The organism is Photorhabdus sp. RM71S (genome assembly GCF_042879355.1).
In the GTDB taxonomy this organism is placed as follows: Bacteria; Pseudomonadota; Gammaproteobacteria; order Enterobacterales; family Enterobacteriaceae; genus Photorhabdus; species Photorhabdus kayaii.
The window spans coordinates 1-57,671 of record NZ_JBHFKV010000032.1 but is presented as its reverse complement, the minus strand read 5'-3'; the positions used below and the strand labels follow the sequence as shown (position 1 = coordinate 57,671).

The following is a 57,671-nucleotide window of genomic DNA, read 5'->3' as shown; positions in this document are numbered from 1 at the left end:
GAACGTATTAATCAGTTAACTATTGATCTGAATGATAAAGCGGTTAAAGCTGCGGAACGTCGGGTGGCTGATATTACACGTGTTGCGGAGGAACAGACAGCCCAGGCTGAGAGAGAATTGACTGATGCGGCTCAAATAGTTGATGAGCTGGAAGCCAAACTGAAAGAGTCTCATGCTAAGGTAAATAATCTTGAGGAATGCTTAAGTGAGTCGCAATTGCAGGTGAAAAATCAAACAATAGAACTGGCACAGCTAAAAGAACGGCTATCTGCGATAGAACAAGCGGCCAAAATTGAATCTGAGCAACATTCTCGTGAGCGGGCTCAATGGCAACAACGGTTAGTAGAGACAGAGTTGGTCGTGAAAACAGTATCGGAACAGCATAAAGCCGCTGGAGAGGAATTAACAAAGTTGAAAGTAAGAGCCGCAACTGATGCTCAAGTATACGTTGATTATCGAACACAAGTAGAACAAGATTTTACCCGCCAAGCTGAATTGTTGGAACAGGCGAAGATGGATTGCGATGCAGTCAGGCGTGAATCTATAGAAGCTCGTGAAAAAATAGCTAAAATTTCTGGGCAGTTGGAAGCCGAACATGTACAAAACGCATCACTACTTGCTGTTGTAAGACAGATACAGGATAGTAACCAATCATCAAGAAGTAGTAAATTAGAGGAAGTGAGCACCGAAAAGAAGTCAAGAAAAAAACAAAGTTAAGGTAGTATTAGACTTGGTTATTACCAAATTGGGAGCTTGCGCCCATCAATGGCATTCGGTTAAGGAAAGCGCTTTGCTTACCGGGTTCTGCAGGGTGGTGTAGCTGGGTCGAGCAATCTTGTTCTGGTTGAACCAAATGACCAGTTCAGCGGCAACAAAACCCGGTGTCATTAAGGATATTAACTGCCGTTTCTTCCTTAAAACGGGCAGTAAAGGGATCATCGCATAATAAATCATGCCCGCTTTTTCCGATAAACCGAGCATATAACGATAACTCAGTTCGGCCACTTCCTGTCGTGAACATCGCTAAAATTTGAGATTCAAACCAAAATACTGCTTTCAGGATGTAAAAATCTTTCGGGTACATAAAGATCATAATCATTAAAGCGACAGTATTCCTCCAATTGCTGAGCAGACTTAACACCAACCTTTCTGTATATTTGTGCCGTATAGTGTTCGACAGTACGGTAGGAAATGTTTAATATTCTGCCAATTTGTTTACTGGTATTTTTATGTAAAGAGAGAAAAATGACATCCCACTCCCGTTGCGTAAACAAATCAGTTGGCGGCTGAAACATAATAGATGCAGGGAGTTTTCCATAAAATAGACGGGTTAATGAGAAATCCTGGGCTTCCCGTCCGTGGAAAATGATCCCGACACATTCGTTTTCATCATTATATAGTGGGTATTTTTCACAAAAATGAGATGATAAAAATTTATCTTTGCCAAACATATGTGTTTCAAGCGAACAGACTGTTGTTTCGCTCTTCATTACACTTTGATCATGAAGAACAAATTCTTTTGCAAACTCAGCGCCATCCCAAGGAAGCTCATAATCATATCGCCCTTCGTAATCAAATGAGTCTGGCAGATTTTCAAGATGTTTAAGTGCCAGATTGCCATAAATAAAGCATGAATTTTTATCTTTGATCCCCCAGGGCTCATTACTTTGTTGCATTGTGTTAATGATTTGAGGGGAAATGATTACTTTATTATTCATATCATCATTCCTTATTATGTTTAAATGATATTAATCAGCTTAATTCTCTACTGCCAATAGTGACAAATCTTTCAGGGACATAGAGGTCAAGTTTATGTTCTTTACAGAAATCCTTTAATTCTGCATGTAAGGGCAAATTGAATTTTCGGTAAATTGACTGAATATGATTAACAACATCCTCTGTATTCATCATTAATGCTTCGCTGATACTTTCTTCATCCAGTGAGCGCAGAGTCAAAAAGAGCACTTCCCACTCAGTTTGCGTCAGTATATCGTTAGGCGGTGTGAATTCCAGCGTCACCGGAGATGTTCTTTCATAGTAGTAAGCCGTAGAAAAGTTTTTAATTTTGGACATGTGAAAAATAATCCCCATGCAATCCCCCTTTTCATCACAAAGGGGATATTTGTCACAAATATAGGTTTGCTGAGTTTTATTTTCTCCAAATGGATGCGTTTCCATTGAAGATACTTTTTGCATAGTTTGAATAACTTTTTGATCCTGACGGTAATATTCTTTTTCATATTCTGCAATAGATGAGGGTAATTCTCCTGATGAAAGCCCCGTAATATCGAAATCTTCGGGCAAGTTGAGCAGTTGATAGAAAGCCGGATTAGCATAGATAAACCTTGATTGCAGATCTTTAACTCCACAAGGTTCATGACTTTTTTCCCACATATGAATTAATTGCTGATCGATATTATTTGACATAGTAACTCCTTAATTATGATTAAGTCATTATCTGAATGAATTTTTTTCTGGTTATACATAAAATAATTTAACTATATAATATAGTATAACAATTATCCAGCCAAAGACTGCATGTTCATTAATTTTATGATGGATTTCTTTATAAAGATATGAGATATTATATTGCTATATGTCACATAAAAATTTTTAAATTTGGTATCAAATCGGAACCTGGCGTGATCATTTAGACGTTTTTCTTCTACACGTGAATTGAATAATCTTTAATAAGAAAAAAACCGTTTCTTTTTCCCTGCTTGTTAAATAAGATTTCAAAATGGTGTTACATCTTATGTCACTTATAATTCTATGTATAACAATGAGTTGAAGAGGGTTATGTGTAGCAGAATTATGAAACGTTATTTCACAACCATAGTTGCCCCTTCCTCAAATAAGTCATTTTGAGATATTGATATTGCAAATAGATCATCATCTTTATCTGCACATAAATATGGAATATGAGCCAATGAGCTAACTTTGTTGGTGTCATTCCTCGTAACTGAAGAGCTTCTTTTAAGACATTCGTTAAAGTATTTCATACGTTTACAGCATTTACAAAAATAACTAAACTTTTTAAACATTTTAGTATCCGCAAAAGAACATTTCTGAACATTTAACGTTCATTTTTGAACAATTGAAGTTCATTTATGACCTTTTTGTCGTTAGACGTAACATTTTCCTATTCGGAGAATATTTGGCTGTACTTGGCGGGGTTTAATGTTTTTGTACAGCCATTTTTTAGCATTCCGCCCAATGCGGACTCAGGGAAAAAGCTGTAACAACATAAAAATATCAATTTGAAGAGAGTATGAATATAGCACCTTGAATAACCAAACTGAGGAGAGAAGAAAGAAATGATTGTAAAAATCGACTGGCACCCAGCAGATATTATTGCGGGACTTAAAAAACGGGGAACGTCATTATCTGCTGTTTCAAGAGCAGAGGGGCTTGCATCATCCACATTAAGTAATCCGCTGCACCGGCCCTGGCCTAAGGGTGAGCGGATCATTGCTACTGCTTTGGATTGTGAGCCTTTCGAAATATGGCCAAGTAGATATTCTAAATAATAATGAAAAGAGATTAAGTACCTGAAATTTATCTTATGTCTTGTGGAAAGCTTCAGGCAGGATAATAGAATAAAAGCAGAGCTATTAACGCTCTGCTTTGTTATCGTGCTCTGATTAAAATATATAATCAGGCCAATTCAGGATATTTATCATTGGAATGCCTTTTCTACATTAATCGTTAATTTTTTATCTTGTGTTGACATCCACCTATATTTCTACTAATTCCGTGGATACCTTTTTATTTTAATCATGTCACCTGAACCAAACCAGCTATTGCCTTTTCAAGGTATTCGCGGGGAAAACCTAAATTTACTCTGATAAACCCTTCCCCCTTATTGCCAAAACTCCATCCCATTGAAACGACTATTTTGGCTTTTTGTAGTAAGGCCCGTTGCAGGGTGTCATCATCTAAGCCCAAATCGCGACAATCCAGCCAGGCCAGATATGTACCTTCCGCTTTAGTCATTCGGCACCAGGGAACGGCAGACGTTAAAGCCTGTCCGAACCAGCAACGGTTTTCTGCCAGGTAATGTTGTAGTTCATCAAGCCATACATCCCCATGTTGATATGCGGCTGTAGCCGCAGTCATCGATAGCGCGTTAAATACATCCAGTCCATGAGCATCCAGCCGCGCTTTAAAGGCATGTCGAAGTTCGGGATTGGGAATGAGAAAGTTCGATATACGAAGTGATGAGAGTCCAAATGTTTTACTTGCTGAGGTGGCAGCAATGACGTTGCTATGCCATTCGTTCCCCAGATGCAGTACCGAGGTGAATGTTTTCCCAGGTAAAATCAAATCAGCCCAAATTTCATCGGAAATTACCGTTACCCCGTACTTTTTACAGAGCGTCAATAGCCGGGTCAACTCGTCGCGATCCCAGCATCGGCCAGTAGGATTGTGTGGGTTACATAACAATAGCAGAGGCGGTCTGTGTTGTTCCAACATCTGTTCCAGATGATTATAATCAATTTTATAACCTTCAGGACTTTCAAGAAGCGGGTTTTCAATCACCATCCTGCCGTTCATAGTAATAATTTTGGCGAATGAAGCATAATAGGGTCCTTGCACAACGACACCTTCCCCCGGTTTACTCAGCATCTGGATCAGTAAAGCCAGTCCAGGAATGACACCTTCTATTGACGTGAACCAGTCGCGATGCAAGGTCAACTGATGACGTTTTGAAAACCAGTCTATTGTTGCCTGGTAATAGTGATCGTCGCGTTCGCTATAACCGAAAATGCCGTGGTTGACTCGGGTGTGTAGTGCTTGCTGGATTTTTTCCGAACATTGGAAATCGAAATCAGAAATCCACATTGGCAGAAGATCAGTTTGGCTCAATTGCAGGTAACGATCTAAAAAGTCCCACTTAACAGAGCCCGTATTGTGGCGATCGATTATTTGATTGAAATCACGCGGTTTCATGTTGAATTTCCTTATTCTTCAGGGGGGTTGCCGGTGTGACTCTTGCAATACCAAAACCGGTAAAGCCATAGATGAGAGCCAGGAAGACGGCAGCATAGCACTGGATAGCCCAGGGCAGTAGGTCAAGCGTACTGACACCCAATGTAGTCGCCATATAAATGCCGGCAGAAGTCCAGGGGATCAACGGTTCTATGACGGTACAGCCGTCTTCTATTGTCCGTGACAGATTTTTATTATCCAGTCCCATGCGGCGATAGGCACTTTTAAAGAGTTCTGCCGGGATGAGGAGAGCCAGCTTTCCGTCACAGGTTGCACCCGTTACCAGAATAGTGGTTGCCAGGGTTGCAGCGATAAGTTGCCCGGTTGTGTGAACAACTTGTAGAAGCCGGTTAATGATAATGGTCAAAGCACCAGTGAGTGCTAAAGCGCCAGCAAACGCGAAGGCACAAAATACCAGCAGGATGGTGCTCATCATTGAGAACATGCCACCGCGATTGAGCAGACGTGGGACGTCGCTAACGACGCCAGTGATGTTGTGCCCCTGCTCAGAGAACATGGAGAGATTGAAGCCATCTATTAACGCATTAAGGCCCTGTTTAAGGGTGAATCCTTGCAGACCTATGCCGATCACGATAGCCAATGCACAGCCAGCCAGCATGACGGGTATCACCGGACGTTTTGTTATTGCTCCCCACAAAACCAGTATTGGTGGCAAAATCAGTAATAAATTGAAGTGATACAGGCTTTCAAGAGATTGAAGGATACCTGTGATTTTTTCAGGTGTTGCCACGCTCCCTGTTAAGCTTGTATGACCCGCAATAAAATAAACAATAGCGGCTAAAATAAAGCCAGGGATAGTGGTATACATCAAATGTTGAATATGACTGTAAAGATCGGTATCGGCGACGATGGCAGCGAAGTTAGTCGAGTCAGATAACGGTGAAATTTTATCACCAAAATACGCGCCTGAAACAACCGCGCCCGCCGCTGCCGCCAGAGACACATCGAGGCCAGCGGCGACGCCCATTAGCGCTACGCCAACTGTTCCGGCTGCCCCCCATGACGTACCGGTACAGACTGAGATAACGCTCGTGATAAAGAAAGCAGCAATAAGTATGTATTGAGGGGTAATCAGCTTTAACCCCCAATACACCATATACGGTATGGTTCCGCTGAACATCCAGGTCCCAATTAACCCGCCTACGCAGATCAGTATCATGATCACCGGCATCGCTTTGGCTAGTTTTGCCACAATGGAATCAATAATGTCATTCCAGCGATAACCCTGCCAGTATGCTAAGGTCGCTGCTATTCCCGCTGATATGAGCAATAGAGATTCGATGCGCAAATTCAGTTGCCCGTACCCAATAACCAATAGTAAGAGCATTGCTGCGATTGGCAATATAGAGAGTCCCAGATTAAGCTTTTTCTTATCATCCATATTAAAACTCCGGTTTTAGATGAGTTGTTGAAATAGAATAATGAATTTATTTTGAATGAGATGTGACAGATATTACTGGTTCATGTCATTGGTTTCATAAGATGTGAAATATATCTGTATGTCACTTTTATGCTTATGTGCGATGCTTTTTATTACTCCATCAGAAAAACGGAATCTCTGATGACAAGTTCGGCTGAGAACATATTCATTTGTGGAGCCACTTCTTTTTTGGTACTGAGCTGCAATGCCAGATTAGCGGCCCTCTGAGCCATGCTTTCTATTGGGTTGTGAACGGTAGTTAAGGCAGGATAAAGATATCGGGCCGGGACGATATCATCAAACCCAACGATCGACAGTTGCTCCGGTAATTTGATTTTCCGTTGATGTAGGGATCGCATCATACCGGCAGCCATAACATCGTTAAATGTTACCGCCGCAGTAAAGCCGATGCTGCTGTCTAAGAGCTTTTCTGCTGCCAATTCGCCCCCTTTTTCGTTGAATGGAACGTTAATAATCCAGTCGCCAGGTACGGTGATACCCGCATTAGTCATTGCGGCATAATATCCCTCCAAACGGAGCCTTCTGTCATCAATTGGTAGATCTGCTGTTACACAAGCAATTTTTCGATGACCATTTTGAAGAAGATAGAGGGTAGCAGTCTGAGAGGCACTGACATTATCCAACCAGATACACCGGTTGGAGATAGCAGGGAAATATCGATTAATAATCACTAATCCTGGCGTATGAGCGGCATAACGTAATACGTCTAGATCACTCATTCTACTAACATGCGCTACTATTGCTTCACATCCTTGGTTAATTAAAAAATCTAAGGCCGATCTCTCAAGTTCAGCTTGATGTCCTCCACTACAAACCATCAACTTGACCTTTTCCTGTCGGGCAATTTTTTCAACCCCGCGCGCCAAAAGGGAAAAAAAAGGATCAGCCAGATTACCAGTGAGTAAACCCAACATATTCCCGCATCGTTTTGCCAATGCAAGTGCGGCAAAATTACGGTGATAATTGAGCTCACGCATGGCTTTTTCTACACGCTCACGGGTGCCTGGTTCAACGTAAGCCGTGCTGTTGATGACGCGGCTTACAGTGGCTACGGATACTCCAGCTTGATATGCTACGTCTTTCATAGTAGTCATGCTTTCTCCTCAGCAGTTATGTAAAATAAATCATATCCCAATTAATAGAATAATATAGAGCACAGGCATCATTCTTAATCCAGCAAAAAATGGTTCATGGATTTAAAGTATTTTGGTGGAATATATAAATTATAATTATTTTCTTCGCAAAATAGTTTCAACTCAATAATTGATCCGATTGATAATTTCTCATAGATATCTTGGAAGTACTTTTCCACGGTACGGCATGAAATTTTCATTTCATGAGCAATACATTGATTACTGATGCCGCGGCAGAATAAAAATATTATTATCCATTCTTTTTCTGTCAATATATTATTAGGGGGTCTGAGCTTAACAAACATAGATGTATCATTTTTAATATAATGGTGGACTGAAAAATGATTAATTTCTTTAATGTGACAAATTATTCCAATACAGTGATTCTTTTCATCTATTAACGGGTATTTTTCACAAAAATAGGGATTAAGTTGTTGGCCGTCGCTTTGAAGATAAGCCCCAACAGATGATATTCGTTGCATAGTCTGTAAGACCTTACGGTCATGTTCTTCAAAAAGGTGAACAAGATGATCAAACGGTGTAGGTAATTCTTTGGCAGTATATCCTGTGACATTAAAGTGTTCAGGTAACTTACTTAGTTTAATAAATACTTTGTTTGCATATATAAAACGAAATTTCTTATCTTTTACAAACCATGATTCATGACTTCTATCCCACATATTTGTTAACTGAGGAGTAATTTGACTCATATATGACCTTCAATAATTATTGAATATAAGTAGAAAAGTCTTTCAACAATCAGTAAGAATAGCTATTCGTTCTATAGGGAATGACTCCCTCATAATTGGAAGTTATAGTATTGCTATGATTTCAATAGCATGAGTGGTCCCAGATTAAGATTGTTCTTAATCATAAAGTTCAAACTCCAGTTTTGAATTGTTTGTTACAATAGAGTAACAAATCCAGTTTAGGTGGAATGTGAGATAAGTTTGCTGTTCATGTAACCGGTTTCATGAAGTGTGAAAATGTGATTTATATATCAATTTTAGGTCTTGCTTATAACCGAGTAACGGCAATATCCCCTAATTTTTTAGGGTAGTTGTGGTCGGTTGATGTTTTTAGCGGGTCCAGGGTGAGTAGACCTGCCCAGTCACCTGAGCAGACCCCTCCTCAGAACCGGACGTGCGGAACTACCGCATCCGGCTCCCGACAGATCAGTGTCCCCAACACATATTCAGCAAGAACTGAACATTGAATAAGTTCTCCAACGAGATGGATAACCCAGCAGTTTCAGGATCAGAATCAGCTTTTCCCACGTGACTCCCCGACGCCCACCTTTCCGGTTGAACCAGCGGTAAAGTATCCGTTTGCTTTGGTGGGGGTTATCGGGTCGCGCAAGGGAACTTCCCCCCTACGCGACCCGATAACCCCTCTATCAGAGGAATTAAAAGATGTGAAATATCCTCTTCGTTAATTTTAGTTCTTTATAGGATTATGATGAATTACCAACGCGATACTCAAAGATTGGTATTAGCTATTGCATTGTATAATACAATAGCTGGCAATTATTTTGTTTTTTGGTTAATAATGACGCTTGAATATTGTTAGCACCATTGGCTTAAACCCACCTCTTTCCATTTTTTTCACGACGTGATGGCCAAATATCGGATGGATGCAAACCTAATTCAACAGCAATCAATGCTTCTCCTTTTGGCCACGGACGATGTAATGCGTTGCTTAATGTACTTGGTGCTAAACCGGCTTTACGGGAAACGGCTGAAAGAGTTGTTCCTCGTTTTTTCAACTCACAAATGATCTCAGCAGGATGCCAGTCTTGATTTAAATTAGTTTTCACAACGATCCTTCCTTCTATTTAATGGTTATTTATTGTTATAATAACTTTTGTAAATATTATTTATTCCCTGGTGATAAAATGGTTTTAGGAAAATACATCTACATGATGATAGTTCATTAAATAGGTTCATAATATGACCCCAGGGGTCATGTTGTGCGCCTGCCACGCATTCTGAAACAGTGGTAAAAAATAGTCAAGATGAAACCATAGAAACCACTTATATTTTTTACATATGAAGCCACAGCGATTGATAGCGGCACGAAAAGCACAAAATCTATCTCAACGAGCAGTTGGAGAAGCATTAGGAATCATTGATTCAGAACAAGCACGAAAAAAAATCAGCAGATATGAAAAAGGATCTGTATTTCCGACATACGAAGTAGCATGTCAGATAGCTAAAATATTGAATGTACCAGAGTGTTATTTCTATATTGATGATGATTTTTTCGCCGAACAAGTTTTAATGTTATACAAAAATAACTTTTCTGATGGGTTTGAGAATAGTCTGATTATTACACTAAAAGAAAAAAATCAGGAATACGAACAAGCATTAAAGGACATAAAACGCACTATAAATTCTTTAAGAACCCTATAATGTCGAGAACATAAAATCTATGGGGTATTTTTACGCAGCTAGAGCCTCTATCTCTGTATTCTTCAATTTGGGATACCAACGATGAAATAAACTTTCAAGCTCTTCATTTAATACCGCTACCCGTGTTTGTAAGAGATAATGAGCACCTTGCTGACTCCATTGCATTTGCTGTTTTTTCGCCATCCGCTTTTCTATCACTTCATTTACGGTTAATTCAACAAATGCTGTTGATATCGGTTCTCCGTAACAATACCTTTATAGAGTCCAGTTTATCGCTAAATAAGCATCGTGTGTACCAACACCAATCAGGGGAATACTCAGTTCGTTGCCAAGAAAGCGCAATAAGTTGAGAAATTCTCGCCGATTTACGCTGTTACCCGCTAGAATGTTGTGCAGCTCGTCTATCACTAACAGGCGAACGCCAACCTTACGTAACAATGTTAGTGCCAATTGTTCCATTTCTGGTAGTCGGGGGCGGGCCGTAATGGTGCGCCTATTGCGATGAGCAACGCGACGTAGAAGCGGATCACTGAGGGTTCAGACGGCATCTTCTGCACAACCAATACTGGAATGTACTCTTGGTTGTCGTCATAGCTGGCCGGATGGGTACGCCGGAACTTTTCTATGACCATCGACTTGCCATTGTTGGTTGGGCCAATCAGCAACAGATTAGGCATGCGCTGCTTATTAGGCCAAGTATACAGGGTTTTCAACCGGTTCAATGCATCAAGCGCTCGTGGATAGCCTATCCAGCGATCAGCGCGGATACGCTGAATACACTCGGCTGTTGGCAACTGAGCCAGCCCTTGTACAGCTGGCAACAGATGGGATAAATCAATGATAGGATATTCGTCCACAGCTACCACTCCTCTATTTGATCAAATGGTTTGGTCAAAGGCTGATTTTTTGTCTGTTGGTCAGTTATCTCTATTTTTGGCAGAACGGACTTATTTGGTGGAAGCGACAGCTTGAGGTGCTGGCGTCGTTCTGCATCACGACGGGTTTTGCGTGTCGCTTTCTGTGCCGTAGTGACGATCTCACGCATTTGCTTGATCATGCGGAACAATATCGATTCATTCACCTGTTCTTGCCCGAGTTGACGAAGCTTTATCAACGCCTGTCGCTGCTCCCATAGGGTAACCTGATTATCACTTAAACTCAGCTCCCATAGGCGTATACTCAAGATAAGTCTGTGCGGAGGTAGATGTATTCGTTCCGTTGACGCCTCAAACCATAACGACTATTTTTTAATTAAATATGAGTGGCTTATGAGTGTATTAGGCAAAATTATTCCCCGGATACGGGCAGAGTTAACTCATTCGTCAGAGCCTAATTTTTTCAGACAAGTACAGTTCACTAAACTGAAAATATCAGAAGCAAAATTGATGAAGGTGATCATCATGCCATCCTTGAGCGATCTGAATGAGATAGTGAAAAGTTGCTAAAGACGTTTCATTTGATAACCTAAAACGACGCCAGACGATAGAACTGACACCCCGAAGTGCCACTCTAACGACATAGGATTTCATGGTGAGCTGCCTGATACGTACATTTAGTGACCCATTCTATCGCAAACTGAATTAAAGTGCCCCACAGTTTTTTATGCTCTCGAAATATTACCAACAAGGATAAGCTTGATTGCTGCGTTAAACCTGATTGAGTCACAAGTTCGTTATTGTGAATTAAATGCGGCAGGGACACTACCTGAAAAATTAGATATATAACATATCTAAGGCAAGAGCAAAAATAACTACCCATTCTCGAAATTAAATTTTTTATTGACGATAATCATCGTTCAATGTAGGGTACTTCTGTTGCAGCAAAATCTGTAACCGGACGTGAGAATCCGACTATCCTGAATGGCGCAAACTACACCACACGCCAACGCGTGTTTTTTTTGCGCAGCCTGACAACATCAGAGTTATGGTGACTCAGGCGGGGCAGCCTTTGGGCTGGCCGGTACCATTCAGGCCGGTTTCTCACCCCCGTTTGGGTTGCCACCTTGAGCGTGAGAACTTAAGGTGGTAAGAAAATCACAGAACTGAATGGAGTTTTCAATCATGTACCAATTCAAATTTATCCTCTGTCCGATCTAAAAATAATCTTTCATTCCCATACTTGTACATGTTTTTAATAAACAAATAGGTAATTTAAATGACTGACAGAAATGATCATAATTTGAAAAAAATAATTGCGTTAAGTCTTGCCACCGGTGCCGGTTATTTTTCATATAGCCCAGAAATTGGATTTAATAGATATAAATTTAGTGAAGAAGCAATTTTAGTAACGAATAAAGAAATAGATTTATATAGAGATTGCTCTAGAGACGATGGTTGGGATAGTGGAGTTGAAAATATATGCTGGGGCATTATCATTCAGAAAACAACAAAATCAAATAAAAAAGATTATATTCTAAGCGACATTGATACACGTTTTATATATAATAAAATACAATCTGACGCTGTTAATAATTTTGCATTAAATATACTTGAAGAAATAAAAATATATGAAAATCATTCAAATGATAATAAGCTAATTGATGGGCTTAGACTATCCGCAGTTTTAGCAAAAATTTATGCCAATCAACTTAATGATTCATAATGAGAAGTAGGTTGTAGATATACGATAGGGGCATATGTCTGACCATATGCCCCTATCTACCACATAAACCAAACTCGTAACGTGGATGCTTATTATGGCAACTAAACATGATAACACTATTAAAATAGATCTTCTAGATCTTATTATTGAAGCAAGAGACATCGGGCGAGCATGCTACATTTTAGCATCTTTAATTTCTAAAGATGACGATTTATATCCTCTAATAAATCAAATTTTAAGGCTGGTGCATTTCAGAACTGAAAAAGTGTACGCTAAAACGATAGTATCAGATCTGGAAGTCTAAATCGAGAGCATGAAATTGTGTGGGGCACACTACATAGGCGTTTATGCCGCTGTAGAGCCATCAACTGTACTCCGGCTAGCTCATTAATTCTGGTGCCGGGATACCAACGCTCAAATTGTGACTTTAGCTCGCCATTCAGAACGGCCGTCCGAGGAGAGCATTTAAATGATTGCCCCACAGTTTTTATGCTCTCAACTGAGTTGGTAATACGCCACATAACAATATTTCGTTTACCCGTGACTTGTTCAAATGAGCGTTATTATGATTGTGTACCCGAAAATAAATCATCGTCTCCATCATCAAAAATAGCAAAAAAGGATTCCGGTTTTATTTCACAGGATAGGACTTTTTCATCACCATACTTATCTATTCTATAAAAGCGAGAATGAATAAACGAGTTATCCCATAATATAATCGATATGATGCGGCTTAATTAAATGTATTCTCATTCGCATAATATGACTGATAACCATTCTCTTTTTCACCCATCCCATCAGGCACGATGTATTGATTATTTAGTGAATTGAAAACATAGTATAAATTTAAAAAATATAACCGATCGCTATCGTGCTGAATAACCCTAATGACAACAAAATAGATAAGCCGCTATCACCTTATGAAAATAAATACTATCTTTTTTGCAAAAAATATCATCTCGTTTAGGTTTTGTTAATATATTGTCTGTTATTTATCTACTTTGGCGAGTTTTTTCTCTGATAAGCGCTAAACAAAAAGTGCTTTTTTTAAAAAAATATCTTGCTTTTTTAAAAGACAGTTTAGAAAATCACCCTGGTTAGGAAATGGCCTGTCCGATAAATATCTTTATTTATGGTGGTGGTCTTGTCGGTGTTCTCTTATTTTCTGCTCGGTTAACGGCCTGTCCTGAAATACCTGAAACCGGTTTTATCTTCCTGAAATTCATTATGGCCTGACTCAGGTTATAGAGTTCTTTTTTATTATTGAGGAGCCGCTTGTGGCACAGAGCTTTCAAAACGAAATCCCCAAAGCGCGGATTAATATTAAATTGGATTTACATACCGGGGGGGCACAGAAAAAAGTCGAGTTACCGCTGAAATTATTAGTGATGGGCGATTACAGCCATGGTCAGGAACAGCGTCCCCTTTCGGAAAGAGAAAAGGTGGATATAAACAAAAACAATTTTGACCGGGTATTGGCTGAATTTAGCCCCACGATGAATCTGACGGTTGAAAATACCCTGGCCGGCGACGGAAGTGAGACGAATATCGCGCTGGCTTTCCGACAAATAAAAGATTTCGAGCCGGAGCACGTCGCCCGCCAAATTCCCCCACTGCGGGCATTGCTGGCGATGCGTAATTTGTTACGCGACCTGAAATCTAACCTGCTCGACAATGCCACTTTTCGCCGGGAGTTGGAACATATCCTCCAGGATGACCTGCTGAGCGACGAATTACGGGCAGAGCTGGCGGCGCTGGCCCCGCAGGCAGACTGATTATCAGCCTGTTTTTATAAAATTTAAGTCAGGAGAGACGAATGACGGTACAAGAGCAAACTACTGCGGCTGTGACTACCACAACCCACAGTGAAGGCGGGATTTATTCCGCGTTGTTTGAAAAAATTAATTTACAGCCGGTCGAACAACTGGGCGACATCGACCGCTTTCAAAACAACGATGCCCTGGCCGATGTGACGACGGATGAGCGCGTGACCGCGGCGGTCAGTGTTTTTCTGACGCTGCTGAAAGCATCAGCTCAAAAAGTTAAGCGGCTGGACAAAACCTTGTTGGATCATCATATCGGTGCGCTGGACAGTCAAATCAGTCGTCAACTGGATGTGGTGCTACATCACCCGGCATTCCAGCAAGTGGAATCGGCCTGGCGGGGCCTGAAATTTCTGGTTGATCGGACCGATTTTCGCCAAAACGTCAGAATTGAAGTGCTGGATGTGGCTAAGGCGGATTTGCAGCAGGATTTTGACGACGCGCCGGAAATTATCCAAAGCGGTTTCTATCGCCATACTTACATTCAGGAATACGATACACCGGGTGGCGAACCTGTCGGATCGGTGATTGCCAATTATGAATTTGGCGCAGGGGCGCAGGATATTGCCCTGTTACGGAACATTGCTAAAGTGGCCGCGGCGGCGCATATGCCCTTTATTGCCGCCGCCGGTCCGGCGTTCTTCGGCAAAGACACGATGGCGGAAGTCGCGGCCATTAAAGACATCGGTAACTACTTTGACCGTGCCGAATACATCAAGTGGAAATCCTTCCGTGACAGCGACGATGCCCGTTATATCGGCCTGACATTACCGCGGGTGCTGGGGCGTCTGCCGTATGGCCCGGATACCGTGCCGGTGCGAACGTTTAATTATGTCGAACAGGTGAAAGGGCCGGATCACAACAAATATTTGTGGACCAATGCCGCGTTTGCGTTTGCGGCCAACATGATGAAAAGCTTTGTTAACAATGGCTGGTGTGTGCAGATCCGCGGGCCAAAGGCCGGTGGTGCGGTGACTGACTTGCCGATCCATCTCTACGATCTGGGGACCGGCAGTCAGGTTAAAATTCCCTCGGAAGTGATGATCCCGGAAACCCGCGAGTTTGAATTCGCTAATCTGGGCTTTATTCCGCTCTCTTACTACAAAAACCGCGATTACGCCTGTTTCTTTTCGGCTAACTCAACGCAGAAACCGGCGGTGTACGACACCGGTGAAGCCACGGCCAACAGCCGTATCAATGCCCGTCTGCCGTATATCTTCCTGCTGTCCCGCATTGCCCATTACCTGAAGCTGATCCAGCGGGAGAACATCGGCACCACCAAGGACCGGCGTCTGCTTGAAATTGAATTGAACCACTGGATCAACACGCTGGTGACGGAGATGACTGATCCGTCTGACGATTTACAGGCCTCTCATCCGCTACGTGAAGCGCGGGTGATGGTTGAAGATATTGAGGACAATCCGGGGTTCTTCCGGGTCAGGTTGTATGCGGTGCCGCATTTTCAGGTCGAAGGACTGGATGTCAATCTGTCTCTGGTTTCTCAGATGCCGAAAGCCAAAGGGTAAACCTAATGAAAATTTCACGCCCGCTCTGGGTGACGGGGACCATTTTGTCGCCACAACAGTTTCAGCAGCAGGCCCGCTGGGAGGCCTATACTAACGACTGTATCGCCCGTTTGGGGCTGGTGCATCCCTGGGGCGTGCTGACCGCTGCGTTTGATAAAGAGGCATTGGCTCTGGGACAGCTAAAAGCGGATCACTTGTGTGTGCGTTTTGCCGATGGTTCGCTGATAGATACCGATCGGGCCGATCGATTGCCGCCGGCGCTGAAACTGACCGCAGTTCTGCCGACCGATACGCAACAGGCCACGGTGTTATTGGCCTTGCCGCAAACTTATGCTAACGGGGGGAATTGTCTTAAACCGGATGAACAAGCTGACCGCCCGGTACGCTACCAGCAGGCGTGGGTCCCGGTACAGGACGAATTCAGTGACCTCAGCGAATCCATGGCGGTGGCCCGTTATGCCGTGTCGCTGCGTTTTGACGGGATGGAAAACGGCCAGTATCTCACCTGTCCCGTCGCCCGTTTATTGCGTGACGCCCAGGGTAACTGGGTCTTCGATACGCAATTTGTGCCGCCATTACTGCGTGTTGGTGCTCATACCGGGTTGATGAACCGGCTTGACCGGTTGCTGACCCAACTGCGGGCCAAACAGACCCGGTTGATGGGGATGCGCCGTGAAAGTAATGAGCGGATGGCGGATTTTGCGGTAGCCGATGTCTCGTTATTCTGGCTGCTCAATGCGCTGAACAGTTATGAGCCGGTACTGAGTGATTTTTTTGCGCACGCCGATGTGCATCCCGAACTGTTCTACCGTGAAACGGTAAAACTGGCGGGCAGTTTGCTGACCTTCTCGCTGGACCATGACGCTGGGGTGATCCCCCGTTATCAGCACGATAACCTGACGGCGGTGTTCCCGCCGTTGTTTGATTTGCTGAGTAAGTTGTTCGAAGCCAGTCTGCCGTCGCGGATGGTCGCGATTGAACTGACGAAACCGGGAGAACAGCAGTGGCTGGCGACCTTACATGATGCCCGCCTGCGTGAAGCCGCGGATTTTTATCTCTCCGTTCGTTCATCAATGCCGGCGCATCAGTTACAAACCCGGTTTCCGCTGTTGTGTAAAGCCGGGGCACCAGATGAGGTTGACCGGATGATCAACCGAGCGCTGACGGGGATTCCTTTAGTGGCTCTCAGTCATGTGCCGGCAGCGGTCCCGTTACGGCTGGAGAATCAATATTTTGCTCTCGACCTGACCCATCCGGCCGCCAAAGCTATGCTGGCCGCGGAAACCTGTGCCTTTTACGTGCCCGGCATACTGGGCGATATTCAACTTGAACTGTTTGCGGTACTGCGGTCATGAACACATTACATTTACCCACTCAAAAACCGCAACCGGATATCGATGGCCTGCTGCAAAACTGTTATCTGCTGGTGACGGCATTGTGTCAGGGGGTGGCCGTGGAGCAGGGCGACACGGTATGGCGACATTGTATCGATGAGATAGAACGGGTACAGCAGGGGCTGCGTGATGCCGACCTCAGTGAGTCCGCGATAGCGCACATCAGTTATGCCCTGTGTGCTTTGCTGGATGAAACCATATTGAAGCGAAAGCGAGAGCCGGATGAAGGGTATACCGCCTGGCGTGCCACCTCGTTGCAGTTGCATTTCTTTGATACCGCTGAGGCGGGTAACCAATTGTATGCGCGGATCCGCACGGTATTGCATGAACCGGCCCCGGATAAGGTAGTGCTGACCTGTTTCCATCGGGTGCTGCTGTTGGGGTTCGAAGGCGATGGTCGGGAAGAGACGCCCCAGGTTCGTGAACAACTGATCACCCGCTTAAGTGAGCAGGTGGCACCGTTGGGTGCGGCACCGTTACCTCTGTTGGGCCCGGTGCCCCAGTCCGGTGGCTTGCGACATGCGATGAGTCGCCGGCTGGTCGTGACGGTGCTGTTGCTGGCGGGGGTTTGGTGGGGATTGAGTCAATATTTGGCGACATTGTTACCGGGACCAATACGATGAGTATCATGTTGCAGCGGTTGCTGTGGGGATGGGGCACCGGGCTGGCACTGTTGCTCTGTCTGATATGGCTGCCCTTATCGTCCGCAGGCCAGTGGGGGGGCGGGGTTATTATCGTGCTCTTCACGCTGGCAGGGGGATTTTATACCGGACGCCGCCGGTTGACAGTAACCGATGACAGCCTGTCGGCGTTGCTGCCTCCGGAACGCGACCGTCATCCGGTGGTGCTGGTATACAGTGACGTTCAGGACAGCCTGTTTGGTGATGAATGTCTACGTCAGACACCCCAAGGCTGCTGGTTGAGCTTACCGTCCGGGATGTCGCTGTCTGACGCGGTGGACAGTTTACTGGCTGTCCGGCCCTCCTGGGGTGGGCAGCTGAGCGTCATGACGATAATCAACCCGCAGCAATACTGCGATGCGGCAGTCCTGGCTGGTCGGGTGCGAGAGCTGCGTTGGCAGTTGGCTCAGGTGCGGCAGCGGCAGCGTATCCCCCTGCCGTTACTGCTGGCAGGTTATTTAGCTGGGACTGCGCAACAAGTTGATCCGCCGTGGTTTGAGTGGCTGGCGGGACACCCCACCGTGACGGTCTGGCATGAGAAAGCCGCTTTTCAGCCGTTAGCGAACTGGCTGAAGCAGGGCACGGTGGCAGAACAGATGGTATGTTTTCAGCGCGGGGTTGAATTGACCGGCTGGGCTGACTGGATGAAGGAATACGTCCTCCCGGTTTGTCTGATGCCGGAGGCGGGGTTGCCGCCTTGTCCGCCACTGGCCATGGTGCTGACGTTTGTGCCGACGTTACCTCATCGGTTAACCGGCCACGTATGGCAACAATGGTGGCAAACCCGAACTGCGCTAAAGGGGGCGGGCGACCCGTTTACCTTGCCGGAGACGGAGGCATCTGTTTCGGCACTGCCTTTCCCCGACCGGGTATTACGCCTATTGCCGGTGGGCATGGTACTGACGCCCGTCCAGCGGGCACAAAGCTGGGCATTGGGGCTATTTTTGCTGGCCGGGGTGACGGCGTTGGGGTGTTCAGCCTGGCATAACCGCCAGTTATTGCGTCGGGTGGAGCATGACTTGCGGCCCGACTCTGCTGTTGCCATGACCGAGGGGGACCAACCCCAGTCAGTGGCAGTCCTGCGGGCTGATGCCAGACAGCTTGAAGGATATTACCGTGACGGTGTGCCGTGGCGTCTGGGATTAGGGCTGTATCAGGGCGAACGGTTACGTTTACCGTTGCAGGCTATTCTGGCGAGTTACCCCGTTGCCCCTCCGGTGAAAAAACCGGTGACGCCTTCGGTACCACAGACAATCCGCCTGAATAGCCTGGCCCTGTTTGATGTGGGTCAGGCGAAACTGAAAGCCGGTTCGACCAACGTGTTAATCAACGCGCTGATCGACATCCGCGCTAAACCGGGCTGGCTGATTATTATCACTGGCCATACCGACTCTACCGGCGATGCCGTGAAAAACCAAGCGCTGTCACTGGCGCGGGCAGACGCGGTACGCGACTGGATCTTACATACCAGTGATATACCACCCGCGTGTGTCGTCGTACAAGGCGAGGGCGCAACGCAGCCGATCGCTTCCAACACCACTACGGCGGGGCGAGCGGCCAACCGCAGGGTTGAAATCCATCTGATACCCCATGCAGTCGCCTGTCAGCGACCGCAACATGTGTCCGTTTTTTCACCAACGTCGCCGATACAGGCGACATTACATCAACAACAACAGGAGTAATATTATGGCGATCCCCGCTTATTTATGGTTGAAAGATGACGGCGGTGCCGACATCAAAGGGTCTGTCGATGTGCAGAACCGGGAAGGCAGCATCGAAATTGTGGCGCTGGAACATGCATTGCATATCCCGACGGACAACAACACCGGTAAGCTGACCGGGACCCGGGTGCATGCCCCCCTGGTGTTCACCAAAGAAGTCGATGCATCCACCCCGTATTTGTATAAAGCGGTCACCTCCGGCCAGACCCTGAAATCGGCGGAAATCAAGTGGTACCAAATTGATGACGCCGGTCAGGAGAAAGAATATTTCACCACTAAACTGGACAACGTGAAGGTGGTGAAAGTGGCACCGCTGATGCATGACATCAAAGATCCGGCCAAAGAGAAGCACAACCATCTGGAACGTGTGGAGTTCCGCTACGAAAAAATTACCTGGACGTACAAAGACGGCAACATCATTCACTCCGATGCGTGGAATGAGCGCAATCAGGCGTAATGCCCTGACGGCGGCTATGCCGACGGGATAGCTGCCATTTAACCTAATAGGCGCGGCGTGATTGCGGCGCCTGTTCAATACAAAATCCGGTGGGAGATCCCACCAGACAACTTTTTACCCGGGAACGGGCACAGTTTGGGCAAGCAATCACGGAGGCGTCTCAGCCGTGCGGTCGCTATGGCGAAACGTGATCCCCTGCTTGAAGTGGCCTGACCTCATGATATGACCGGAACTTGATATGGATACAGTCTCTACTGCATTATTGCGTCGCTTAAATCCCTATTGTGCTCGGGCGTTGGACGCGGCGGCGGCGCTTTGCCAGACACGGGCACAGGCTGAGATCACGGTAGAACACTGGCTGCTCAAACTGTTTGAAACTGGTGAAGGCGATATGGTCGTGATTGCCCGACGTTATGAATGGCCGATGGACGCGCTGTGGCAATCGCTGCTCACAACGATTGAGCGGCTGCCTCATCGCCTTCATCAGCGTCCACGGTTGTCGAAAGCTCTGTGTCATTGGTTACAGGCGGCCTGGTTGATTGCGTCGCGGGAAGAAGATCCGGTCTCTATTCGCTCGGTGCACCTGTTGCAGGCGCTGTGCAATCAGCCGGTATGGTGGCGTGCTCAGGATACCTGGCCGTTACTCAGTCTGAGTGAGACCCAGCTGCAACGCCTGCGTCCGTTGCTGGATCAACAATCAGAGGAACGTCCGGAAAGACAGGCCACGGCTTGTCTGACCGAGAGCGGTGCCGAATTTGCCGGAGCGGAAATGGGCACCGGGGGATCAGCCCGACAGACTGCCTCCTTACCCCCGGCATTACAGGGCGCTCTGGACCAATTCACGCAGGATATCACGGCCCGAGCGGCAGAAGGCCATATCGATCCGGTGTTTGGCCGTGACAGTGAAATCCGCCAGATGATCGACATTCTGTCGCGCCGGCGTAAAAACAACCCGATCCTGGTCGGTGAACCGGGGGTGGGAAAAACGGCTCTGGTGGAAGGACTGGCCCTGCGTATTGCCGAAGGCCATGTCCCCGCCAGCCTGAAAACCGTCAGCGTGCGGGCGCTGGATCTGGGGTTGTTGCAGGCAGGAGCCGGGGTAAAAGGCGAATTTGAACAGCGGCTGAAAAACGTGATGGCGGCGGTACAACAGTCACCGACCCCGATTTTACTGTTTATTGATGAAGCCCATACGCTGATTGGTACCGGTAATCAGGCGGGCGGCGCGGATGCCGCTAACCTGTTAAAACCGGCGCTGGCGCGGGGAACCTTACGCACCCTTGCCGCCACCACCTGGTCGGAATACAAACAGTATTTTGAACGGGATGCGGCACTGGAACGGCGTTTCCAGATGATCAAAGTGGACGAACCGGACGATGAAACCGCCTGCCTGATGCTGCGGGGCCTGAAAGCGCATTATGCCCGTCATCATGGTGTCCATATTCAGGACGCCGCGGTTAAAGCGGCGGTCACCTTATCCCGCCGTTACCTGACCGGGCGCCAGCTGCCGGATAAAGCGGTGGATCTGCTCGATACCGCCAGTGCGCGGGTGCGGATGAGTTTGGACACCGTACCGGAAGCGTTGACGCTGCTCCGGGCTCAATTGACTGCACTGGAGGTGGAGCAACAGGCGATAGTGGAAGATAGGGCGCTGGGGCAGCCTGCCTGTTCTGATCGTCTGGCCCAGATTGCGGTGCGGCACGGTGAGCTGTGCCGGCAACAGCAACAACGGGAGGAGCAGTACCAACAGGAAAAACAGCTCACGCAACAGTTACTGGCTATTCGGCAGGACATCAGCCGGCAGGGGGAGTTAGCCGCATTACAACAGCGGCTGGCGGCCTGTCAACAGGGGCAACCGTTGCTATCACCGGATGTGGATGTGCGCACCGTAGCGACAGTGGTGGCCGACTGGACCGGTATTCCCTTAAGCAGTTTGCTGAAAGACGAACAAACCGGCCTGTTGCATCTGGAATCGCATTTAGCGGAACGGGTTATTGGTCAGGCCCCCGCGTTGCGGGCCATTGCCCAACGTCTCCGGGCGGCGAAAACCGGCCTGACCCCGGAACAGGGGCCGTTGGGGGTGTTTCTGCTGGTTGGGCCGAGCGGGGTCGGGAAAACTGAAACCGCGCTGGCCTTAGCGGATAGCCTGTTTGGGGGCGAGCGTTCACTGATCACCATTAACCTGTCGGAATACCAGGAGGCACACACGGTTTCCCAGTTGAAAGGTTCTCCCCCGGGGTATGTGGGTTACGGGCAGGGAGGTATCCTGACGGAAGCGGTACGCCAGAGTCCTTACAGTGTCGTGTTGCTGGATGAAGTGGAAAAAGCCCACCGTGACGTGCTGAACCTGTTCTATCAGGTGTTTGATCGCGGTTTTATGCGGGACGGTGAAGGGCGCGAGATTGATTTTCGCCACACGGTGATATTAATGACTGCCAATCTGGGCAGTGATCCGCTGATGGCGCTATTGGCCCAACAGCCCGATGCCCCGCCCGCGCTGTTACATGAGTTGTTACATCCCATTCTGCGCGACCACTTCCAGCCGGCCCTGCTGGCGCGTTTCCAGACCGTCATTTACCGTCCGTTATCGGCGGAGGCACTCAGGCGCATTGTGGACATCAAACTGGGGCAGGTCACCCGGCGTCTGCATACCCATTATGGCCTGACCTGCACGGTGGAAAGGGGCGTTTGTGACACATTGGTAAATGCCTGCCTGCTACCGGACAGTGGCGCCCGCAATATTGACAGCCTGCTCAGCCAGCAAATTTTACCGGTGTTATCGCAGGCGTTGTTGGAGCGTCTGGCACACCACCATCAACCTGCTGGTGTAAGAGTGGGTGTCGATGACACCGGCGATATCACTCTGACCTTCACTGAAACCGACAGAACGGAGAACCAGCCATGAACGATTCAACAGCCATGATCATCTTTGATCACAGCCGCTACAAACTGAACGTGCGGAAGAATACCGCGCCGCTGGATGTCGTGGCGTTTAGCGGGCAGGAGTTTTTAAGCCGGCCTTTTCGTTACGCCATTGAATTCACCAGCCCGGTGAAGGATATCGAACCGGCGCAGATGCTGATGCGGGACGCCGCGTTTACCCTGACGTCACCGGCGATTAATCCGGGGATGCGGGGCATGCCGGTGATACCGCCCGCCCCGTTGCGCACGATCTACGGGGTGATTAGCGGATTTAAGCTGTTGTCCACCTCGCATGACGAAAGCCGTTATGAAGTGACCCTGGAGCCGCGGCTGGCGCTGTTGTCGAGAAGCCGCCAGTCCGCCATTTATCAGAAGATGTCGGTGCCGGAAATCGTAGAAAAAATCCTGCGTGAACGTCACGGTTTTCGCGGGCAGGATTTCTTATTCACCCTGGCGTACCCCTACCCGAAGCGGGAACAGGTGATGCAATACGACGAAGATGACCTGCGTTTTATACAGCGACTGCTGGCGGAAGTGGGGATCTGGTACAAACTGACCGCGGACGATCGGCTGAAAATTGACGTGGTGGAATTTTACGACAAGCAGCGCCACTACCAGTTTAATGTCTCTATGTTGGCCCGCTCGCCGTCAGGCATGCACGGCGGGGAGGAAGACGCGGTGTGGGGTCTGGAAACCGCGCATCAGGTAGTCGAAGGGAAGGTGTTGACCCGGGATTACAACTACCGTGATGCGCTGACTCAGTACGGGATGGATGCCGGCGTGGATGTGACGCGGGGCGATGAGACCCTGTATGGCGAAGCATACCATTACCGGGATAACTACCGGGTACTGGGTAACCGTTATGCGCTGGAGCCGGCAGTGGAAAGCGGGGTGTTCTATGCCCGGCTGCACCATGAACGTTACCTGAATCGACAGACCCAGCTGCGGGGTTTGACAACGTCGGCGACCCTGTTACCGGGCCAGGAATTGAAAGTCAGGGGGGAGGCCCCGGACGCTTTCCGTCAGGGGGCGGTGATAACCGGCATTAGCAGCAGTGCGCGGCGGGATAAAAGTTTTGAAATGGCGTTCACTGCGATCCCCTATGCGGAAAACGTCTGCTTTCGGCCTGAATTAATCCCGAAACCCCGGATAGCGGGCACATTGCCGGCGAGGGTAAGCAGCAGCACCGTGAACGACGTGTACGGGGATATTGATAAAGACGGGTTGTATAAAGTGGTGTTTGACTTTGACCGGGCGGAATGGCCGCAGGGGGGAGAAAGCCTGTGGGTCCGGTTAGCGCGTCCTTACGCGGGCGACACCTACGGTTTTCACTGGCCGTTGCTGGAAGGGACCGAGGTGGCGATTGCGTTTGAAGGGGGCGATCCGGATCGGCCCTATATCGCCCATGCGCTGCATGACTCAAAACACCCGGATCACGTCACCCTGTACAACTACAAACGCAACGTCCTGCGTACCCCGGCGAATAACAAACTGCGGATGGATGACGAACGCGGTCGGGAGCACATCAAACTGAGTACCGACTACGGCGGTAAGAGCCAGCTTAACCTGGGGCATCTGGTTGATAGTCAGCGTCCGCACCCGGATAAACGGGGGGAAGGTTTTGAACTGCGGACCGACGACTGGGGAGCGATTCGGGCCGGTAAGGGGTTGTTTATCAGTGCGGATAAACAGGCCAATGCAGGTGGCGAAGTGTTGGAGATGACTTCGGCCATCAGTCTGGTCAAAGGGGCGGTGAATCAGGCGATGGAATGGGGAACAGTAACGAAAACCCATCTGAATTATCAGCCGGATACCAACAGTCTTAAAACCTATTTGCAGGGGGTCGAGCAACTGAAAACCGCGGCGATGTTACTGAGTGCTCCGACGGGCATCGGTCTGGTCAGCCCTGAGGCTGTCATGCTGCAAAGTGGTCAGGCGCTTTATGCTCAAAGTGCGGGCGATGTGCATGTTGCCAGTGCCAGCCGGATTGGGGTGAATGCGACTCAGGCCATTTCTTTGCTGGCGCAAACTGAGGGAATGCGTCTGGTGTCGGGAAAAGGGCCGCTCACCATTGAATCCCACGGTGAGGCGTTAGGTCTGACGGCGTTAAACGATGTCACCGTCAATTCAACGCAAGGGCATGTACAGATTACCGCCAAAAATGGCCTGACACTGGCGTGTGGCGGCGCGTATATCCGCCTGTCACCGGAAGGCGAAATTGAAATCCACGGGCCGGGTCTGTTAAGCCTGAAAGGGCAGCACAAAATGGCGTCGCCGGCAAAACAGGATTTTCCGTTACCCGACCTGCCAGAATCGGTGTGTATAGAGTGTTTAAAAAAAGCGCAGGAATTGGCGAAAGGGTTTGTACTGAGGAGTTGACCAATGAATCGCGTTCAAATAACTGACTGGATCGCCTCACTAGAAGCGTCTGTTACGGAGGCGCATCTCTCCTATATCGATATGATTGTGGATCAATCTGGCGGCGAGTTTTCCCTGATCCCGGCCCTGCAAAGTTTTTCGCCTGAGATTGACTGGTGTTCATTATTTCAGGGGTTGCCCGAGGAGAGGGCGGTGAATGAGGCCCCGATATTGTTCCGGATTGATTTAACCCAACCTGACCAGCGGCAATGGATGCGGGAAATCATTCTGTCTCTGGCGGACCAGTCTTTGTTGCTGGTTTTAGGTTCGACGTGGTCGTTTAGTCATCTGTCCCAACGCTTAATACAGTGTGTCGATGCGGCACACTCAGGACAGGCGGGGATTTTACGTTTTTTTGATCCGCGTGTTTTTCCGGTGCTGTTTTCCCATGTATTGGACGCAGAACAGCAGCAGTCATTCCTGCGGCCTGCTCTGTTCTGGAGCTGGCTTGATTATGACGGGGCTCCGCACTCTGTTTGGGGCCAGGGGGATGCGGGCCCGGTTAATGAAACGAGGGAAAAAATCGATCTGACGGATAAACAACTAGAGCATATTTTGTGCGTCTCTGATGCCCATCGTCTTGTGCTGCAACTGAATAGGGGCGAGTACCCGGAAGCGACCCTTGCTCAACTGTTTAACGGTTGCTATGCCCTGATGATTGAAGCCTCAGATAAGCCTGTTTTTCTGGATGATGACAGAGAATCCTTTGTGCTCAGCCATCTCAAATCCAGATTGTCGTCAATGTAAGGGAACCCAAAGATGAAAAAACAACAACTCAGGCTGACAGTTTTATGCCTGCTATTAGCTGCCTGTAGCCAGTTTTCGGCACAGGCGGGGGTGATTGTGGCGATTAATCATACTCATTGGGCGATTAATCGGTTCAGTGTGGATGGTCAGCTGGGTATCGATAGTATCGGGCCGTATCAGGGCGGTGGAGGCGGTTGCTGCTATCGGGCGCCGGAAAAATGGCAACCTGGGATGACAGTCAGGGTGGATTGGGAGACTGGGGTGGGAACCATGGCTGGGTTTCCGGGTTTCGATAAACGGGCTGAATATTTGGCATGGAGGAAAAAAATCAATGCCCAGAAACGCCAGCATAGCAAGGTGGTACCGGTGCCTGATTATACCGGCCAGCGCACCTGTGGGATTACGGTGCATTTCTTACCCTGTGATCAAGTGAAGGTTACGACGTCCTGCGCCACTTACAACAGCCCGAATTATCCGATTAAAGAACCTTTGGAAATGATGGAGCCGAAAGTATGTCCGAAATAAATCATCAAGAGGTGGTTTGGTTGGGCAAAAAGCAGCGCTAAATCCGGGGTATTGATTCAATTATTTTCACGATGTAATAGATGTAAAGGAAGCAGAAGATGAAAAAGCAACAACTCAGGCTGACAGTTTTATGCCTGCTATTAGCTGCCTGTAGCCAGTTTTCGGCACAGGCGGGGGTGATTGTGGCAATTAATCATACTCAGTGGGCGATTAATCGGTTCAGTGTGGATGGTCAGCCGGGTATCGATAGTATCGGGCCATATCAGGGTGGTGGGGGTGGCTGCTGTTATGTGGCACCGGAGAAATGGCGGCCAGGGATGACAGTCAAGGTAGATTGGGAAACTGGTGTAGGGGAAATGGATGGTTTTCCCGGTTTCGCGGATAGAGAAAAATATCACGCATGGAAAAACAAAATCGATGCCCAGAAACGCCAGCATAGCAAGGTAGTTCCAATGCCTTATTATCAGAAAGGGGGGGATACCTGTGGGATTACGGTGCATTTCTTACCCTGTGATCAGATTAAAGTCACGACCTCTTGTTACGCTTATGGCAGCCCCAACTACCCGATTAAAGAACCTTTGAAAATGATGGAGCCGAAAGTATGTCCGAAATAAATCATCAAGAGACCGTTTGGTTACCGGCCTCCTTTCCGGCACAAGGGCGGTTACCTGCTCAGGACTATCTGGTCAGGCAAAATTGCCGCCAACAAACCAGCCAGGAAAAAGCTTACCACCAGGAACTTTGTCTGGCGGCTAATCGTCGGGTGGAGATACCCTGCTGTAAGACCTTGCATGTCAGCCTGTTTTTTGATGGCACCGGCAATAATTTGTATAACGATCTGTATCAGTCGACTCCGCCTCATCCGACCAATATCGCTCGTCTTTTCCGGGCAACGATTGGGGCGGGCTATGCTGGCGGGGCATCAGGTAAGCCGCTGCTGGATGATATCGAAAGTACCGGCGGACAATACTTTAAATATTATATTCCCGGGGTGGGTACTCCTTTCCCGGAGATTAATGACCCGGATTACAGCACATTGGGGCTGGCTGCTGCTGATCGGGGTGAGGATCGGATTAACTGGGCGTTGCTGCGGCTGATTGATGTACTTCGTTTTAGTCTGACGCAGAAACAGATGACAAACGAAGAAAGCCTGAAATCCCTTAAAGCGATGGCCACCTCATGGCACACCCTGGGTTTTGGTGGCGTTTATAACCGTTATGCGGAGTTTTATCAGCAATTTTCCCGCTTAAAACGCGAACTGAAAATAGCGCGCAGCCAGCCGGGGCGAGGCAAGTCTAAGTTACTGGGGATGAAACTGTATGTGTATGGTTTTTCCCGTGGGGCTGCGGAGGCACGGGCTTTTGTGAACTGGCTGGCCGAACTGTTGCCGCCACCAAAAGGAGAGAGCCAGAAACCGGCGCAGTGTCTGCAACATAAAGGTGAAACTGATCTGGATGGTGACCTGCCCATCAGCGTGGAGTTTCTTGGGCTGTTTGATACGGTGGCTTCGGTGGGGGTGGCGCATATTGTTCCCGTCTCTGAAGGCCATATGGCCTGGGCGGACGGCACGCAGGAATTACCCGCAGAGGCGACTTATGGCGGGTTGGTGAAACGCTGTGTGCATCTGGTTTCTACTCATGAACAGCGTCTGTGCTTCCCGATGGATTCGATCCGTCGTTCAGACGGGACTTACCCGACCGGCAGCACAGAAGTGATTTATCCCGGCGTACATTCTGATTTGGGGGGCGGTTATCCACCGGGCGATCAGGGTAAGGCGAGAGGAAAAGTGGATAACCTTTTGTTATCACAGATTGCTTTGCATGAAATGTATGCTGCGGCGTTTGAAGCTGGTGCTCCGCTGAAAGTTCCCAAAAATTCTTTGCCACGAGAATTATCTCAAAATACTTGGCGTTCCATGCCGCCAGATGTTGGTGATGAATTTGATATTGATACACCGCTTGTCAACCGCTTTAACGCCTGGCGTAAAGTCACGTTGGGGCTTGATAGCCCGGAGCAGCTGATTTCCGCTGAGGCGGCGGTCCGTTTTGAACCGGTGCGGTCCAGCGTGGCACTGGAGCAGGCGATGGAAAACCAGATGGCCTGGCTGACCGCCTGGCGCATCAATCGCTATGCCGGCGGCACGCTGAAAAATACGCCATTTTTTATCGATGCCCCTGACCGGGATGCGAATAAGGCTCACTACGAACAGAGTCAAAAAGCGTGGCAGGAAAAGCAGGATGTGGTGGAGAAGCAGCGTAAAGCCCAGTGGCGGACCTTCGCGATGAACGGCATGCGAGGAGAGCCCCCACTGCCGACACCGGGCATCCCGGATTTTGACCCGGAAACGGCTAAAAACCAGTTGCAGGAGGCGGCAGTGGAATTTGACCGTGACTATCGGGGAGAGTGGCGGGAACAGCACAGTGTCTTGCAACTGGCCTTAGATACCATCCCGTACAACACCATTTACCTGCTGAGCTGTGATGATGAAATCGCGGAATACCGGCAGATGAAAGCCGCCGGTGAGGCGTTAGTCAAACGTCTTTTTGCACCGACAGGTAATGCCGGCCAGCAGGCGACGCCGGAAGCGCTGTTACGGGCGCTGTATGATGATCAGGTGCATGATTCCCGCGCCTGGTTTATGTACTCGACGTTGGATGCGCGCGAGCCGTGGGGCGGCTATTTCCGCTACCGGGTGATTTATGCGGGAAGCACATGCAACAAACCGCAGTCGTTGCTGACGGTAGCGGGCAATGTGGTCGGGGCCGCGAACCCGGTTGGTAGCGCCCTGTTTATCTTTAAACGGAAAAAGGTCGGTAACCTGCTGTCGGAGGCGGTCGACGGCGTATCGGCCCCGGTGATTAAACTGGACGTCAGTGCGTGGGATCGCCTGACCGGTGAGCGGATCCCGATGTCACCCGATGCGGAACAGGCGCAGGCGTTTACTCATCATGTGGGTGAGGCGTCCAGCCAACAGCGACAGTTAATTGAAGAGCAACGCATGCAAATCACCAAAGCTAAGCTGCAAGCCCGCTGGGCCGGAAAAACGCTGGATTTGCCTGCCCAGCGCAGTTAAGGACCCTCAAAATGAAAAATGTGATCCGTCAGGGCGACAGCCTGCGTGAATACGGTGGTCAGGTTTTGTCCGGGCATTACCTGTGTTTTGATAAACCGATCGCCTGTCAGGGTGATCCGGTCAGCTGTAACCGCCACGGCATGACTACGATTGTGGAAGGCAGTGCGACCTGCCTGATCGACGGTCAGCCGGTAGCGTTGCATGGACATCGTTGCGGTTGTGGTTGCACGCTGGTCAGTTCATGCCCCGATTATCAGGTGGGATCATGAAGCAGATACCGGTTTTTTCGCCTTATCGGCAGGCATCAGCGCCTCGTTTTAAACGCTGGGCGGCGGTGGGGCTCGGGGGGTTAATGCTGACCAGCAACGGCGTGGCCCTGATGCGCCCGGCGCAGGGGGCTGTTTTCGGGTTGTACGCCCTGATCCCGGCGCTGGCGGCATTATGGCTGTTGTGTCTGTTATTACGTTGGCTGTTTTACCGCCTGGCCCGGCATAACGCCTGGATTTATCAGCAACAGGTTAAGGCGGCACAGCAACGTTGGTGGCATAAACACCGGCAACAGGTTGCCCTGGCAGAATATGTGCTGGTGGGTGCACTGGGCAGCACACCGGCGCAGTGGCTCGGTGTCATTAATCAGTCTCACCGTCGCCCAGAATCCGTCCGGGAGGCACAGAGTCCGGTGGTGCGTCTGCTGCGTTCTTTTGTTGCCGATATCGTACAACGGGAAGCACAACTGGCGACAGTCGCGGTGAATCAGTGGCAGAAACAGCGACAGGATCAGCCGCCGTTGCGTTGTACGCCATTACGCTGTTACTGGTTGGGTTCGGTTACCGCCTGGCAGGAATTTAGCGCCCAGATGGCCGAACGGTTTCCCGGGGTGGAGTTACCTGAGCAGCCGCAACGCTGGCTCGGAATAGACACACTGGATGAAATGGTTGATTTGCTCAATGCCCCCGCTGATCTCCAGACGGTTGTTTTGTGTGCGGGGGTGCAGTGTGTGCCCGGTGAAGCGGAGACAGACTTGCCGGCAGGGGAAGCGGCTTTTATCTGGTTACTGAAAAAACAGGGCAACATCCGTTTTACCCGGGGTGAATTTTTTCATGCCCAGCATGATGAAAACGTGGTTGAGGTGGCGGCTCGGGCGTTGGCGCAGGCGGATATCACGGCATCACCGGAAACCTGTTTCCTGTTTTCTCAGTCAGACAGGCCCGCACTGGAAAAGATCGGCTGGAATATCAAACAACAGGTGCAGGATCTCAACTGGGGCAATCTTGATGGGATGGAAGCGGTAGTGGTGCAAACACTGGCAGCTATCTCGGCAGAAAACACCGGCCAGCCCTGTGGATGGCTCGCCCGTGATCCTCAACATACTTTAGCTTTGGGAATAGTGAAGCCTTATGGAACAGCAAGAGAATAAATTACCGCCCATTTCGGTGGTGAATACGCTTATCTTACTGGTTGCCGTCATTACCCTGCTGGTGACATTCGTCGGTCTGGGATGGTGGATCTGGGGGGAGCAGCGTGCCACGGATACCGCAACACTACATCGTCTGTGGCTTATCTGTGGGTCTGCCTGGGTACTCATCTTGCTGATGAGTATGCTGGGGTTTATTACGGTGACCTTGTTTGTCAAACATAAAGTGACGGAGACTGAGCCGGGTCCACAGTTGGATGCTCCGATCAGTAAACAGTTTGATTACGATGAATTAGGTGCCCGTCTGCACCGTCGTTACGGGTGGCTCTGGGGGTACAAGGTGCGTATTTTGCTGGTGATGGGTGAGGTGGAACAGGTGGAGGCGATTGCGCCGGGGCTGACCACACAACACTGGCTGGAGGGCTACCGCACCCTGTTGTTGTACGGCGGCAGTTTACAGGCCGAGCCGGATGCCGCCCAGCTGGCGGCCCTGTGCCGGTTGCGTCGTTACCGGCCCCTCAATGGCGTGGTTTGGGCGCTGACCGAAAACCAGAGTGCCGAGCCGGTTCTGATGGATAAGGCGCTGCGGATGTTACAGAAACAGGCCCAGCAGTTACGCTGGCAGGCACCGATTTATCTGTGGCAGGTGTGCCACAGCATCTGGTCGCAGGAAGAGAGGTTGACTCAGCCGGTGGGCTGTTTTTTTCCTGAACGTTGTTCGCCGGAAGACGTGACCGCCCAATTGCAACCGCTCATTAACCCGATGCGCAAACAGGGGATGCAGCAATTACTGGCGAAGACCGCCCATGATTTTCTGTATCGGCTGGCGTCAACTTTAGAGCAAAAGGGCATGACCCACTGGCGTCAGGTGTTGACCCCGCTGTTACAGGAATATGCCGACGCGGTCTTGCTGCGCGGTCTGATGTTCAGTTTGCCGGTCAGTGTACACAAAGACGGCGCGCCACAGAGCTGGCTGCCCGATCCGGTGTGGCAGGGGGTCCTCAGTGACAGCCGGAGAGCCTCCGGCAGGCGGATGGGGGTGATCCGAAAACAGCAGGTTTATCACGGCCTGATGGCGCTGGCGTTGTTGTGGGGAGCTGGCAGTCTGCTGTCCTTTTTCACCAACCGTGATCAGATAGCGGTGGTCCAGGCGGCCGTGGCCGGCCTCAATGTCCATCCGGCGGCGTCTGGTGCCCAATTGATGGCCTTAAAAGCCCTGCGCAATGAAGTGGGCCGGTTGCAATCCCGGGTCGAACACGGGGCACCCTGGTATCAGCGTTTCGGTCTGGATCAGAATGCGGCGCTGCTGACGCGGGTGATGCCGGCTTACACTGAGCGGAATAATCGGCTGATACGGGATAAAGCGGCGGCGTTATTGCACCAGAAACTGAGCGCACTGGTGGCTCTGCCCCCGGCCAGTCCGCAGCGTCTCAGTCGGGCGCAGGCCACGCATGACCAGCTTAAAGCCTATCTGATGATGGCACACCCGGCGAAAGCGAATGCGGCGTTTTTAACCCGAATACTCCGTGACAATGAACCGGCCCGTGCTGGTGTGGCTGCCGGGGTGTGGCAGAGTACGGCTCCGGATTTATGGGATTTTTACGCGCAAAATCTGTCTGCCCACCCGGAATGGCGGATAACCGCGGATACGGATTTAGTCAGGCAGGTGCGCCAGATACTGCTGACACAGATAGGGCGGCAGAATGCCGAAGCCAGGCTCTACCAGCAGATGCTGCAATCTGTCGAGAAGGATTATGCCGACCTGACCTTAAGGCAAATGACCGGCGACACTGAAGCGGAACGGTTGTTTACCACCCCGCAGGGGGTGCCGGGGATGTTTACCCGTCAGGCGTGGGAAGGGCAGATACAGAAAGCGATTGATGAGGCAGTGGCCTCACGCAAGGAAGCGATTGACTGGGTGCTGAGCGATAACCGTCAGGCGGTCCCGGCCGCCGCCTCACCGGCAGAGCTGAAAGCCCGCCTGACCGCGCGTTACTTTACCGATTTTGCCGGGGCCTGGCAGGATTTTCTCAACAGCCTGCGCTGGCATAAAGCGCGTAATCTGGCCGAGGTGACAGACCAGTTAACCCTGATGGCGGATGAGCGCCAGTCCCCGCTGATAGCGTTGATGGACACCGTGGCGTATCAGGGACAGGCGGGGCAACAGGACCCGGCGTTATCGGCGTCACTGATGAAATCCGCTAAGACGTTGCTGAATAAAACGGCGGTACCGGTGATTGACCGGCAAGCCCGCGAACTGACCGGGCCGATGGACAGCACCTTCGGTCCGTTACTGGCGCTGATGGGGAAAAATAATCCGCAAAGCGGGCTGACGGCAGACAGTGCCCTTAACCTACCCACCTTTCTGACCCGCGTCACCCAGGTGCGCCTGAAACTGCAACAGATGACCACCAGTGATGACCCGCCGGAGAGGGCGAAGCGGCTGGCCCAGACGGTGTTTCAGGGAAAAAGCGCGGACCTGACGGAGACGCAGGGTTACGGCCGTCTGATGGCGGCCAGTCTGGGCTCACAATGGAACGGTTTTGGTCAGGCGGTGTTTGTTCAGCCGTTAACCCAGGCGTGGCAGGGGATACTGCAACCGTCTGCGGCCAGTCTGAATGCGCAGTGGCAGACCGCGATAGTGGCGAACTGGAATACGGCCTTTGCCGGGCGTTACCCGTTTGCCGGCGGAGACAGCGACGTCTCGTTGCCGATGCTGGGGCAGTTTATCCGGTCGGACACCGGGCGGATTGAGCAGTTTCTGACCCGTGAGTTAGGCGGGATACTGCATAAAGAGGGCAACCGTTGGGTCCCGGATGAGGTGAACAGTCAGGGATTGCATTTTAACCCGCAATTCCTGCAAGCCGTGTCTCAGCTCAGTCAGTTATCGGACCTGCTGTTTGCCGATGGCCGTCAGGGGTTGCAGTTTGACCTGCGGGCGCGAGCGGCGCGGGATGTGGTGGAAACCGACCTGACGATAGACGGGCAGAAATTGCGTTACTTCAACCAGAGGGAAAGCTGGCAGCGTTTTCGCTGGCCGGGTGACACTTACAAACCGGGGGTGATGCTGACCTGGACGAGTGTGAATGCGGGGGCGCGTTTGTTTGGTGATTATCCGGGGAACTGGGGGCTTATCCGCTGGCTGGCGCAGGCGAAAGCGGAAAAACTGGATGAAAGCCGCTATCAACTGACGTTTGTCGCGCCGGACGGATTACCGCTGACCTGGATTTTGCGCACGGAAATGGGCCGCGGGCCACTGGCGTTGCTGAAACTGCGGGGATTTAAGTTGCCGGAAAACCTCTTTGAGGTCACCCCAGGCAGTGACATGAACGTGTCAGTGACCGATGACGGTGATGGGGAGGCGGAATAGATGCTGCAACGATTGATAATGGCCTGTCTGGATGGGCGTGATGTGTCGGCACTGGCTCGTGAACAGGCCGGCCGGTGGGAAAAGTGGCTGGCCCCCATTACCCCGGATAACCCAGTGGGTACGGACCCTGGCTATGACGATGATTTTCAGCGTCTGCGTGAAGAGGTCAACAAACTTAGCGGCATTGATACCGCGCTTATCGGTGAACTGGCGGAAGCATTGCTGACTACGCATTGTAAAGATGTCCGGGTAGCAACCTATTATGTGTGGGCGCGTCTGCATCAGGAAGGGGAACGTGGCCTGGCGGAAGGGCTGGGGTTATTGGCCGCACTGACAGACCGTTTTGGTGATGGGTTGCTACCCAGGCGCGCCAGCAGTCGTAAAGCCGCGCTGGAATGGCTGACGGGAACCAAAATTCAGGACAGTCTGTCGCTTTATCCTGAAGTCAATCGGGTGGATTTCGAACACATTCTGGCGTCGCTGGCGTTACTGGAACAGGTGTTTGCTACCTGGGATGAAGATGCTCGTCCCTCGCTGACCGAATGGGTAACAATACTGGAAAACCGGCTGGCTCAGTCAGGTGGGGTGGATGCGGTGGTGCCACAAACGACCGCTCAGGCACCATTACCGGTGATGCAAGACAATCCGTCCCCCCGGAAGGCATCGCCGGTATGGCGTCCGGTCCAATCCGGACGCGACTTGCTGGAACAGGCTCGTGAACTGGCGCGCTATCTGCGTGACCAGCCGCGAGGTTGGTTATCCAGCCACCGTCTGATGAAAAGTCTGCGTTGGGATACGGTGCATCAGTTGCCCCCACAGGATGACAACGGGCGTACCCGTCTGCTGCCACCCCGTAAGGAATACCGCGGGCAGTTAAAACGGCTTTATCGGCAGCAAAGCTGGCATGAATTATTGGAACAGGCCGAGCGGATGTTCGCGGAAGGGGTTAATCATTTCTGGCTGGATTTACAGTGGTATCTCTGTCAGGCCTTGAGTCGGTTGGGCGGCGACTATGAAGGTTGGACTGAGATAGTGAAACAGGACTTGAGAATGCTGCTTGAACGGTTGTCGGGGCTGGAAAATCTGACATATGACGACGGGACGCCTTTTGCGGATGAAGTGACTGCCGGCTGGATAACCCAACAGGTTCATGATGTTAAGGCGGACGGGTCGTTTGCGCATGCGTTGGCCCAACCCCGGTACGATGATGATGTTTTAGCGTTGGAGCCGGAGGCGCTGCAACTGGCGGACAGCGAAGGCATCAATGCCGCATTGTCGTGGTTGGGGCAATTGCCGGGTATCAATGGGGCGCGTCACCGTTGGTTACAGCGCTTGTTGATGGCGCGAGTCGCGGAACAATACGGCAAAAATGAAGTCGCTCTGCATCTGTTGACTGAGTTAAACGCCGATGAGTCACTGCGTCTTGGCGAATGGGAGCCGGCCCTGATGTTTGAGGTAAAAGCGAGTCTGCTTAAGTTGCTGCGGATGAAAGCCCAGCGCAGTGAACAGGATAAGCCACAGTTGGCTCAACGTATGGAGACCCTGTTGGCGGGCTTGGTCGCGATTGACCCGGTTAGAGCCGCAGTGCTGTGCGGCTGATCTATTTTTATTCCCTTTCTTGAGGACAATGCGATGGATGATTTAACCCTGCGCTATTACGAGGCAGAAATGCGTTACCTGCGTGAAGCAGGCAAAGAGTTTGCTCAGGCTTATCCCGATCGGGCCGCAATGCTCAATCTGGATAGGGTCAGTATCCGTGACCCTTTTGTGGAACGTCTGCTTGAAGGCTTTGCTTTTTTGATGGGGCGTCTGCGCGAAAAGCTGGATGATGACCTGCCGGAGTTAACGGAAGGGCTGGTCAGTCTGTTGTGGCCGCATTATTTGCGCACCATTCCTTCTATGTCGATTGTTGAGCTGGCCCCGGATTGGGCGCAGATGAAAAAATCCGAGCCGGTGGAAAAGGGATTTGAAGTGCTGTCGCAGCCGATTGGTCTGCATGGAACCCGCTGCCGCTATACCACCACTCAGGCGGTTCAACTGTTGCCCCTGTCACTCACTGCGGCTGCTTTTCAGGCTGAACCGGATGGCCGTTCTGTTATCCGGTTGCGTTTTGACTGTGGGACGAGGGTGGATTGGCGTCAGGTTGATTTGCGCTGTTTGCCGCTGTACCTGAATGCGGATAGTCCGCTGGCCTGTGCATTGCATCGGGCGTTCACGCTTCAGACACAACAGCTTTATCTGCGTCTGCCCGGCCAGCCTGATCGGCAGCCGTTTGATGGCGGGTTCTCACCGCTGGGATTTGGAGACGCGGAAAGGTTGTGGCCGAAAGGGGAAAGTGCATTCAGTGGTTATCAACTGCTGCTGGAGTATTTCACCTTCCGGGAAAAATTTATGTTTGTGGCGCTCTGCGGACTGGAAACGCTGACGATCCCCGACAGGACACCGTGGTTTGAGCTGGAGGTGGCGCTGAGTGAAAGCTGGCCCGGTGATCAGCCGTTTTCTGCGGAGAATATCCGTTTGCACTGCTCTCCGGTCATTAACTTGTTTTCGCTGGAGTCCGACCCCTTGCGGTTGTCACCGCTACAGACTGAATATCTGCTGCGCCCGATGCGCCTTCAGGACGGGCATATCGAGATTTATTCGGTGGATGCGGTGGTGTCTTCGGAACGTGTTGGTCATCAAACGTATGTGCCGTTCAGTAGTTTCCGCCATAAAGGGGGCATGATGCGGCATGAGGCACCGGAACGTTACTACCATACCCGGGTGAAACGGGGACCCTCAGGGCTGTATGACACCTGGCTTATCCTGGGTGGGGAAGATTTTGATGATGATAAACCGTATGAAGAAAACCTGTCACTGACCCTGACCGGCACTAATGGACAACTGCCTCGCCGGGCGTTACAGGATACGCTGCTGGATACGGCGATTAATCCTCCACTGGCGGGACTGATCGTGCGTAATCTGTGTGAGCCGACATTGCCCTGTTATCCGCCGAACCAGGACCGCTTCCATTGGCGAATACTCAGTCATCTCGGCTCCAACTTTCTCAGTATGATGGATAACCCGGATGTGCTGCGCGGCACGCTGGCGCTGTATGACTGGACCGATAATGAGATGAATACCCGTCGTCTGGCTGCGATTGTGGCGGTGAAACATTCGCTTATTGAGCGGTTTGAACAGGGGTATCTGCGCCGGGGTGTGCACATTGAAGTCACGCTGGATAGCCAGGGGTTCTCCGGCACCGGTGATATCTGCCTGTTCGGTGAAATGCTCAGTCGCTTCTTTGCCCTGTACACCGATATCCATCTGTTTAACCGGCTCACGTTGATTTTGCAACCCACAGGGGAACGACTGTTATGGGAAGAAAGACACTGCACGCGCATTCCCGGCTGATGGCCACACTGAAAGCCAATATATCGACCCTCGATTTCTACTCATTCTGTCAGACAATTGAGCGTGCTGTTCCTGACAGGCCTCCGCTGGGCAGTACAGATAACCCTGCCGATGATGTGATACGTTTCCGGCCTCATCCGGGGATGGGCTTTCCGGTTAGCGAGCTGAAAGCGATAGAAACCGACCCCGAATGCCCGGACCGTCCACCGACAGCCAGAACCACGTTTATGGGGCTGTACGGGGTGGATTCTCCGTTGCCGACCGCTTATCTGGATGATATTACCCAGTGTCAGGAAGGGCATGAAGCGATTGAAGCCTTTCTGGATATTTTCAATCACCGGACATTCACTCAGTTCTACCGTATCTGGCGCAAATATTCCTCCTACCCGGCAACCTTTGCGGCTGGGGGAACGGATGGGACGTCTCAGTGTTTGTTGGGGCTGATTGGCTTAGGCATACCGGGCAGCCGGCAGCATATTACGACGCCGGTGTCCCGTTTTTTGGCGCTGCTCAGTGTGATGCGTCTGCCGACGCGTACCGCTGAAGGCGTCTCGGCACTGGTGACGTTATTGGCCCCGAAGACCCGTACTGTGGTGACACCTTGTTGCCCACGGCAGATCCCTCTGATGCACCCGGCGGGGTTTTCAGATATGCAGCAGATTTCTCTGTCGCAGCGCACGGTGCTGGGCAGAATGGGCATCGATATTAACAGTCAGCTATTGGTGGTACTGCACACGGATTGTTGGGAGGAGGTGCAAGGCTGGTTGCCGGGTGGGCAGTTGCACACTGATTTTCAGGTATTGCTGCGGGTTTATCTGGGCTGGCGTTACCCGGCCAGATTGCAATTAACCCTGCCGACGCGGATATTGCCGCCCCCAGTATTGGGGGGCCCTCCCGTTCAGTTGGGGTTGACCGGTGTGTTAGGACTCAAGGCTGAACCGCATCTGACGACAGTGCCTGACAACATTACCGTGAATGTGGGGAATTATCGGGGCATTACGCCAGACAACCATGAAAATAAAGGAGGACACCATGTTAACTATGTCTTTTTATAAAACCGTACCGTTGATAGCGGCGATAATACTGTTGCTGACTGGCTGCGGCTTGACTCAGACAGTGACCGATGGTGCGGTCTCGGTCACGCAATCCCTGTTCTATCAGCAAATCAAGACGCTGCATCTGGATTTTATCCCACGGGCTGCGGTCAATACGGATGGGGGGGAAAGTGTTGCCCTGTCTGTCCCCACATTGGTACGTGTCTATCAATTACGGGATAATAAAGCGATAACCGCGGCGGATTATGCAGACTTGTTGAATGACGGCGACCGGGTACTCAGTGCCGACTGTTTGGCGAGTCAGGAGGTGGTGGTAAAACCGGGCGGTCATGCGTCTCTGGATATGCCGATGGCCGCTCAGGCGAAATACGTGGCGGTGGTGGGGCTGTTTAGAACGCCAGACCTGTCTAAAGGGACTTGGCGCCGGATAATAAAACGTCGTGAGCTGTTACCGGATAAGCCTCGGATTATTGAGCTGAATACCGACGGTCTGACCCTGTTACCTGAGAAGGAATGAATGAGATGAAAATGAAGACGAAAACGAAAAGGCCCTCCCTGTATGACCGCCTGAAGGGGAGCTTTACCGGTGGCCTGGCATTGTCCCAAGTCAGTGAAGAGCAGCAGGTGATTTTGTCGGTACTGGACAATATGCAGCGTGTCCTCAACTGTCGGGCGGGAACGCTCGCTCATCTGCCGGATTATGGTTTGCCTGATCTCAGCATTATTTTGCAAGAGCTGCCTGCGTCGTCACAGCGTCTGATCGCGACGATCGAGCATACGCTGTTGACTTATGAGCCGCGTTTGAAGCAGGTCACTGTTACGTTACTGCCGATGCTTGAACCGGCGCATCTGCGTTATGACATCAATGCGGAATTGAAAGGCGTGGGATTAGTGCGTTTTAGCACGGAGTTTGTGCCGGAAGGGCAAGTCTTGATCCGCCATTTACGCCAGCAAGGGCGGATAGATTAATTTTTTGTTTCATCAGGCTATTTGGGTTGGCCTTTCTGGCCTGTATTAATCACGCAACAGAGGCTACATGTTATGGCCGCAATTTCATCCGGTTACGCCGTATATACGGGGGATGACCCGCGTGCACGGCCTGAATTCAGTGCACTGAAAGAAGAAATGAGCAAACTGAGCCATCCGGCCCGGTCAGATGTTGACTGGGCCAGGGTTGAGCAGCTTTGCCTGGCGCTATTTCGTTTAAATGGCGTCGAGCTGCAAAGTGCGGCCTGGTACACACTGGCCCGTGCACAGCGGGCCGGATTAGCCGGTATTGAGGAAGGATTGGCCCTGATTGACGGGTTAGTGAGCCATCAGTGGTCACAATTCTGGCCTCAACCGACGCATGTGCGGGTGGAGATATTGGCCTGGCTGGTTGTCCGTCTGCAACAGGTACTGCGGACCTGTGTTTTCTCTTATATCGACCTGCCGCTGATTTATCGCACAGAAAAGGGGCTGGCGCATCTGTGCGAAGTCCTTCAACGTCTGGAACTGAAACATGTGAGTAAACTCGACAACCTCCGGGTACAGTTTCACAACAGTGCGCGGCGATTGGAGAGTCTGGCGCAGGAGGTATCCCTGTCTCCTGCCGCTGTATCGTCTATTGAGGACACGACTCTTTAACAATCTCAGCCACAACTGATGTATGTGGCACAGGAAACCCTGTCGTCCGTACAACCGCAGATTAAAGTGGTCCGGGCTTTAACTTCCTCTCGTTGGAAAGTCGGGCACGGTTTTGTCGCGGGGGTTGTGTTATGCGCGCTGACAGTGACCGCCCCCTGTGTCAGCATAGTTGTCGCCCCCAATTTTTAAGGAGAATTACTATGTCTGCACATGCAGTACCGATTGATGTTAAAGAACAAGGGATTATTTGGCTTCTGCCTCCCTATTGCTGGTCCCACAGACAGATAGCCCGTAAACTGGATATCAGCCCTTCTGTTGTATCAAAATGGAGATGTGAACTGGTGGAACGCGGTTTATTACCTGAAAACGAAAAGGTTTCCTCTGCTGACAGTGATGAGTGGACGCCTGAACGACGATTTTCAGTTGTGCTTGAAACAGCAACATTGTCGGAAATGGAGTTGGCTGACTATTGCCGACGTATGGGACTTTTCGTCGAGCAGGTCAAAGAATGGCAGGTTATCTCTATTCAAGCCCATGAGATTAAACTCACACAAAACCGTCGTGCCGATAAGGAACTGCGTGAAGCCCGGAGTAAATTACGGGAACTGGAGAAAGAGCTTCAACGCAAGAATAAAGCGCTGGCTGAAGCTGCTGCGCTCCTGATATTAAGGGAAAAGTTCAATGCCCTCTGGGACAACAGCGAGGAAGGCTGACACCTCTTCCAGAGCGGCAAAAAATAATTTCGCTCGTCAGCGACGCCGTTACACAAGGGGCGAGTAAAACCCGTGCATGTCAGTGCATAGGTATCTCAGTCAGAACGCTTCAGCGCTGGGTGGAATCGCCAGACGGGCAGATACTTGCCGATCGCCGTCCCGAAGCCATTCACCGGCTCCCTGCGAATAAATTATCGGAGACTGAGCGTCAGCAGATTATGGATATTTGCAACTCGCCTGAGTTTGCTGGATTGTCACCAAATGTCATTGTTCCCGCACTTGCTGATAAAGGAATTTACCTCGCTTCAGAAGCAACCTTTTACAGGATACTTAAAGTGAATAAACGACTGACCAGAAGACGTCGGGAAAGCCAGTATAAGCGTCCTGACGCATTAAAAGCCGTATCACCCAATCAGGTCTGGAGCTGGGATATCAGTTATTTGCCTTCATGGATCAAAGGTCAACATTTTTATCTTTACATGATTCTGGACATATTTAGCCGAAAAATTGTTGCTGCTGAAGTCTTCCTCAACGAATCAGGAGAACATGCAGCAAATCTACTTCAACGGGCCGTGTGGAGCGAAAAGTGCTCAACCCAGAATAATACCGGGTCGCACGTCAACAGCATCCGGAGCGCTGGAGTAAAGAGATCCGTAACTGTAGCGGCCCGCATTTAAAATATGGCGGGCTCGCATTTATCCGGTTTTTTAGCTCACATTAAGTGAAAATGAAATCGGGTTGAGGCTCATATTAACTGCAAATGAGCTTGCATTTACCTTTTTCGGCTTGCATTTCATTTCGACCGGCTCACAGTAACTGCAAATGAAATTCATCATATCGGCAGCCCAACTGCCAACATTCTGTCGCGCAACTCTGTTGTTCGAACCGGATCGAGTTGATTGTTAAACAACGCTCTGATTTCAGCGGGTTTGGCATCAAATTGTTCCACCATATCTTTCAAACGATAACCATGCCGTGTTAGCGTCGGCTCTAAATCATCAAGTTGTCTGGAAAGCACTGATTCTATCAGTGTTGACGTTATTGGTTTTTCGCCAGTCTGATAACCAGCTTCCATGGCTAACGTGAGATGCAACTGAACTTGCAATGGGGTACGCAATTTCATCGCCAGCAAATCGAGAGCATCAGTCGTCAGAATATCTTCCGTTTTTCCTTTCCCCATGCTGGTTTTAAGTAACCAATGAATGTATTCCCGTTGACTGCCCGTGATCCCATCCAGCGTAAAAATATCGGTGCGGTATCCAATCTCTTCCATCGTTGGACGACGCAGGTCATTACGCAGTTTGGGATGACCGGCTAAAACCACCGATAAGCGGCCTCCACCGTCTTCTACTACTTCCATTAGTCGTTTGAATCCAGTTAAAGTATGTCCGTTAAGATCATGAGCCTCATCAACGAACAAGGCCACGGTTCGCTTGCCTTTCCTGACTAACTCTTGCAGTTCACGTTCCCGGCGCTCCCCTTGTTTGGGGATTTGTACCCGCTTATCCTGTGTCAGATCGTAAAATAGTGCGCTAATCAGCGTGGCAAGTTTGACACTGTGTTTTTCGACTGACAACGATTTGGCGACGATAATTTTGTTTTCATCCCTAAGTTGCTGTTGCAGGCGACGCAGGGTGACAGTTTTACCACTTCCGACTACGCCGCAGACAGCAACCAGTCGTCCTTCACGGATAGCCCCTTTGATATCTTTGATAAGTTGTTTATGATGCGCCGTTTCATAATAGCCTGCCTGATCAATGGGCTGCGCCAGTCCATAATATTCCATCACTTCAACCCGCATGATCTTCTCCTGATTGTCTGTTACGGAAATAGCCTCTTATACGGGTGAACACTTCAGTGCGGATAAGCGTTTCTGCCAGAATACTGTCAATAAATGCCCGCTCTTCACTCGACAATTTGGCCAGTGGTGTGGCCAGATCATCGGCAATGGCCAGCTTCGCTGCGATAATGGTGGGGAAATGGTATTCAAATTCTGCGATGTCAAATGGCTGATGTGGCAGTTTTGGTTGTTTTTTTATATCAGGCATCAGGAGCTGAATATCACTGCCTGACAGAGCACTGATCGGCAAATTCAACTGACTGGCCAGCTCATGGATACGATCAGACCTGTCAGCCGCCTTGCCACGCTTGAACGCCCGGTAACGGTGTAATGGAATAGGCCCGGAGACGGGATAATACGGTCCCCATGTTTTATCGTCAAACTCCACAAATATTTCGTCGTCAAACAGTCCCCACAACAGAATAACCGTTTCGCCAGCCATATCAGGTTCAACTTCCCAGGCTGTCCCTTCAATTGTGACGCGGGCATCGATGCCAACCTTACGCGATTCAGGCTCCCGGGCAAAACGGCAGTATTGATCCCAGGTACACATGTCCTGCACGCCATCCGGGGGAAGATTTGCCCGCCAGTCCTCCAGTCGGGAATGTTTTTCACTGCGATGCCCCTGAGAGTTATAGCGCATCAGATAATTCCATAACCATTCGTTGGCCTGCTGCTCAGTTTCCGGTTGATGAAAATGGTACAGGGTTTCATGGGCTTCCTTAATGGTACGGAAAGGGCGTTCAACCTTACCTTTGGAACGTGCCGTGGTGCGCGTACCATCTTTACCTGCTGGCATATGAGTCTGCCAGTCAATATGAAGTGCCTGCATCACGTTCTGAAACACATGGCTTTTCGCCACGGGGCCATTATCAAGATACAGCATCCTGGGACGTCCCTGAAAATGGAATTCCGGGTTAGGTTTTGGTGCCATCGCATTGAACAGAAAGTGAAGTGCGGACTCAGCATCTTCACCATAGACACAACGATATTCCTGATAAGTCACACCACTCCGATCATCAACAGCACTGTATAACATCAGGGTCGGCTGTCCTTTAGCCGCATCAATCCAGCCCGGTTGTTCGATGTGTTTGAGGTCTGACGGCGACATATCAAACTGCCAGCAATCATTGCTGTATTCTGCCTGAAACCTAACCGCCGGGGGTTCTCTTAACAGCCGAGGTTGGTCGAGACGATACAGAGAAAGCCAACGATTAACCGTTTGTCTTCGCAGTAATCCTTTCGGTGCCCTAACCAACCCTTGTCCAGTTTCCACACCATGCTCTTCAAGTAATTGAATGGCTCTTACGGTTGATAAATGCCGCCCTGATTTATTGGTAGTACGCAATTTTAAGGCTGCGATCAGTTCGCAATAATGCTCCAGCTCAGATTGGGGCAGGATGCGGGGAATGCCATGATCACACCGATGGACGGTACGAGGCTTAAGAACAACATGGAGATTCCGGTAAACGGTGGTAGGAGAAACGCCGTACAACTGCGCCATTGCAGTAATCTGTGTTGCCCGTTCCGGGCTTTTGGACGGCAGGCGGTCTAACCGTTGCCGTAATTGCAACAGAGAGTCAACAGGAATAGATTTACGCTGGCTGCCCATAGTTATCTAACACACGATAAACTGAGGCCCGTCCGATACCGAGTTGACGGGCAATCGCCGTAGCCCCCATTTTTTCAACTACATACAGACGGTACACTTCGGCAGGATCAATGGATGATTTTCGTCCCCGGTACACACCTCGCGCTTTTGCCGCCGCAATACCTTCCAGCTGACGTTCACGGCGCAGATTAGTTTCAAATTCAGCGAAGACCCCCAACATATCGAGGAAGGCTTTTCCGGCTGCCGTGCGTGTATCGACAGGCTGCTCTGTAGCCTTAAGGGTAATCCCCCGCTGATTTAAAGAATAAACAATATCCTGCAAATCTTTGATGCTACGAGCCAGACGATCTATACGCGTGACAATCAGTGTATCGCCCGGACGCAAAAAATCCAGCAACAATTGCAGTTCACTCCGCCCATCCCGTTTGGTTCCGCTGGCTTTTTCGGCCCGGATGATTTCACAACCAGCAACACGAAGCATTTGTGACTGTAGGGCGAGATCCTGATCATTAGTTGATACACGGGCATAGCCATAAAGAGCCATAATGGGGAAAGTGTCTCGTTTACCTTTAGATGAATGAAACGTAGCATGTGGATGAGACAAAAACAACCCTAATAAGACACAAAAAATGTCTCATTGCATTGTCTTTATGGGGTTAACCCATACAATCCAATAGATTGGTTTAAGCGGAAAATTTCATTTGCAGTTACTGTGAGCCGGTCGAAATGAAATGCAAGCCGAAAAAGGTAAATGCAAGCTCATTTGCAGTTAATATGAGCCTCAACCCGATTTCATTTTCACTTAATGTGAGCTAAAAAACCGGATAAATGCGAGCCCGCCATATTTTAAATGCGGGCCGCTACAGCTATTTACCCCACTCATAGAACCTGCTAATAAACTATATTGACTGATCTCCCTCTGTCAACGTTGAACACACTTTACGCATTGATTCACCCTTTAATTCGACTTTAATACTCCCGTGAACCAGTCTGTCCAGGATCGCATCAGCGTGTGTGGCATCACCTATCATTTGATACCATTTCTCAATAGGAAGTTGGCTTACCAGCAACACTGAGCCCCGTTGATAGAACTGATCGACTATCTCCAGTAGGTCACTGCGTTGATCTGAGGTCAGTACCTCCAGACCCCAATCATCCAAGATTAACAACTGACTACGGCTCAGTTTATTTAACAGCCGGGGATAGCTTCCATCACCATGGCATTGTCTGCAAAACTCCAGCAAGCCCTTTAAACGGTAGTAATACACGACATATCCCTGGCGGCAGTAATGCCGCCCCAGCGCACAGGCAAGATACGTTTTCCCGCTTCCCGTTGCCCCTGTCAGCAGCAGATTCTGGCAGTGTTTTAACCAGTGCCCTTGTGACAAGCTTCTGACCTGCGATTTTTCCAGCCCCCGGCTGGCTCTGTAATCCAACGCTTCCAGTTCTCCCCGAAGCCGGAAGTGCGCCTGCTTGATGAGCCTGTCGGCTTTCTGGTTTTCACGGTGAGTCAGTTCCTCCTCAACAAGCAACAATAGACGTTCTTCGAAGCCCAGTTCGTTATACGAAGAGGGCAACGAAACTTGCTGGCGCAGAGCATCACGAAAACCGGAGAGCCTAAGACAAGTGAGATGTTCATAAAGGGTATTCATCAGGCATTTCCTTTGTTAGTGGTAATAATGGCTGCCACGCACATTATCGTGGTCAAGTTCAGCAAGGGGATCTGCGGTGGGTGCTGGCACAATGGCGTGTCTATATGACCATATAATGAAATAACCTCATGAATAGAAATACCTTTTTGGAATTGAATCTGATTTTTAGCCATTTTCATTTACCTCCGCACAGACTTATCTTGACTATACGCCTATGGGAGCTGAGTTTAAGTGGTAATCAGGTATATGTATGTATTAACTATAAAATAAGAAGTATAATTTAGACAAGAATGCTTGGGCGAACGGTAAAAAAAGCTTACGCTGTAAGCGGACCCTAATTAGACCCCCAGAGATTAACAAACTCCTTTTTGATATTTTTATGTGCATTTTTTGTACAGATTGTTAATGTATGAATTTCTTTTAACAAGATTTTGCGAAAACTGTGATACCGAAACACTAGAGGTCACAGGTTGTTGATTTACTATGCAAAAGACCGCTGACTAACGGTGTCTGATTTTACTTTTCATCGTGATAAATGAGAGCATGAGAGCAGTCATCCCATATTTCATTGATGATATAAGCATACCCATGATTATTTTTCCCTGAGATAATTTTCATGATAAATAAAGCAATCAATTTTGTATCTATTGTTTATTTTATTTTTTTAACTATTTATGAATTGTCGAACATGAATTAAAAAGAGTTTTGTTTAGGAGTTTATATAAATCTATGACTCACTCCCCAAAATTTGGATTTCAGTAATTAACGATTAAATCAGAACACTCTATTAATCTACCTAATATGCATGAAGATCTATTTTCATAGGATACTGAATTTACAAGATAAAGTTGGATTAATAATATTAATCACAGCAGTTAAAAATATACTTAAATACTCCAAAATATGTGAGAAAATATTGCCATTATTTCTAATATTATATATAATTATAACTTATAAACAGGGTATAAACGCCAGACAGAGACCCACTTTTATTGGGATGGAATAAAAAATTAGTATATTATCTTCCTTAAAAAATGCTACCAGTGTCTTAACGCCCGTTGAGGTTCTAGTTCATTGGTCTGAATCAAAAATTCTTTCGGTTAAAGAAGTTATATTCCCATTTGCCATTTTTGAGCAAATGGCAAATAAAGCAGCCTCATTAGTAAATATGGGTTATGATAAAACAGAAATCACCGTTAGATTTGAGAGTGGTGAGAAATATACTTGTCGTATTGACTTGGCTGTTAATGATGAAAAGGGTTTTCGCGATCATTGTATGAAAATGATTGATTTTTTTGCTGATTTTCCTGAAAAAGAGCCGTATTTAAATTTTATACGTCGTATCAAATGGCCGGAATAAATAAAAATTAGTATTATAGATATCCCGTACAATTGGTAGGGTATCTATATATTATTACCCATAATACAACACCGAGCAGACATCACAGGTTTATCAGGATCAAAGTACCCGTGGCACTAATAAATTTTCATTTGCAGTCTATGAGCGTTCTGATGGCGGGTATAAAATTATCGCCAACGTTTAGCGAAGATTTTTTTGGAATCACAATTTTTCGATAATTAATCACCTGGCATCCAAGATTCAATCTTCACTACTTCATTAGCGTTTTCCAAATTTACTATATTCTTGTTGGCAATTTCTAAAACTTAGGATTAGCATCACTGGTTCAAATTATTTTATTATATATACTCTCGTATTAGCTGATTTATTGCATCAGTAGGAATTTTACGAATTTCAATTCAACACATTATCACAGTAGCCAAATCAGAGCATGGGGCCATGATCAAAAAAGAAAATGACAAGCCGTTAACCAAGCGGCAAAAGAAGACCATTGATGCGGCTACGCTTATTCGTCAGAAACTGCCTCAGAGTGAAGATATGGTCTTTACACACTCGATACTCTGCCAGGTAGGTTTACCCCGTTCTAAAGTCGCTGGCCGCGAGTTTATGCGTCGTTCTGGTGATGCCTGGCTTGTAGTTCAAGCTGGATGGCTTGATGAAGGTAATGGTCCCGTAGAGCAACTATTACCATATGGGGCCATGCCCCGTCTTACAATGGCGTGGCTTTCATCGTATGCCTTGCGTAACAAGACACGAGAGATCGCCATAGGACACAGTGCAAACGAGTTCCTTCGCTTGATGGGAATGGACTCGCAGGGCGCACGTCACAGAACGTTGCGTACACAAATGCATGCGTTGGCCGCTTGCCGTTTACAGTTGGGCTTCAAGGGACGCACGTACAACGGCCAGCCTGTAGAACAATTTGATGCTTGGCTCAGAAATGAAGACACAAAGCAACTAACGTTCTGGCCCGGTGTACTAACGTTATCGGAGGGCTATTTCAAAGGACTTATTGAGAGTGCCGTTCCACTGGATAATAGAGCATTGCACGTATTGAAAGGCTCCGCGCTTGCACTGGATATTTACGCCTGGTTAGCACATCGGTTACATCGAATTGAAGGGCGGCCGGTATTACTTCACTGGACAAAGCTACGTGATCAGTTTGCGCAAGAATACAGTGGTAAAAATGCTGATAAGGATTTCAAAAGAGCCTTCATGTCAGCATTGAAGCAAGTGCTATTCGTCTACCCTAAAGCAAAAGTAGAGCCAGTTAAAGGCGGACTTTTACTTTATGCTTCCCCTCCCCCTATTCCGTTTAAATCCTGACTAAAGGCCCATTGGGCCTTTTTATGCCGGTTGAATAATTTATTTAAAGCTGTGCTTGTTGCAGTTTCGGCAGCAATTCCGTGGATAAGAAGATGATATTGTTGTTACAACAAAGGAGTGGAACCCCTCCCTCACATCCAGAATTATGTGGTTGGCAACAGTGATATTTTTAAGTAGATAATTCTGTCAAAAACTTGTAGATACAAGAAGTTATCCACGATAAATCACCCCCCCTAAACTGCGTTAAATCACCCCCCTTATCCACGATAGATCACCCCCCTAACTACGTTAAATCACCCCCCTTTATCCACGATAGATCACCCCCCCCCTAAACCTATAAGGTAATTCCTATATGTTTTGCCTGTAAATCTTACCTATAAGTAAAAACCTATAATTAACTGCTAAAAAATGTGGATAATGGGTGTAAGTGCAATATGATAGGTCTGTAGATATTCCGCTTCCTCGACCAGACAGACTCGCCGAAGGCTCCCTAATCTGGTCTTGCGGCGAGCGGTGACTATTCTCTTTCAAAGGCAATCTATTTAAATATACTGATCAGTGATTGGACTCCTTCGCTGATTATCCCCAATAGGCCCCATTACTGCCATAGCTGGCTTTCCCTGCTCAAAAATATCAACTCATAAATATAATATTTACTCAGATTGACCGTAAGTGGCCTGCGTTATATCATTTGGGTAAATTAGCGATATAACCAGGATAAGAAATGGCTCAAAAACGTAGAATGACACAAGATGAGTGGAACCGACTTCTGCCAGCAATGCAGACATTCACCCATCTCACCACGGAAATCGGCCATTCCGTATTGGTTAAAGGAGAAAGGCAGAAAGATGTTGCCGACCGGGTTGACCGGACTAAGCAAAACGTTGGAAATACAGTTAAACGTATTTGTGAACGGATGGGTTTCCGAGGAACTGGCACTCAAGGTGTAGGCTGAAGCAGCAAAGTACAACATCAACCAACCTAAAATCGACGCACTTAAATAATTATTTAACAAATTCAGGTAGATATTTTATTTACTTGATTACCAACTGCTTTGATAAACTAATATCTGCAAGGATATTGGGATTATGTTCACACGTTACCACTGGATGCACAGAACCAGATTTTCGGAGCAATAGATTAATATAATAGAAAGAATTTATATGTTTAACTATAAGATTAAAGACGTGGTCAGATATGGCCGTCAGGTTTATCACCACTTTCGAAAAAAAGGGAACCACCGATGGGATACGTGTGTTTTTCTTAATAGCTGCGGGCGCTATTCTGCGGTGTTCCGGCACTTATATAGTAAAAAAGTGGATGACGTGAAGAAAACCTTTATCGAGGGTGAATTCGTGGTTTCGGCCAGTGACGCTGCCAGTTTTTACAAAGCAGACTTCCCGGTGCTGGAAGATACACATACTTTGAAGCAATCTGATTTTTTCAGGATGCTGACGCACACGGACGCAGGTGATGATTTTGCCTAATCTGTTAGGTTACGATATGCGAAAAATTACATCTGTCAGTATGGGGGAACAGCTTGACGGGTCTGTACAACGTATGGTCGAGAGTGGACGCTACGGTTCGGTCAGTGAAGTTATGACACTGTGATCACTACAATTAGGAAATTTAATGATACCTTTTTCAGGATTAACAATAGAGAGGACATTTCTTCTATGAGATTGGTCTTTTTTTATTTATATTTAATCTTTTATGGACGAAAAAACGGAATTAATTTTTAATTAATCCCGTTATTGTTTGGCGCTATTAATTACTATTTTGGTTAATTGTTTTCATATCTAGCAATTGGGTATAGCTTAATTAGTCTGTCTTATCACTTTGTGATAAAGTGGATATGATATCCAATTGAATAGAATCAACGTCTATTCCACTGACATCCATTTTCTCCATGATAATTTCGTCCTCTAAAATGGCTCCAGATATATTTTTACTGAAATGTGTAACTGGTTGCCGATTTCGGGTGCTTTTCCAAATTCCTTGGAAACGTTCTGAATTACTGGCTGTATATTGCACAGTATGCCGAATGTTACAGTGTCCAAGATAATCTTGTATTAGGCGGGTGTCTATTCCTCTGTTTGCAAGAGAAAAACCGCAGGCATGGCGCAACATGTGCGGATGCGAGCGAACAGAAATATTAGCTAATTGCCCTAATTGATTGATTATTTGATAAATACGCTGACGAGTAAGTGGTTTCCCGTATCGTGATAAAAATAACCAGTTACTTTCTTCTGCTCCCTTTAATTTTTTACGTACTTGGAGCCACTCTTTGATCGCATGAATTTCGTAGCCTAATAGAGGATGATTAGTACTAAACCCGCATTTCAAGCGCTGAATGTAAAGAGTTTTTCCTCCGAGATCCAGATCAGATAACCGTAAATGACTGGCTTCGCTAACACGTAAGCCATGTACAAAACTCATATATACTAGACAATAATCGCGCTCTGAATTTGGACTTTTTTTTGCCATTTCCAGTATTCTCTCTACTTCAAATTGTGTTAGATGTTTTCTTTGGCCCATTATGTGAGTTTCTCCAATACCCCGCCGGTCAATTTTGGCGGGGGGAATATAGTTGCTATACAGAATAACCGTGTACTCGTTCTAACGTGTGTAGAAGCATGCATAGTTGATTACCAGTCATAGCTGGAATTCGAACTGATTTGCGTTTTGAATGACGTTTTATTAGGTACCGGCTGAATGCGATTAGTTCATATTGAGTCATAATTAATTACGCTTCAATTTGTAAAAGCCATTCATTCAACACCTGTTCAGCTCTAGTTATATCAATGTAACTTGGCACTTCTATATAGAAACGGCCTTGGGAATCTTTGATAAAAATTTCTCCACCAATTGTTTCGATGTGTAATCCTTTATAATCGGCTCCTATTCCCATTGGGGCATTCCAATATTGTTTTGAGCAATGTTTTCTAATTTTTGCCACATAACATTCAGGGGCACCTGCTAGGCTTTTTTTACTGATACTCGTTGTTTGCAATATTTCTCTAATAATAGATTTGTTAGTTTTTTTTCCGATAATATATGCTAATTTAGCAACCATATTTTTATCAGATTTACTTATAACATCTTGTTTCGTTACGTCGCGCAGTGACGGCAGAACACCGTATTTCAGCAAGCAGTATGTTTGTCCAATTGTATCTTTTTCATTGATGTTGGTTGCAACATCGTACATATCACCGATTTTTTCAACTAATTTATCTTCGGCATCAAATTGAATTTTTCTGATGATCTCATTTGGGTTAATACCTTGTAGTGTGTAATCAGATTCACTGTCTGTTATAATAGCTTTTTTAGTAATAACACCGCAGCAAATTTTGTTAATATCTTTACAGTTATCTACATCTGCACAGTTTTTATATGTGTTTATATCTTTGTATGCGGCTGACAATGCGTTGGTATATGATGTATAGGTATTAAATCCAGCTTTAGGGCTGAATGAAAAATATCCACTTGCTTCACCAAATTCAATCAACGCATAATATTTAGATATCATCGTAGAGAATTGTTCTTCTACTGTAATGAGTTGTTCTTGCATTTCTTCAACATAATCTGCGGTTATACATAAAGTCTCCGTTGTACTTTCATCAAGATTGGCTTTGGCAAGCTTACAGAAATTGGCAAATAACTCTTTGTTTTTTGCATTCATTGTTTTACTAATTCACAATGTTGCTAATGTAAAATAGAAACTCGCGCGTTGCCGCGCGCGGGTTTCGCTTCTATATCTAGCTAGAAGTTCTCAAAATACCTTTCATAGTGTGATCATTAGTGAATTAATGGTTTGCGTTGTTAATTTGACAAAATGATAATATAATTTGGAGTATTTCAGAGGGTGAAAGTGAGAATTAAACGTATTTCGCAGGCAGACTGGGAGCGTTCATCTCAAGCGTTGAAAAGTTGTAGCTTACTAACGCTTGAGATTGCTTACTCTGTTTTAGTTGAGGGAAAAAAAGTCATTCAGGTATCAGAAGAGCGCAACGTAACTCGGCAAAACACTTATGCGGCTGTGAAGCGTGTAACAAATATTCTAGATAAACAAAATGTAGAGGGATTACAATTAGTTAGTGTTTGGGTACCGTCAGATACCGCAGAGGAGATATATAAAATAGCTGAACCTTATATGAATGAAAAAGAAAAGAACAGATGATATCTAAGTATCTATTCGTCGAAAGATACTAATTTCTGCCAGTCGTTACGCTAGACCTCGTTAGGTGTCGGACTATCACCATTTTTGAAAGCTCATATACGTCGATTAACATTGTTTTATGTCAGTGCCATATTCTGGGAATGTGGCTTTAAATTGCGTAAACCAGGTTTTATAACTGTTAGTGCCGGCGGCTCCTCAACCTTGTTTTGAAAATTATGGTCAAAACAGGTCACGAGACCAATCAACAATTAATACTATTGATCGCCCGCAGTCCTGCAACTATGACAAATATCTTGTGCGTGTGTCTCAAACGGATACATTTCTTCGAAACGCACAGTGACCCTGCCTTATATTACTCTCGTTAAAGATGAAGTAATTTTGATGTAATAATGTCGTACATGTGACGTAATCACTAAAAAATGGCGTAATAGTGGTGTAATTATGTTGTATTTCCAAACTTGTTTTGTTGTAAGAGTGATGTAATTAACCTGAGGTTTGCTTAAGAAGGGAACTAAGTACCTGAGGTACGATCAAAGTTTTTGTCAAATAAAACAAAATCGTGGAGATCCTCAGGCATGCCTAATTTAGAAGAACTTTACTGCTGCGTCGATGACTTTTGCCAAAAATTTATTCCTCTCTGGCATCAACAGTTAATTGAAAATGGCTTGCTCAAACGTCGCCGCGACGCTTCCCTTTCTCTCAGTGAAGTGATGACGATACTTCAGGCCGATTTTCCCCAGTTGGTCAGCTATACCCGGATGTTAACCTTGAAGTAAAGGGCGCTCATTCCTCTCTGTGCTTTTCTTTCGTCACGTAAGGCCCAAACCCAGGGGATCGCCTTTATTGATTCAACCAAAATTGCTGTTTGTCACAACCTCCGTATTCCCCGCCATCGCGTATTTGAGGGCGTCGCACAGCGAGGGAAAACAAGTACAGGCTGGTTTTATGGCTTTAGACTTCATTTGGTTATCAATGATTGGGGTGAACTTTTAGCGGTTAAGCTGACTTCAGGAAATAAAGATGATCATCATCCCGTTAAAGCATTGGTACAAGGGTTAACAGGGTGTTTGTATGGCGATAAAGGGTATTTGTCACAGGCCTTGTGCGATGAACTGGACGCAGAAGGAATAACGTTAATCACTCATGTCCGTAGTAACATGAAGGCAAAAGCGTTATCTCTCTGGGATAAGCTGATGTTAAGAAGGCGATTTTTGATAGAAACGGTCGTGGATCAGCTCAAAAATATTTCTCAGATAGCGCATTCAAGACACCGCAGTCAGCTCGGTTTTTTATTGGAAATTGTCGCGGGCTTAATTGCTTATACATTCCAACCTAAAAAACCGAGCTTGAATTTACGGGATTGTGATATCGCTATTTTTAAACGAAGCTGAGGTTAATTATGATGTATTAAAGGTGATAGTCTTCGTAACAGGCTGAAAGCATGAAGATCCGTGTGCCGCTGATGAATATGTTCAAGGTATGGATAGCAAAACGGGAATTTACCCAGGATGAAACCGCCAGAGTGTTGAGGATTACTCAGTCCCGTATTTCAGTGCTTGCCAGTGGGAAAATGCAGCTTTTCAATGTGGATAAGCTGATTGCGGTTATGGTTCATGCAGGAGTGTATATTCGGAATATCGAGATAAGCGAGCCGGAAGTTGCTTAACATCCGTAGTTTAGATCCGGTCATTTGAGCATTCCCTTTTTGAAAAAAGTGGAATATAAAATGCTAATAAGTTATAGGTTCAAGCTTGATTACCAATTCAGTATCTTATTGAGACTATAATATTTAATTAGAATTAATTTGTGAACTGTTTATTACTTTATCCTAATGTCTTCTGATTGTTCAATTATCCGGGCAGGTTTGGTTTTGAATAACTGGCTTTCTTCGTTTTTGAGGCTGGAGAGTAGGTAACATTGTGGAGGAAAAAAGGATATTTGGGGCACTCTTCGGCTCCCCGTCCGCAGGCGGACGGGGAGCCGCCTGCACTCCACCTGGCCTGCGCAGTCGCACGGGCCAGCTTCCGCAGAGCCACGCGAGCGTGTCTCTGTCCATTCGGATAGCAAGCGATGCCTAAGGTCAACCCCTTAGCGCTTGCAGCGGCTAAAGCCGCGCCGCTAAGGTTGCCACGTCGTTCCGACATGGCGGGTGTGTTCATTCTCTTGACCATTGGGTGACTTATCTCTCGGTGAGTTCTCACGCGGAGGGCTGTGTGTAGCACCATCCCTGTTCAAAAAACAAGGGTAAATGGCACGCCTATGGCGTAATGCTTGTCAGTTAAGATAATTATGAATGCCGTAACGGATATCGTTGTGGCTTTTTTTTCACTGCCCGTGGGTAATGCCTTTCCCTTCTTACTGGCAGCACAAAGCTTTTAGACATATCAAGCAACTGAGACATAAACTGAGGTATTTTTCCAGGAGAGACTCGGGGTAATAGGCTCAACTGACCTGTAAGATAGAGGCAAGCCTGCTTAAACCCTATTTGGTAAGGTTCTGTTCCTTTCTGGCTATACGCCATCTGAGTCATCATAAAACGCAGCAAATTGTACGCCAGTACAACACCCCACAACTCCTGCTCGATAAGCTCCGGTTTTTTACTTCTCAGAGTCAGCTCGTTTTTCAGCATATGTTGCTTCATTTCCCTGAACCCGTGTTCAATTTCCCAACGATATCCATACAGCTCTGCAATGTCAGCTTTCGGGTATTTCTGCGGATCTGTCATTGATGTTAGTATATAAACTATTTTATTTTTGATTGTCTTACACAGTAGTCTCGCTGTCAGCGTGGCTGGGGCATTTGCCCATTTTTTTCTCGCTTGAGGTGATAATGTCAGTTCAACGAGTTCATTGTTTTTACCTAGTTTACGTACCACCTTGTATTGCGCGCCTTTTCTCAGTGGTAACATCCCGTGTTTTTCTGTACCCGATGACTGCCAGTGATGCAGAAGTCCAAGCGCATAAAATCCTTTATCCATAATAGTTAGCGTATGCTCAGATGTTTGATTGGCCAGACGAGCTGCAAGGTCAACCTCGCTGATAGCAGATACACTGCCGAAGGCAGCACCAGCCAGTAAATGGCTTGTCACCTCCATTTGGCAGACCATCCGAAGCTGCGGCCATTCAGAAGATGAATGTGCATTCGCTGTCCGACCAAAAGCAGCATCATTTTCTGGTGTATCTGGTGTACGCCAAAGTGTTCCGTCCAATGCCATCAATGTGAGTCCATTCCAGTGAGATAGGGGTGTTTTTTCAAACCAGAGTCGGCTTGTTTTTTCAAAAACTTGTTTTATGACATCAGCGCCGAGCCGCTGACGAGCCTGAACCACGGCACTGGGAACAACAAAAGGACGCTTGCCGGGAAGAAGTATATCCAGATGAGAGACAATCTGATTCATGGACAGAGAGCGAAACAAGGCCATTCCAGTAATCGCCCAGACCATCATTTCCATCGGAAGCCTGCGTTTACGAACAGTTGCAACGCCAGTATCGACTAGGCATTCGTCAATAATCTCAGGTGAAAGAAGGTCGGAAAGAGCAGAAAATTCTTCCGGTGTATAGTTATGGATAGTCTCAAGAGCTTGGCTGAGTAGCATAAAAAAAATCCGTAATCGTTATAAGTTACGGATTCTTACATAACCACTGGATCGGTCAACTGATCCTTAACTGATCGGCATTACGCCTATGGCGCCCTTGTTTTTTGAACAGGTCTGTTGCTCCTGCGCCCATTGCCGCTCATGAATCTACCGAAAGATGTGGAAAAACCACGTACATGCGCACGGATGGATTTGTAACTAATATTTACTCCCGCCATCCTTACGATGTTATCCGCGCAGATGTTGTGATTGAACGTATGGAAAAGACGGCTAACCGTAGCTGTGGCTGTTATTACGAGCTCTATGCGTCTCGCTTGATGAGTAACGTAATGAATTATCTGCTCAAGCTTCCCCTGAAAGACCGCCCGACTTTTATCGGTGCAGCCAGCCGGCGCGGGATCATACTCACATTGGCAGAAGAAGAAAGCTGTCACCGCGCTCGCAGAGAACTAGAGGCCGAGCTGGCCGCCGATTACTGATATTCTGACGTACTGACTTTTTTATATCCTCTGCCATGACACGTCCTTATTAACGATAACGTATGCGTTACTATGAGGGGTTAGTGTAGGAAAATCATCTCACACACGTTAAAAAATCTGGAAAATAATCAATCACTGTCCATTCTATATACATGGACAGTGATATTTTTC

Annotated in this window: 54 protein-coding genes and 6 pseudogenes (1 of these 60 running past the window's edge); 38 read left to right on the top strand and 22 right to left on the bottom strand. The window is 48.1% G+C overall.

Going from position 1 to position 57,671, the window contains the following annotated elements; translation table 11 throughout:
* On the top strand, positions 1 to 717 hold the 3' portion of the coding sequence (locus ACGF5R_RS16490) for a DNA-binding protein (RefSeq protein ID WP_387691824.1). It extends 240 nt beyond the left edge of the window; 717 of the gene's 957 nt are visible here — the last part of the coding sequence; its start codon lies beyond the left edge, outside the window; the stop codon is at positions 715 to 717.
* Positions 718 to 762: 45 nt separating this feature from the next.
* On the opposite strand, the gene ACGF5R_RS16485 is transcribed toward ACGF5R_RS16490, so the two are convergent.
* The 3 genes from ACGF5R_RS16485 to ACGF5R_RS16475 are packed head-to-tail and all read right to left on the bottom strand — an operon-like array spanning position 763 to position 2,427.
* Positions 763 to 1,005: a hypothetical protein gene (locus ACGF5R_RS16485; RefSeq protein WP_387691836.1), complete on the bottom strand. Its 243-nt coding sequence runs from the start codon at positions 1,003 to 1,005 to the stop codon at positions 763 to 765.
* 32 nt (positions 1,006 to 1,037) lie between these two features.
* Positions 1,038 to 1,718: a helix-turn-helix transcriptional regulator gene (locus ACGF5R_RS16480; RefSeq protein ID WP_387691822.1), complete on the bottom strand. Its 681-nt coding sequence runs from the start codon at positions 1,716 to 1,718 to the stop codon at positions 1,038 to 1,040.
* Between the two features lie 34 nt (positions 1,719 to 1,752).
* On the bottom strand, positions 1,753 to 2,427 hold the full coding sequence (locus tag ACGF5R_RS16475) for a PAS domain-containing protein (RefSeq protein ID WP_387691820.1): 675 nt from the start codon (positions 2,425 to 2,427) through the stop codon (positions 1,753 to 1,755).
* Positions 2,428 to 3,317: 890 nt separating this feature from the next.
* Between ACGF5R_RS16475 and ACGF5R_RS16470 the strand changes: the two genes are divergently transcribed.
* The gene (locus ACGF5R_RS16470; RefSeq protein WP_387691818.1) at positions 3,318 to 3,530 is read left to right on the top strand and encodes a transcriptional regulator; all 213 of its coding nucleotides are present in this window, start codon (positions 3,318 to 3,320) and stop codon (positions 3,528 to 3,530) included.
* Between the two features lie 247 nt (positions 3,531 to 3,777).
* Here the strand turns inward: ACGF5R_RS16470 and ACGF5R_RS16465 are convergent, their stop codons facing one another.
* The 6 genes and pseudogenes from ACGF5R_RS16465 to ACGF5R_RS16440 all read right to left on the bottom strand — a co-directional run bounded on the left by ACGF5R_RS16465 (position 3,778) and on the right by ACGF5R_RS16440 (position 9,403).
* The gene (locus ACGF5R_RS16465; protein ID WP_387691816.1) at positions 3,778 to 4,953 is read right to left on the bottom strand and encodes a MalY/PatB family protein; all 1,176 of its coding nucleotides are present in this window, start codon (positions 4,951 to 4,953) and stop codon (positions 3,778 to 3,780) included.
* Positions 4,940 to 6,394, bottom strand: a complete 1,455-nt coding sequence (nhaC, locus tag ACGF5R_RS16460; RefSeq protein ID WP_387691814.1) for a Na+/H+ antiporter NhaC — start codon at positions 6,392 to 6,394, stop codon at positions 4,940 to 4,942. Before nhaC ends, ACGF5R_RS16465 begins: the two co-directional genes overlap by 14 nt.
* Before the next feature lie 152 nt (positions 6,395 to 6,546).
* The gene (locus ACGF5R_RS16455; RefSeq protein ID WP_387691812.1) at positions 6,547 to 7,548 is read right to left on the bottom strand and encodes a LacI family DNA-binding transcriptional regulator; all 1,002 of its coding nucleotides are present in this window, start codon (positions 7,546 to 7,548) and stop codon (positions 6,547 to 6,549) included.
* Between the two features lie 74 nt (positions 7,549 to 7,622).
* Positions 7,623 to 8,297 carry a helix-turn-helix transcriptional regulator gene (locus ACGF5R_RS16450; RefSeq protein ID WP_387691810.1) on the bottom strand — a complete coding sequence of 225 codons (675 nt, stop codon included), beginning with the start codon at positions 8,295 to 8,297 and terminating at the stop codon, positions 7,623 to 7,625.
* A gap of 485 nt (positions 8,298 to 8,782) precedes the next feature.
* Positions 8,783 to 8,926, bottom strand: a pseudogene (locus ACGF5R_RS16445) (group II intron reverse transcriptase/maturase); the annotation flags it as partial.
* Between the two features lie 240 nt (positions 8,927 to 9,166).
* The gene (locus ACGF5R_RS16440) at positions 9,167 to 9,403 is read right to left on the bottom strand and encodes a helix-turn-helix transcriptional regulator (RefSeq protein WP_110742853.1); all 237 of its coding nucleotides are present in this window, start codon (positions 9,401 to 9,403) and stop codon (positions 9,167 to 9,169) included.
* A 247-nt stretch (positions 9,404 to 9,650) separates the two neighbouring features.
* Between ACGF5R_RS16440 and ACGF5R_RS16435 the strand changes: the two genes are divergently transcribed.
* A complete protein-coding gene (locus ACGF5R_RS16435) occupies positions 9,651 to 9,998 on the top strand; it encodes a helix-turn-helix domain-containing protein (protein WP_240042422.1) in 348 nt (115 codons plus the stop codon).
* A 30-nt stretch (positions 9,999 to 10,028) separates the two neighbouring features.
* On the opposite strand, the pseudogene ACGF5R_RS16430 reads toward ACGF5R_RS16435, so the two are convergent.
* The 4 genes and pseudogenes from ACGF5R_RS16430 to ACGF5R_RS16415 all read right to left on the bottom strand — a co-directional run.
* Positions 10,029 to 10,244 (bottom strand): annotated as a pseudogene (locus tag ACGF5R_RS16430) (ISKra4 family transposase); the annotation flags it as partial.
* A gap of 24 nt (positions 10,245 to 10,268) precedes the next feature.
* Positions 10,269 to 10,855: pseudogene (locus tag ACGF5R_RS16425) on the bottom strand (TniB family NTP-binding protein); the annotation flags it as partial.
* Positions 10,856 to 10,857: 2 nt separating this feature from the next.
* Positions 10,858 to 11,157 (bottom strand): annotated as a pseudogene (locus ACGF5R_RS16420) (transposase); the annotation flags it as partial.
* A gap of 211 nt (positions 11,158 to 11,368) precedes the next feature.
* Positions 11,369 to 11,527, bottom strand: a complete 159-nt coding sequence (locus ACGF5R_RS16415) for a hypothetical protein (protein ID WP_081738188.1) — start codon at positions 11,525 to 11,527, stop codon at positions 11,369 to 11,371.
* A gap of 625 nt (positions 11,528 to 12,152) precedes the next feature.
* On the opposite strand from ACGF5R_RS16415, the gene ACGF5R_RS16410 reads away from it, so the two are divergent.
* The 6 genes from ACGF5R_RS16410 to tssL all read left to right on the top strand — a co-directional run bounded on the left by ACGF5R_RS16410 (position 12,153) and on the right by tssL (position 17,965).
* The gene (locus ACGF5R_RS16410; protein ID WP_132356194.1) at positions 12,153 to 12,599 is read left to right on the top strand and encodes a hypothetical protein; all 447 of its coding nucleotides are present in this window, start codon (positions 12,153 to 12,155) and stop codon (positions 12,597 to 12,599) included.
* A gap of 94 nt (positions 12,600 to 12,693) precedes the next feature.
* On the top strand, positions 12,694 to 12,903 hold the full coding sequence (locus ACGF5R_RS16405; protein WP_132356195.1) for a hypothetical protein: 210 nt from the start codon (positions 12,694 to 12,696) through the stop codon (positions 12,901 to 12,903).
* 973 nt (positions 12,904 to 13,876) lie between these two features.
* A complete protein-coding gene (gene tssB, locus ACGF5R_RS16400; RefSeq protein ID WP_036847100.1) occupies positions 13,877 to 14,374 on the top strand; it encodes a type VI secretion system contractile sheath small subunit in 498 nt (165 codons plus the stop codon).
* Positions 14,375 to 14,415: 41 nt separating this feature from the next.
* Complete coding sequence (gene tssC / locus ACGF5R_RS16395) at positions 14,416 to 15,948, top strand: type VI secretion system contractile sheath large subunit (RefSeq protein WP_387691806.1); 1,533 nt, start codon at positions 14,416 to 14,418, stop codon at positions 15,946 to 15,948.
* Positions 15,949 to 15,953: 5 nt separating this feature from the next.
* Positions 15,954 to 17,303: a type VI secretion system baseplate subunit TssK gene (gene tssK, locus ACGF5R_RS16390; protein WP_387691804.1), complete on the top strand. Its 1,350-nt coding sequence runs from the start codon at positions 15,954 to 15,956 to the stop codon at positions 17,301 to 17,303.
* Positions 17,300 to 17,965 carry a type VI secretion system protein TssL, short form gene (tssL, locus tag ACGF5R_RS16385; protein WP_387691802.1) on the top strand — a complete coding sequence of 222 codons (666 nt, stop codon included), beginning with the start codon at positions 17,300 to 17,302 and terminating at the stop codon, positions 17,963 to 17,965. Before tssK ends, tssL begins: the two co-directional genes overlap by 4 nt.
* Before the next feature lie 120 nt (positions 17,966 to 18,085).
* Here the strand turns inward: tssL and ACGF5R_RS16380 are convergent, their stop codons facing one another.
* A complete protein-coding gene (locus ACGF5R_RS16380) occupies positions 18,086 to 18,247 on the bottom strand; it encodes a hypothetical protein (protein ID WP_387691800.1) in 162 nt (53 codons plus the stop codon).
* Between the two features lie 185 nt (positions 18,248 to 18,432).
* Here ACGF5R_RS16380 and ACGF5R_RS16375 point away from each other — a divergent pair, with 185 nt between their 5' ends.
* From ACGF5R_RS16375 to ACGF5R_RS16280, 20 genes are all read left to right on the top strand, one after another.
* Positions 18,433 to 19,704: an OmpA family protein gene (locus tag ACGF5R_RS16375; protein ID WP_387691798.1), complete on the top strand. Its 1,272-nt coding sequence runs from the start codon at positions 18,433 to 18,435 to the stop codon at positions 19,702 to 19,704.
* Positions 19,705 to 19,708: 4 nt separating this feature from the next.
* On the top strand, positions 19,709 to 20,200 hold the full coding sequence (locus tag ACGF5R_RS16370; RefSeq protein ID WP_036847109.1) for an Hcp family type VI secretion system effector: 492 nt from the start codon (positions 19,709 to 19,711) through the stop codon (positions 20,198 to 20,200).
* A 238-nt stretch (positions 20,201 to 20,438) separates the two neighbouring features.
* Complete coding sequence (gene tssH, locus ACGF5R_RS16365) at positions 20,439 to 23,105, top strand: type VI secretion system ATPase TssH (protein WP_387691796.1); 2,667 nt, start codon at positions 20,439 to 20,441, stop codon at positions 23,103 to 23,105.
* A complete protein-coding gene (locus ACGF5R_RS16360) occupies positions 23,102 to 25,501 on the top strand; it encodes a type VI secretion system Vgr family protein (protein WP_387691794.1) in 2,400 nt (799 codons plus the stop codon). The genes tssH and ACGF5R_RS16360 overlap by 4 nt, the downstream gene beginning before the upstream one ends.
* Before the next feature lie 3 nt (positions 25,502 to 25,504).
* Entirely contained in the window at positions 25,505 to 26,287 is a 783-nt protein-coding gene (locus ACGF5R_RS16355; protein ID WP_387691791.1) for a DUF4123 domain-containing protein, read from the top strand.
* Between the two features lie 12 nt (positions 26,288 to 26,299).
* A complete protein-coding gene (locus tag ACGF5R_RS16350; RefSeq protein ID WP_387691789.1) occupies positions 26,300 to 26,812 on the top strand; it encodes a DUF3304 domain-containing protein in 513 nt (170 codons plus the stop codon).
* A 98-nt stretch (positions 26,813 to 26,910) separates the two neighbouring features.
* Positions 26,911 to 27,426, top strand: coding sequence for a DUF3304 domain-containing protein (locus ACGF5R_RS16345; protein ID WP_387691786.1), 516 nt, complete (start codon positions 26,911 to 26,913; stop codon positions 27,424 to 27,426).
* Positions 27,414 to 29,885, top strand: coding sequence for a T6SS phospholipase effector Tle1-like catalytic domain-containing protein (locus ACGF5R_RS16340; protein ID WP_387691784.1), 2,472 nt, complete (start codon positions 27,414 to 27,416; stop codon positions 29,883 to 29,885). The genes ACGF5R_RS16345 and ACGF5R_RS16340 overlap by 13 nt, the downstream gene beginning before the upstream one ends.
* A gap of 11 nt (positions 29,886 to 29,896) precedes the next feature.
* Entirely contained in the window at positions 29,897 to 30,154 is a 258-nt protein-coding gene (locus tag ACGF5R_RS16335; RefSeq protein ID WP_387691782.1) for a PAAR domain-containing protein, read from the top strand.
* Positions 30,151 to 31,302, top strand: a complete 1,152-nt coding sequence (locus ACGF5R_RS16330) for a hypothetical protein (RefSeq protein ID WP_387691780.1) — start codon at positions 30,151 to 30,153, stop codon at positions 31,300 to 31,302. The genes ACGF5R_RS16335 and ACGF5R_RS16330 overlap by 4 nt, the downstream gene beginning before the upstream one ends.
* On the top strand, positions 31,283 to 34,669 hold the full coding sequence (locus ACGF5R_RS16325) for an ImcF-related family protein (protein WP_387691778.1): 3,387 nt from the start codon (positions 31,283 to 31,285) through the stop codon (positions 34,667 to 34,669). Before ACGF5R_RS16330 ends, ACGF5R_RS16325 begins: the two co-directional genes overlap by 20 nt.
* Positions 34,670 to 36,268 (top strand): type VI secretion system protein TssA, encoded by a 1,599-nt coding sequence (gene tssA / locus ACGF5R_RS16320; protein ID WP_387691776.1) that lies wholly within the window; start codon positions 34,670 to 34,672, stop codon positions 36,266 to 36,268. It abuts the gene before it with no gap.
* Between the two features lie 33 nt (positions 36,269 to 36,301).
* Positions 36,302 to 38,062 (top strand): type VI secretion system baseplate subunit TssF, encoded by a 1,761-nt coding sequence (gene tssF, locus ACGF5R_RS16315; protein ID WP_387691774.1) that lies wholly within the window; start codon positions 36,302 to 36,304, stop codon positions 38,060 to 38,062.
* Positions 38,026 to 39,117: a type VI secretion system baseplate subunit TssG gene (tssG, locus tag ACGF5R_RS16310; protein ID WP_387691772.1), complete on the top strand. Its 1,092-nt coding sequence runs from the start codon at positions 38,026 to 38,028 to the stop codon at positions 39,115 to 39,117. Before tssF ends, tssG begins: the two co-directional genes overlap by 37 nt.
* The gene (gene tssJ / locus ACGF5R_RS16305) at positions 39,095 to 39,634 is read left to right on the top strand and encodes a type VI secretion system lipoprotein TssJ (protein ID WP_387691770.1); all 540 of its coding nucleotides are present in this window, start codon (positions 39,095 to 39,097) and stop codon (positions 39,632 to 39,634) included. The genes tssG and tssJ overlap by 23 nt, the downstream gene beginning before the upstream one ends.
* An 11-nt stretch (positions 39,635 to 39,645) precedes the next feature.
* Entirely contained in the window at positions 39,646 to 40,086 is a 441-nt protein-coding gene (gene tssE / locus ACGF5R_RS16300; RefSeq protein WP_387691834.1) for a type VI secretion system baseplate subunit TssE, read from the top strand.
* Between the two features lie 72 nt (positions 40,087 to 40,158).
* Positions 40,159 to 40,743, top strand: a complete 585-nt coding sequence (locus ACGF5R_RS16295; RefSeq protein WP_387691768.1) for a type VI secretion system ImpA family N-terminal domain-containing protein — start codon at positions 40,159 to 40,161, stop codon at positions 40,741 to 40,743.
* 18 nt (positions 40,744 to 40,761) lie between these two features.
* The gene (locus tag ACGF5R_RS16290) at positions 40,762 to 40,932 is read left to right on the top strand and encodes a hypothetical protein (protein ID WP_387691767.1); all 171 of its coding nucleotides are present in this window, start codon (positions 40,762 to 40,764) and stop codon (positions 40,930 to 40,932) included.
* A gap of 11 nt (positions 40,933 to 40,943) precedes the next feature.
* On the top strand, positions 40,944 to 41,456 hold the full coding sequence (locus ACGF5R_RS16285) for a hypothetical protein (protein ID WP_387691765.1): 513 nt from the start codon (positions 40,944 to 40,946) through the stop codon (positions 41,454 to 41,456).
* A 119-nt stretch (positions 41,457 to 41,575) separates the two neighbouring features.
* Positions 41,576 to 42,133: a DDE-type integrase/transposase/recombinase gene (locus ACGF5R_RS16280; protein ID WP_387691763.1), complete on the top strand. Its 558-nt coding sequence runs from the start codon at positions 41,576 to 41,578 to the stop codon at positions 42,131 to 42,133.
* Between the two features lie 155 nt (positions 42,134 to 42,288).
* Here ACGF5R_RS16280 and ACGF5R_RS16275 read toward each other — a convergent pair whose 3' ends face one another.
* The 5 genes from ACGF5R_RS16275 to ACGF5R_RS16255 form a co-directional block, all read right to left on the bottom strand.
* Positions 42,289 to 43,257 carry an ExeA family protein gene (locus ACGF5R_RS16275; protein WP_387691761.1) on the bottom strand — a complete coding sequence of 323 codons (969 nt, stop codon included), beginning with the start codon at positions 43,255 to 43,257 and terminating at the stop codon, positions 42,289 to 42,291.
* Positions 43,247 to 44,908, bottom strand: a complete 1,662-nt coding sequence (locus tag ACGF5R_RS16270; RefSeq protein WP_387691759.1) for an IS481 family transposase — start codon at positions 44,906 to 44,908, stop codon at positions 43,247 to 43,249. Before ACGF5R_RS16270 ends, ACGF5R_RS16275 begins: the two co-directional genes overlap by 11 nt.
* Positions 44,892 to 45,452 (bottom strand): recombinase family protein, encoded by a 561-nt coding sequence (locus ACGF5R_RS16265; RefSeq protein WP_387691832.1) that lies wholly within the window; start codon positions 45,450 to 45,452, stop codon positions 44,892 to 44,894. Before ACGF5R_RS16265 ends, ACGF5R_RS16270 begins: the two co-directional genes overlap by 17 nt.
* 355 nt (positions 45,453 to 45,807) lie before the next feature.
* Positions 45,808 to 46,560, bottom strand: a complete 753-nt coding sequence (istB, locus tag ACGF5R_RS16260) for an IS21-like element helper ATPase IstB (protein WP_387691757.1) — start codon at positions 46,558 to 46,560, stop codon at positions 45,808 to 45,810.
* Entirely contained in the window at positions 46,560 to 46,733 is a 174-nt protein-coding gene (locus ACGF5R_RS16255; RefSeq protein WP_387691755.1) for a hypothetical protein, read from the bottom strand. Before ACGF5R_RS16255 ends, istB begins: the two co-directional genes overlap by 1 nt.
* Before the next feature lie 836 nt (positions 46,734 to 47,569).
* Between ACGF5R_RS16255 and ACGF5R_RS16250 the strand changes: the two genes are divergently transcribed.
* The 5 genes and pseudogenes from ACGF5R_RS16250 to ACGF5R_RS16230 form a co-directional block, all read left to right on the top strand.
* Positions 47,570 to 47,920: an LPD25 domain-containing protein gene (locus tag ACGF5R_RS16250; RefSeq protein ID WP_387691830.1), complete on the top strand. Its 351-nt coding sequence runs from the start codon at positions 47,570 to 47,572 to the stop codon at positions 47,918 to 47,920.
* A 438-nt stretch (positions 47,921 to 48,358) separates the two neighbouring features.
* Positions 48,359 to 49,246: a replication protein RepA gene (locus ACGF5R_RS16245; protein ID WP_387691753.1), complete on the top strand. Its 888-nt coding sequence runs from the start codon at positions 48,359 to 48,361 to the stop codon at positions 49,244 to 49,246.
* Positions 49,247 to 49,970: 724 nt separating this feature from the next.
* Complete coding sequence (locus ACGF5R_RS16240; protein WP_387691751.1) at positions 49,971 to 50,201, top strand: TrfB-related DNA-binding protein; 231 nt, start codon at positions 49,971 to 49,973, stop codon at positions 50,199 to 50,201.
* A gap of 208 nt (positions 50,202 to 50,409) precedes the next feature.
* Positions 50,410 to 50,733: an antirestriction protein ArdR gene (locus tag ACGF5R_RS16235; protein WP_387691749.1), complete on the top strand. Its 324-nt coding sequence runs from the start codon at positions 50,410 to 50,412 to the stop codon at positions 50,731 to 50,733.
* Between the two features lie 16 nt (positions 50,734 to 50,749).
* A pseudogene (locus ACGF5R_RS16230) lies at positions 50,750 to 50,848 on the top strand (type II toxin-antitoxin system ParD family antitoxin); the annotation flags it as partial.
* A gap of 219 nt (positions 50,849 to 51,067) precedes the next feature.
* Here the strand turns inward: ACGF5R_RS16230 and ACGF5R_RS16225 are convergent.
* Together ACGF5R_RS16225 and ACGF5R_RS16220 are read right to left on the bottom strand one after the other, a co-directional pair.
* Positions 51,068 to 51,784, bottom strand: a complete 717-nt coding sequence (locus ACGF5R_RS16225) for a tyrosine-type DNA invertase (RefSeq protein ID WP_387691747.1) — start codon at positions 51,782 to 51,784, stop codon at positions 51,068 to 51,070.
* A 208-nt stretch (positions 51,785 to 51,992) separates the two neighbouring features.
* Positions 51,993 to 52,928, bottom strand: coding sequence for a hypothetical protein (locus ACGF5R_RS16220; protein ID WP_387691746.1), 936 nt, complete (start codon positions 52,926 to 52,928; stop codon positions 51,993 to 51,995).
* Positions 52,929 to 53,117: 189 nt separating this feature from the next.
* Between ACGF5R_RS16220 and ACGF5R_RS16215 the strand changes: the two genes are divergently transcribed.
* From ACGF5R_RS16215 to ACGF5R_RS16205, 3 genes and pseudogenes are all read left to right on the top strand, one after another.
* Entirely contained in the window at positions 53,118 to 53,426 is a 309-nt protein-coding gene (locus tag ACGF5R_RS16215) for a TrfB-related DNA-binding protein (protein WP_387691744.1), read from the top strand.
* Between the two features lie 575 nt (positions 53,427 to 54,001).
* A pseudogene (locus tag ACGF5R_RS16210) lies at positions 54,002 to 54,817 on the top strand (IS982 family transposase).
* Positions 54,818 to 54,867: 50 nt separating this feature from the next.
* Entirely contained in the window at positions 54,868 to 55,092 is a 225-nt protein-coding gene (locus ACGF5R_RS16205) for an XRE family transcriptional regulator (RefSeq protein ID WP_387691742.1), read from the top strand.
* A gap of 621 nt (positions 55,093 to 55,713) precedes the next feature.
* Here the strand turns inward: ACGF5R_RS16205 and ACGF5R_RS16200 are convergent.
* Entirely contained in the window at positions 55,714 to 57,021 is a 1,308-nt protein-coding gene (locus ACGF5R_RS16200; RefSeq protein ID WP_387691740.1) for an IS4 family transposase, read from the bottom strand.
* A gap of 176 nt (positions 57,022 to 57,197) precedes the next feature.
* On the opposite strand from ACGF5R_RS16200, the gene ACGF5R_RS16195 reads away from it, so the two are divergent.
* The gene (locus ACGF5R_RS16195) at positions 57,198 to 57,500 is read left to right on the top strand and encodes a hypothetical protein (RefSeq protein ID WP_387691828.1); all 303 of its coding nucleotides are present in this window, start codon (positions 57,198 to 57,200) and stop codon (positions 57,498 to 57,500) included.
* The last annotated feature ends 171 nt before the right edge of the window (positions 57,501 to 57,671 follow it).

Coding starts and splice junctions, on each gene's coding strand:
- ACGF5R_RS16480 (WP_387691822.1), bottom strand. CDS start 1,718: ATGAATAATAAAGTAATCATTTCCCCTCAAATCATTAACACAATGCAA.
- ACGF5R_RS16475 (WP_387691820.1), bottom strand. CDS start 2,427: ATGTCAAATAATATCGATCAGCAATTAATTCATATGTGGGAAAAAAGT.
- ACGF5R_RS16470 (WP_387691818.1), top strand. CDS start 3,318: ATGATTGTAAAAATCGACTGGCACCCAGCAGATATTATTGCGGGACTT.
- ACGF5R_RS16465 (WP_387691816.1), bottom strand. CDS start 4,953: ATGAAACCGCGTGATTTCAATCAAATAATCGATCGCCACAATACGGGC.
- nhaC (WP_387691814.1), bottom strand. CDS start 6,394: ATGGATGATAAGAAAAAGCTTAATCTGGGACTCTCTATATTGCCAATC.
- ACGF5R_RS16455 (WP_387691812.1), bottom strand. CDS start 7,548: ATGACTACTATGAAAGACGTAGCATATCAAGCTGGAGTATCCGTAGCC.
- ACGF5R_RS16450 (WP_387691810.1), bottom strand. CDS start 8,297: ATGAGTCAAATTACTCCTCAGTTAACAAATATGTGGGATAGAAGTCAT.
- ACGF5R_RS16415 (WP_081738188.1), bottom strand. CDS start 11,527: ATGAAATCCTATGTCGTTAGAGTGGCACTTCGGGGTGTCAGTTCTATC.
- ACGF5R_RS16410 (WP_132356194.1), top strand. CDS start 12,153: ATGACTGACAGAAATGATCATAATTTGAAAAAAATAATTGCGTTAAGT.
- ACGF5R_RS16405 (WP_132356195.1), top strand. CDS start 12,694: ATGGCAACTAAACATGATAACACTATTAAAATAGATCTTCTAGATCTT.
- tssC (WP_387691806.1), top strand. CDS start 14,416: ATGACGGTACAAGAGCAAACTACTGCGGCTGTGACTACCACAACCCAC.
- tssK (WP_387691804.1), top strand. CDS start 15,954: ATGAAAATTTCACGCCCGCTCTGGGTGACGGGGACCATTTTGTCGCCA.
- tssL (WP_387691802.1), top strand. CDS start 17,300: ATGAACACATTACATTTACCCACTCAAAAACCGCAACCGGATATCGAT.
- ACGF5R_RS16370 (WP_036847109.1), top strand. CDS start 19,709: ATGGCGATCCCCGCTTATTTATGGTTGAAAGATGACGGCGGTGCCGAC.
- tssH (WP_387691796.1), top strand. CDS start 20,439: ATGGATACAGTCTCTACTGCATTATTGCGTCGCTTAAATCCCTATTGT.
- ACGF5R_RS16360 (WP_387691794.1), top strand. CDS start 23,102: ATGAACGATTCAACAGCCATGATCATCTTTGATCACAGCCGCTACAAA.
- ACGF5R_RS16355 (WP_387691791.1), top strand. CDS start 25,505: ATGAATCGCGTTCAAATAACTGACTGGATCGCCTCACTAGAAGCGTCT.
- ACGF5R_RS16350 (WP_387691789.1), top strand. CDS start 26,300: ATGAAAAAACAACAACTCAGGCTGACAGTTTTATGCCTGCTATTAGCT.
- ACGF5R_RS16345 (WP_387691786.1), top strand. CDS start 26,911: ATGAAAAAGCAACAACTCAGGCTGACAGTTTTATGCCTGCTATTAGCT.
- ACGF5R_RS16340 (WP_387691784.1), top strand. CDS start 27,414: ATGTCCGAAATAAATCATCAAGAGACCGTTTGGTTACCGGCCTCCTTT.
- ACGF5R_RS16335 (WP_387691782.1), top strand. CDS start 29,897: ATGAAAAATGTGATCCGTCAGGGCGACAGCCTGCGTGAATACGGTGGT.
- ACGF5R_RS16330 (WP_387691780.1), top strand. CDS start 30,151: ATGAAGCAGATACCGGTTTTTTCGCCTTATCGGCAGGCATCAGCGCCT.
- ACGF5R_RS16325 (WP_387691778.1), top strand. CDS start 31,283: ATGGAACAGCAAGAGAATAAATTACCGCCCATTTCGGTGGTGAATACG.
- tssA (WP_387691776.1), top strand. CDS start 34,670: ATGCTGCAACGATTGATAATGGCCTGTCTGGATGGGCGTGATGTGTCG.
- tssF (WP_387691774.1), top strand. CDS start 36,302: ATGGATGATTTAACCCTGCGCTATTACGAGGCAGAAATGCGTTACCTG.
- tssG (WP_387691772.1), top strand. CDS start 38,026: ATGGGAAGAAAGACACTGCACGCGCATTCCCGGCTGATGGCCACACTG.
- tssJ (WP_387691770.1), top strand. CDS start 39,095: ATGTTAACTATGTCTTTTTATAAAACCGTACCGTTGATAGCGGCGATA.
- tssE (WP_387691834.1), top strand. CDS start 39,646: ATGAAGACGAAAACGAAAAGGCCCTCCCTGTATGACCGCCTGAAGGGG.
- ACGF5R_RS16295 (WP_387691768.1), top strand. CDS start 40,159: ATGGCCGCAATTTCATCCGGTTACGCCGTATATACGGGGGATGACCCG.
- ACGF5R_RS16290 (WP_387691767.1), top strand. CDS start 40,762: ATGTATGTGGCACAGGAAACCCTGTCGTCCGTACAACCGCAGATTAAA.
- ACGF5R_RS16285 (WP_387691765.1), top strand. CDS start 40,944: ATGTCTGCACATGCAGTACCGATTGATGTTAAAGAACAAGGGATTATT.
- ACGF5R_RS16275 (WP_387691761.1), bottom strand. CDS start 43,257: ATGCGGGTTGAAGTGATGGAATATTATGGACTGGCGCAGCCCATTGAT.
- ACGF5R_RS16270 (WP_387691759.1), bottom strand. CDS start 44,908: ATGGGCAGCCAGCGTAAATCTATTCCTGTTGACTCTCTGTTGCAATTA.
- ACGF5R_RS16265 (WP_387691832.1), bottom strand. CDS start 45,452: ATGGCTCTTTATGGCTATGCCCGTGTATCAACTAATGATCAGGATCTC.
- istB (WP_387691757.1), bottom strand. CDS start 46,560: ATGAATACCCTTTATGAACATCTCACTTGTCTTAGGCTCTCCGGTTTT.
- ACGF5R_RS16255 (WP_387691755.1), bottom strand. CDS start 46,733: ATGGCTAAAAATCAGATTCAATTCCAAAAAGGTATTTCTATTCATGAG.
- ACGF5R_RS16245 (WP_387691753.1), top strand. CDS start 48,359: ATGATCAAAAAAGAAAATGACAAGCCGTTAACCAAGCGGCAAAAGAAG.
- ACGF5R_RS16240 (WP_387691751.1), top strand. CDS start 49,971: ATGGCTCAAAAACGTAGAATGACACAAGATGAGTGGAACCGACTTCTG.
- ACGF5R_RS16235 (WP_387691749.1), top strand. CDS start 50,410: ATGTTTAACTATAAGATTAAAGACGTGGTCAGATATGGCCGTCAGGTT.
- ACGF5R_RS16225 (WP_387691747.1), bottom strand. CDS start 51,784: ATGGGCCAAAGAAAACATCTAACACAATTTGAAGTAGAGAGAATACTG.
- ACGF5R_RS16220 (WP_387691746.1), bottom strand. CDS start 52,928: ATGAATGCAAAAAACAAAGAGTTATTTGCCAATTTCTGTAAGCTTGCC.
- ACGF5R_RS16205 (WP_387691742.1), top strand. CDS start 54,868: ATGAAGATCCGTGTGCCGCTGATGAATATGTTCAAGGTATGGATAGCA.
- ACGF5R_RS16200 (WP_387691740.1), bottom strand. CDS start 57,021: ATGCTACTCAGCCAAGCTCTTGAGACTATCCATAACTATACACCGGAA.
- ACGF5R_RS16195 (WP_387691828.1), top strand. CDS start 57,198: ATGCGCACGGATGGATTTGTAACTAATATTTACTCCCGCCATCCTTAC.